56 protein-coding genes and 1 pseudogene (1 of these 57 running past the window's edge) are annotated in these 54,950 nt (G+C 71.7%); 16 read left to right on the top strand and 41 right to left on the bottom strand.

The annotated features are described in order from the left end of the window. From MKK70_RS02140 to MKK70_RS02130, 3 genes are all read right to left on the bottom strand, one after another. Positions 1–73, bottom strand: partial view of an ATP-binding protein gene (locus MKK70_RS02140; RefSeq protein ID WP_243945602.1) — the start only. 1,952 nt of this gene lie to the left of the window's left edge; only the first 73 of its 2,025 coding nucleotides appear in the window; it begins with the start codon at positions 71–73; its stop codon lies off the left edge, out of view. Between the two features lie 114 nt (positions 74–187). Further along, positions 188–1,036, bottom strand: a complete 849-nt coding sequence (locus tag MKK70_RS02135; RefSeq protein WP_243945600.1) for an oxidoreductase — start codon at positions 1,034–1,036, stop codon at positions 188–190. A gap of 166 nt (positions 1,037–1,202) precedes the next feature. Then, positions 1,203–1,748 (bottom strand): hypothetical protein, encoded by a 546-nt coding sequence (locus MKK70_RS02130; RefSeq protein WP_243945598.1) that lies wholly within the window; start codon positions 1,746–1,748, stop codon positions 1,203–1,205. Between the two features lie 330 nt (positions 1,749–2,078). Here MKK70_RS02130 and trpA point away from each other — a divergent pair, with 330 nt between their 5' ends. The 4 genes from trpA to MKK70_RS02110 all read left to right on the top strand — a co-directional run bounded on the left by trpA (position 2,079) and on the right by MKK70_RS02110 (position 6,292). Continuing rightward, the gene (trpA, locus tag MKK70_RS02125; RefSeq protein ID WP_243945596.1) at positions 2,079–2,915 is read left to right on the top strand and encodes a tryptophan synthase subunit alpha; all 837 of its coding nucleotides are present in this window, start codon (positions 2,079–2,081) and stop codon (positions 2,913–2,915) included. Between the two features lie 106 nt (positions 2,916–3,021). After that, on the top strand, positions 3,022–3,933 hold the full coding sequence (gene accD / locus MKK70_RS02120) for an acetyl-CoA carboxylase, carboxyltransferase subunit beta (protein WP_147728406.1): 912 nt from the start codon (positions 3,022–3,024) through the stop codon (positions 3,931–3,933). 14 nt (positions 3,934–3,947) lie between these two features. Next, positions 3,948–5,273 carry a bifunctional folylpolyglutamate synthase/dihydrofolate synthase gene (locus MKK70_RS02115; RefSeq protein WP_147841993.1) on the top strand — a complete coding sequence of 442 codons (1,326 nt, stop codon included), beginning with the start codon at positions 3,948–3,950 and terminating at the stop codon, positions 5,271–5,273. Between the two features lie 167 nt (positions 5,274–5,440). Then, positions 5,441–6,292, top strand: a complete 852-nt coding sequence (locus MKK70_RS02110; protein WP_147728404.1) for an outer membrane protein — start codon at positions 5,441–5,443, stop codon at positions 6,290–6,292. Positions 6,293–6,491: 199 nt separating this feature from the next. Here the strand turns inward: MKK70_RS02110 and trxA are convergent, their stop codons facing one another. Continuing rightward, positions 6,492–6,821 carry a thioredoxin gene (trxA, locus tag MKK70_RS02105; RefSeq protein ID WP_147751865.1) on the bottom strand — a complete coding sequence of 110 codons (330 nt, stop codon included), beginning with the start codon at positions 6,819–6,821 and terminating at the stop codon, positions 6,492–6,494. Between the two features lie 297 nt (positions 6,822–7,118). Here trxA and MKK70_RS02100 point away from each other — a divergent pair, with 297 nt between their 5' ends. Further along, positions 7,119–8,408 carry a PQQ-dependent sugar dehydrogenase gene (locus MKK70_RS02100; protein WP_243945595.1) on the top strand — a complete coding sequence of 430 codons (1,290 nt, stop codon included), beginning with the start codon at positions 7,119–7,121 and terminating at the stop codon, positions 8,406–8,408. Between the two features lie 226 nt (positions 8,409–8,634). Here MKK70_RS02100 and MKK70_RS02095 read toward each other — a convergent pair whose 3' ends face one another. From MKK70_RS02095 to MKK70_RS02030, 14 genes are all read right to left on the bottom strand, one after another. Beyond that, the gene (locus tag MKK70_RS02095) at positions 8,635–9,336 is read right to left on the bottom strand and encodes an SURF1 family protein (RefSeq protein WP_409568235.1); all 702 of its coding nucleotides are present in this window, start codon (positions 9,334–9,336) and stop codon (positions 8,635–8,637) included. Continuing rightward, on the bottom strand, positions 9,333–9,743 hold the full coding sequence (gene cyoD / locus MKK70_RS02090; RefSeq protein WP_147841995.1) for a cytochrome o ubiquinol oxidase subunit IV: 411 nt from the start codon (positions 9,741–9,743) through the stop codon (positions 9,333–9,335). The genes MKK70_RS02095 and cyoD overlap by 4 nt, the downstream gene beginning before the upstream one ends. Beyond that, positions 9,740–10,366: a cytochrome o ubiquinol oxidase subunit III gene (gene cyoC / locus MKK70_RS02085; RefSeq protein WP_147728169.1), complete on the bottom strand. Its 627-nt coding sequence runs from the start codon at positions 10,364–10,366 to the stop codon at positions 9,740–9,742. The genes cyoD and cyoC overlap by 4 nt, the downstream gene beginning before the upstream one ends. Before the next feature lie 4 nt (positions 10,367–10,370). After that, on the bottom strand, positions 10,371–12,374 hold the full coding sequence (cyoB, locus tag MKK70_RS02080; protein WP_147728168.1) for a cytochrome o ubiquinol oxidase subunit I: 2,004 nt from the start codon (positions 12,372–12,374) through the stop codon (positions 10,371–10,373). Positions 12,375–12,417: 43 nt separating this feature from the next. Next, positions 12,418–13,614: a ubiquinol oxidase subunit II gene (gene cyoA / locus MKK70_RS02075; protein WP_147841996.1), complete on the bottom strand. Its 1,197-nt coding sequence runs from the start codon at positions 13,612–13,614 to the stop codon at positions 12,418–12,420. A gap of 94 nt (positions 13,615–13,708) precedes the next feature. Continuing rightward, a complete protein-coding gene (locus MKK70_RS02070; protein WP_147728166.1) occupies positions 13,709–15,046 on the bottom strand; it encodes an MFS transporter in 1,338 nt (445 codons plus the stop codon). Between the two features lie 268 nt (positions 15,047–15,314). Then, positions 15,315–15,470 carry a hypothetical protein gene (locus MKK70_RS02065; protein ID WP_187274828.1) on the bottom strand — a complete coding sequence of 52 codons (156 nt, stop codon included), beginning with the start codon at positions 15,468–15,470 and terminating at the stop codon, positions 15,315–15,317. A gap of 129 nt (positions 15,471–15,599) precedes the next feature. Next, the gene (locus MKK70_RS02060) at positions 15,600–15,920 is read right to left on the bottom strand and encodes a hypothetical protein (RefSeq protein WP_147841997.1); all 321 of its coding nucleotides are present in this window, start codon (positions 15,918–15,920) and stop codon (positions 15,600–15,602) included. After that, on the bottom strand, positions 15,917–16,063 hold the full coding sequence (locus tag MKK70_RS02055) for a hypothetical protein (RefSeq protein ID WP_243945593.1): 147 nt from the start codon (positions 16,061–16,063) through the stop codon (positions 15,917–15,919). Before MKK70_RS02055 ends, MKK70_RS02060 begins: the two co-directional genes overlap by 4 nt. Positions 16,064–16,266: 203 nt before the next feature. Further along, positions 16,267–16,704, bottom strand: a complete 438-nt coding sequence (locus MKK70_RS02050; protein WP_147841998.1) for an EamA family transporter — start codon at positions 16,702–16,704, stop codon at positions 16,267–16,269. A gap of 13 nt (positions 16,705–16,717) precedes the next feature. After that, complete coding sequence (gene crcB / locus MKK70_RS02045; protein WP_147841999.1) at positions 16,718–17,086, bottom strand: fluoride efflux transporter CrcB; 369 nt, start codon at positions 17,084–17,086, stop codon at positions 16,718–16,720. Between the two features lie 210 nt (positions 17,087–17,296). Beyond that, complete coding sequence (locus MKK70_RS02040) at positions 17,297–19,552, bottom strand: xanthine dehydrogenase family protein molybdopterin-binding subunit (protein WP_243945592.1); 2,256 nt, start codon at positions 19,550–19,552, stop codon at positions 17,297–17,299. 7 nt (positions 19,553–19,559) lie between these two features. Next, positions 19,560–20,573 carry a xanthine dehydrogenase family protein subunit M gene (locus tag MKK70_RS02035; RefSeq protein WP_147842001.1) on the bottom strand — a complete coding sequence of 338 codons (1,014 nt, stop codon included), beginning with the start codon at positions 20,571–20,573 and terminating at the stop codon, positions 19,560–19,562. Continuing rightward, positions 20,570–21,097, bottom strand: a complete 528-nt coding sequence (locus tag MKK70_RS02030) for a (2Fe-2S)-binding protein (RefSeq protein ID WP_147727412.1) — start codon at positions 21,095–21,097, stop codon at positions 20,570–20,572. The genes MKK70_RS02035 and MKK70_RS02030 overlap by 4 nt, the downstream gene beginning before the upstream one ends. 270 nt (positions 21,098–21,367) lie before the next feature. Between MKK70_RS02030 and MKK70_RS02025 the strand changes: the two genes are divergently transcribed. Continuing rightward, positions 21,368–22,753: a M20/M25/M40 family metallo-hydrolase gene (locus MKK70_RS02025; RefSeq protein ID WP_243945591.1), complete on the top strand. Its 1,386-nt coding sequence runs from the start codon at positions 21,368–21,370 to the stop codon at positions 22,751–22,753. Between the two features lie 27 nt (positions 22,754–22,780). On the opposite strand, the gene MKK70_RS02020 is transcribed toward MKK70_RS02025, so the two are convergent. Continuing rightward, on the bottom strand, positions 22,781–23,482 hold the full coding sequence (locus tag MKK70_RS02020) for a ParA family protein (protein ID WP_279603476.1): 702 nt from the start codon (positions 23,480–23,482) through the stop codon (positions 22,781–22,783). 356 nt (positions 23,483–23,838) lie between these two features. On the opposite strand from MKK70_RS02020, the gene MKK70_RS02015 reads away from it, so the two are divergent. Together MKK70_RS02015 and MKK70_RS02010 are read left to right on the top strand one after the other, a co-directional pair. Then, positions 23,839–24,822, top strand: coding sequence for an SMP-30/gluconolactonase/LRE family protein (locus tag MKK70_RS02015; RefSeq protein WP_243945590.1), 984 nt, complete (start codon positions 23,839–23,841; stop codon positions 24,820–24,822). A 13-nt stretch (positions 24,823–24,835) separates the two neighbouring features. Continuing rightward, positions 24,836–26,026 carry an SMP-30/gluconolactonase/LRE family protein gene (locus MKK70_RS02010; RefSeq protein ID WP_243945589.1) on the top strand — a complete coding sequence of 397 codons (1,191 nt, stop codon included), beginning with the start codon at positions 24,836–24,838 and terminating at the stop codon, positions 26,024–26,026. Here the strand turns inward: MKK70_RS02010 and MKK70_RS02005 are convergent. Then, the gene (locus MKK70_RS02005) at positions 26,020–26,427 is read right to left on the bottom strand and encodes a DoxX family protein (RefSeq protein WP_243945588.1); all 408 of its coding nucleotides are present in this window, start codon (positions 26,425–26,427) and stop codon (positions 26,020–26,022) included. The two genes, MKK70_RS02010 and MKK70_RS02005, sit on opposite strands and share 7 nt — an antisense overlap. A 757-nt stretch (positions 26,428–27,184) precedes the next feature. On the opposite strand from MKK70_RS02005, the gene MKK70_RS02000 reads away from it, so the two are divergent. Further along, positions 27,185–27,751, top strand: coding sequence for an NAD(P)H-dependent oxidoreductase (locus tag MKK70_RS02000; protein WP_409568234.1), 567 nt, complete (start codon positions 27,185–27,187; stop codon positions 27,749–27,751). A 17-nt stretch (positions 27,752–27,768) separates the two neighbouring features. Here the strand turns inward: MKK70_RS02000 and MKK70_RS01995 are convergent, their stop codons facing one another. Next, entirely contained in the window at positions 27,769–28,335 is a 567-nt protein-coding gene (locus MKK70_RS01995) for a glutathione peroxidase (protein WP_243945587.1), read from the bottom strand. A 216-nt stretch (positions 28,336–28,551) separates the two neighbouring features. On the opposite strand from MKK70_RS01995, the gene MKK70_RS30965 reads away from it, so the two are divergent. After that, positions 28,552–29,196 (top strand): PRC-barrel domain-containing protein, encoded by a 645-nt coding sequence (locus MKK70_RS30965; protein ID WP_409568233.1) that lies wholly within the window; start codon positions 28,552–28,554, stop codon positions 29,194–29,196. A gap of 42 nt (positions 29,197–29,238) precedes the next feature. On the opposite strand, the gene MKK70_RS01985 is transcribed toward MKK70_RS30965, so the two are convergent. The 3 genes from MKK70_RS01985 to MKK70_RS01975 form a co-directional block, all read right to left on the bottom strand. After that, on the bottom strand, positions 29,239–30,099 hold the full coding sequence (locus MKK70_RS01985) for an AprI/Inh family metalloprotease inhibitor (protein ID WP_243937772.1): 861 nt from the start codon (positions 30,097–30,099) through the stop codon (positions 29,239–29,241). Further along, positions 30,096–31,049 (bottom strand): 2-hydroxyacid dehydrogenase, encoded by a 954-nt coding sequence (locus MKK70_RS01980; RefSeq protein WP_243945607.1) that lies wholly within the window; start codon positions 31,047–31,049, stop codon positions 30,096–30,098. The genes MKK70_RS01985 and MKK70_RS01980 overlap by 4 nt, the downstream gene beginning before the upstream one ends. 125 nt (positions 31,050–31,174) lie before the next feature. Further along, positions 31,175–32,515, bottom strand: coding sequence for a PLP-dependent aminotransferase family protein (locus tag MKK70_RS01975; protein ID WP_243945586.1), 1,341 nt, complete (start codon positions 32,513–32,515; stop codon positions 31,175–31,177). A gap of 115 nt (positions 32,516–32,630) precedes the next feature. Here MKK70_RS01975 and MKK70_RS01970 point away from each other — a divergent pair, with 115 nt between their 5' ends. Both MKK70_RS01970 and leuC read left to right on the top strand, forming a co-directional pair. Next, a complete protein-coding gene (locus MKK70_RS01970) occupies positions 32,631–32,840 on the top strand; it encodes a DUF1127 domain-containing protein (protein WP_243937267.1) in 210 nt (69 codons plus the stop codon). Between the two features lie 156 nt (positions 32,841–32,996). Continuing rightward, positions 32,997–34,409: a 3-isopropylmalate dehydratase large subunit gene (gene leuC, locus MKK70_RS01965; RefSeq protein WP_147728450.1), complete on the top strand. Its 1,413-nt coding sequence runs from the start codon at positions 32,997–32,999 to the stop codon at positions 34,407–34,409. Positions 34,410–34,474: 65 nt separating this feature from the next. Here the strand turns inward: leuC and MKK70_RS01960 are convergent, their stop codons facing one another. The 8 genes from MKK70_RS01960 to MKK70_RS01925 all read right to left on the bottom strand — a co-directional run bounded on the left by MKK70_RS01960 (position 34,475) and on the right by MKK70_RS01925 (position 42,832). Then, a complete protein-coding gene (locus MKK70_RS01960; RefSeq protein ID WP_147728451.1) occupies positions 34,475–35,131 on the bottom strand; it encodes a glutathione S-transferase family protein in 657 nt (218 codons plus the stop codon). A 129-nt stretch (positions 35,132–35,260) separates the two neighbouring features. Beyond that, entirely contained in the window at positions 35,261–35,731 is a 471-nt protein-coding gene (locus MKK70_RS01955; RefSeq protein WP_243945585.1) for a cytochrome c-type biogenesis protein, read from the bottom strand. After that, complete coding sequence (locus MKK70_RS01950) at positions 35,728–37,731, bottom strand: heme lyase CcmF/NrfE family subunit (RefSeq protein ID WP_147842916.1); 2,004 nt, start codon at positions 37,729–37,731, stop codon at positions 35,728–35,730. Before MKK70_RS01950 ends, MKK70_RS01955 begins: the two co-directional genes overlap by 4 nt. A gap of 52 nt (positions 37,732–37,783) precedes the next feature. Next, the gene (gene ccmE / locus MKK70_RS01945; protein ID WP_147729140.1) at positions 37,784–38,305 is read right to left on the bottom strand and encodes a cytochrome c maturation protein CcmE; all 522 of its coding nucleotides are present in this window, start codon (positions 38,303–38,305) and stop codon (positions 37,784–37,786) included. 144 nt (positions 38,306–38,449) lie between these two features. Then, entirely contained in the window at positions 38,450–39,934 is a 1,485-nt protein-coding gene (gene ccmI, locus MKK70_RS01940; protein WP_243945583.1) for a c-type cytochrome biogenesis protein CcmI, read from the bottom strand. A 266-nt stretch (positions 39,935–40,200) separates the two neighbouring features. Further along, positions 40,201–41,619: a sensor histidine kinase gene (locus MKK70_RS01935; RefSeq protein WP_147729508.1), complete on the bottom strand. Its 1,419-nt coding sequence runs from the start codon at positions 41,617–41,619 to the stop codon at positions 40,201–40,203. A 124-nt stretch (positions 41,620–41,743) separates the two neighbouring features. Then, positions 41,744–42,421, bottom strand: coding sequence for a response regulator transcription factor (locus MKK70_RS01930; RefSeq protein ID WP_147729507.1), 678 nt, complete (start codon positions 42,419–42,421; stop codon positions 41,744–41,746). A gap of 36 nt (positions 42,422–42,457) precedes the next feature. Beyond that, entirely contained in the window at positions 42,458–42,832 is a 375-nt protein-coding gene (locus MKK70_RS01925) for a PepSY domain-containing protein (RefSeq protein WP_147844218.1), read from the bottom strand. 447 nt (positions 42,833–43,279) lie between these two features. On the opposite strand from MKK70_RS01925, the gene MKK70_RS01920 reads away from it, so the two are divergent. Further along, positions 43,280–44,566 (top strand): family 16 glycosylhydrolase, encoded by a 1,287-nt coding sequence (locus MKK70_RS01920; RefSeq protein WP_243945582.1) that lies wholly within the window; start codon positions 43,280–43,282, stop codon positions 44,564–44,566. Here the strand turns inward: MKK70_RS01920 and MKK70_RS01915 are convergent. The 6 genes from MKK70_RS01915 to MKK70_RS01890 form a co-directional block, all read right to left on the bottom strand. After that, positions 44,526–45,035, bottom strand: coding sequence for a hypothetical protein (locus MKK70_RS01915; protein WP_243945580.1), 510 nt, complete (start codon positions 45,033–45,035; stop codon positions 44,526–44,528). The two genes, MKK70_RS01920 and MKK70_RS01915, sit on opposite strands and share 41 nt — an antisense overlap. Beyond that, on the bottom strand, positions 45,032–45,454 hold the full coding sequence (locus tag MKK70_RS01910) for a hypothetical protein (protein WP_243937274.1): 423 nt from the start codon (positions 45,452–45,454) through the stop codon (positions 45,032–45,034). The genes MKK70_RS01915 and MKK70_RS01910 overlap by 4 nt, the downstream gene beginning before the upstream one ends. 81 nt (positions 45,455–45,535) lie before the next feature. Then, entirely contained in the window at positions 45,536–46,042 is a 507-nt protein-coding gene (locus MKK70_RS01905) for a hypothetical protein (protein ID WP_147844812.1), read from the bottom strand. A 71-nt stretch (positions 46,043–46,113) separates the two neighbouring features. Beyond that, on the bottom strand, positions 46,114–46,740 hold the full coding sequence (locus MKK70_RS01900) for a lysozyme (RefSeq protein WP_243945578.1): 627 nt from the start codon (positions 46,738–46,740) through the stop codon (positions 46,114–46,116). Between the two features lie 49 nt (positions 46,741–46,789). Further along, the gene (locus MKK70_RS01895; RefSeq protein WP_243937279.1) at positions 46,790–48,385 is read right to left on the bottom strand and encodes a DUF2793 domain-containing protein; all 1,596 of its coding nucleotides are present in this window, start codon (positions 48,383–48,385) and stop codon (positions 46,790–46,792) included. A 28-nt stretch (positions 48,386–48,413) separates the two neighbouring features. Further along, positions 48,414–52,307, bottom strand: a complete 3,894-nt coding sequence (locus MKK70_RS01890) for a glycoside hydrolase/phage tail family protein (RefSeq protein ID WP_243945577.1) — start codon at positions 52,305–52,307, stop codon at positions 48,414–48,416. Positions 52,308–52,399: 92 nt separating this feature from the next. On the opposite strand from MKK70_RS01890, the gene MKK70_RS01885 reads away from it, so the two are divergent. Together MKK70_RS01885 and MKK70_RS01880 are read left to right on the top strand one after the other, a co-directional pair. After that, positions 52,400–52,702 (top strand): type II toxin-antitoxin system RelE/ParE family toxin, encoded by a 303-nt coding sequence (locus MKK70_RS01885; protein ID WP_243945575.1) that lies wholly within the window; start codon positions 52,400–52,402, stop codon positions 52,700–52,702. 35 nt (positions 52,703–52,737) lie between these two features. Then, entirely contained in the window at positions 52,738–53,022 is a 285-nt protein-coding gene (locus MKK70_RS01880; protein ID WP_243945573.1) for a helix-turn-helix domain-containing protein, read from the top strand. 17 nt (positions 53,023–53,039) lie between these two features. Here the strand turns inward: MKK70_RS01880 and MKK70_RS01875 are convergent, their stop codons facing one another. Continuing rightward, positions 53,040–53,495 carry a peptidase P60 gene (locus MKK70_RS01875; protein ID WP_243945572.1) on the bottom strand — a complete coding sequence of 152 codons (456 nt, stop codon included), beginning with the start codon at positions 53,493–53,495 and terminating at the stop codon, positions 53,040–53,042. Positions 53,496–53,506: 11 nt separating this feature from the next. Next, positions 53,507–53,650: pseudogene (locus tag MKK70_RS01870) on the bottom strand (phage BR0599 family protein); the annotation flags it as partial. A 247-nt stretch (positions 53,651–53,897) separates the two neighbouring features. Here MKK70_RS01870 and MKK70_RS01865 point away from each other — a divergent pair. Beyond that, on the top strand, positions 53,898–54,593 hold the full coding sequence (locus MKK70_RS01865) for a DUF2786 domain-containing protein (RefSeq protein ID WP_243945571.1): 696 nt from the start codon (positions 53,898–53,900) through the stop codon (positions 54,591–54,593). Here MKK70_RS01865 and MKK70_RS01860 read toward each other — a convergent pair. After that, the coding region (locus MKK70_RS01860; RefSeq protein WP_243945570.1) for a hypothetical protein at positions 54,594–54,950 on the bottom strand (357 nt) is incomplete at its 5' end. It abuts the gene before it with no gap.

The following is a 54,950-nucleotide window of genomic DNA, read 5'->3' as shown; positions in this document are numbered from 1 at the left end:
GCGCCCAGGCGAAGGCGAGGCTGGCGATGGCGACGAGGAGCGCGAGCGCGACGACGAGGTCCCTGGGGTCCATGCGGATCTCCCCCGGCGTGACGCGTCCGGGCGGAGCGACCATCGCAGCAGAGGCTGAACGATGGGTTTGCAAGGGCGCTTAACCGGAGGTTGCGCCAATGGACGCGAGACCGCGTCAGCCCTCCGGGAAATCCGCCCCGAGGCTGGTCTCGCGCCAGGCCTCGATCTCGGCGAGCCGCGCCTTCAGCTTCGCGGTCACCGCATCGTAGCCCCAGGCGCCGAGGACGAGGTGGCGCGGCGGATCTTCGATCTCGGCGACATGGATCATCGCCTCCGCGGCGCGGGCCGGATCGCCGGCCTGGGTGCCGCTCTTCTCGGACGTAGCCGTGAGGCGGGCGCCGGCGGTCTCGGCGTAATCGGCGATCGCGCTCGGCGTCTGCTTCAGCGAGCGCCCGGCCCAGTCGGTGCGGAACGGGCCCGGCTCGATGCAGGTCACCTTGATGCCGAGCGGCGCGGTCTCGGCGGCGAGCGCGTCCGACCAGCCCTCGACCGCGTGCTTGCTCGCCGAATAGTAGCCGGACGCGGGAAACCCGATGAAGCCGGCCACCGAGGTGATGTTGAGGATGCGGCCGCTGCGCCGCGCCCGCATCCCGGGCAGCACCGCGCGGGTCAGCGCGAACAGGCCGAACACGTTGGCGTCGAACTGCGCGCGGATCTCGGCCTCGACCCCCTCCTCCACCGAGGCCTGGTAGCCGTAGCCGGCATTGTTCACGAGCACGTCGACCTGGCCGAACGCCGCGTGGGCGGCTGCGACCGCGGCGTCGACCTGGCCCTGGTCGGTGACGTCGAGGGCGAGCGCGTGGGCGCGGTCGCCGGACGATTCGGCGAGGTCGGCGACGCGGCCGAGGTCGCGGGCCGTCACCACCGCGCGCCAGCCGCGGGCGAGCACGGCGCGGGCGAGGTCCCGGCCGAAGCCGGTGGAGCAGCCGGTGATGAACCAGACGGGGGTGATCATGGAAGCCATGCGGAGCGTCCCGTGCGCCCTGAGAACCGGGGCGATGCGTGAGGGAGTCGCGGGTCCGGCAGGGGCCGGGACACGCTGCGTCGTCACGCAGATAGGACGCGCCGACGCTCCGGCGACGGGGGAACCGTCGCCGGAGCGGAGGTCGGGCGGGCCTTGCGGCGCGGGATCACTGCACGGCGTAGCGGGCGTGGCCCTCGATGGCGCCGGCATGGTGCTGCACCGGCACCTGGGCCTGGCCGACGAAGTAGGCCTCGACCATCTCGCGCACCACCTCGGCGAGGTCCTCGGCGCGGGCGACGTCGAGCTGCAGGTCGCTGCCGACCGAGCGGCCGAGGCTCGCGGCGCAATGGGTCTTGGCGACGAGCTTCTCGGCGTAGGCCTGGCCGATGCCGGAGACCGAGATCAGGTTGCGGCCGCCGAGCTCGGGGCCGTACTTGATCACGATCCGCTGCTCGGGCTGCGAGGTGCCGCTGAGGACCGCGCGCAGGGTGACGAAGTCTTCCCTGTCGATCGCGCAATCCAGGCCGGTGATGCTGCCGTGCACGTTGTCGCGCTCGTCGAGCACCTCGGACATCAGGGTCAGGACGCCGAGCACCGGCTGGAGCGCGCGCGCGCCCTCGGCGAGCAGACGGCTGCGGAAGCCGTTCTCGCGGGCCTCGGAGGCCTCGAGGCTGGCGTGGAAGCGGTTCTTGATCTCGGAAGGATTGGTCATGGCGTGTCCTCGGATTCGATTGTCGATCTTTGGCGACCGTGATTCGAGACCTAGGGTTTTTCTTGATCTGCCACAATAGTGTGCAAAGTATTCCCGCCTGCCTGCACAATAGGCGGCTGGCGCGCGAACGTCCATGCCCGCTTTCGAGGCATGCGCACCCGGCCGCCTCGCGCACGCGAGGACGGGCCGCCAAACCGCCTCCGCTTCACGGGCCGCCGCCGATGGTGTAGGCGCGGCACCAATCCCTCGGGCGATCCCGTCCGCCAACCCTTGATCGCTCCTCGATCCCTTCGCGATCTCCTTCTTCGACACCAGGAACGGACAGGCACCATGGCCGCCCGCATCGACGCCACCTTCGCCCGCTGCCGCGCGGAAGGCCGCGCCGCCCTCGTGACCTACGTGATGGCGGGCGATCCCGATCCCGAGACCTCGCTGAAGGTGCTGGAGGCGCTGCCGGCGTCGGGCGCCGACATCGTCGAGTTCGGCCTTCCCTTCACCGACCCGATGGCCGACGGCCCGGCGATCCAGGCCGCGGGCCTGCGGGCGCTCAAGGCCGGCCAGGGCGTGGCGAAGACGCTCGACCTCGTGCGCCAGTTCCGCGCCGGCAACGCCGAGACGCCGGTGATCCTGATGGGATACTTCAACCCGATCCACACCTACGGCGTCGCGCGCTTCCTCGACGACGCGTCGGCGGCCGGCATCGACGGGCTGATCGTGGTCGACCTGCCGCCGGAGGAGGACGACGAGCTCTGCCTGCCGGCTTTGGCCAAGGGCCTCGCCTTCATCCGGCTGGCGACGCCGACCACCGACGAGCGCCGCCTGCCGGCCGTGCTCGCGAACACCGCGGGCTTCGTCTACTACGTGTCGATCAACGGCATCACCGGGACGGCGACGCCGGATTTCGCCGCGGTCGGCACCGCGGTCGGGCGCATCCGCCGCCACACGGCCTTGCCGGTGGTGGTCGGCTTCGGCGTGAGGACCGGGGCGCATGCCGCGGCCATCGCCAAGGGCGCCGACGGCGTCGTCGTCGGCTCGGCGCTCGTCGACGCGCTGCATCGGACGCTCGACGGCGCGGGCCAGGCCACCGGCGGCAGCGTCGAGGCGGTCTCGACGCTGGTGCGCGAGCTCGCCGCCGGGGTGCGCTCGGCCTCGGCCCGCGCGGCCTGACGCCGACGGCACTGGCCGACCGGGGCACCGGCCCCGATATGCAAGCCTGAGCTACGCGGGGCCGATCGACGATGTCGGCCCGATCGAACCGGACGGGCGCTTCATGATGGTCGAACCGATGAACTGGATCTCGGAGGTCGTGCGCCCCAAGATCAAGACCCTGTTCAAGCGCGAGACGCCCGAGAACCTCTGGGTGAAATGCCCGGATACCGGGCAGATGGTGTTCCACAAGGAAGTCGAGGGGAACCACTGGGTCATCCCCGGCTCCGAGCACCATCTCAAGATGAGCGCGAGCGCGCGGCTCAAGATGATGTTCGACGAGGGCACCTGGATCGACGTGCCGCTGCCGGAGGTCGCCGTCGACCCGCTCAAGTTCCGCGACGAGAAGCGCTACGCCGACCGCCTCAAGGAGGCGCGCACCAAGACCGGGATGCAGGATGCGTTCAAGGTCGGGTTCGGCCGGGTCGGAGGCCAGCCGATGACGCTGGCGGTCCAGGACTTCGCGTTCATGGGCGGCTCGCTCGGGATGGCGGCGGGCGAGGCCTTCATCCGCGGCGCGGAGACGGCGCTGGAAAAGCGCACGCCCTACGTGATGTTCGCGGCCTCGGGCGGCGCGCGGATGCAGGAGGGCATCCTCTCGCTGATGCAGATGCCGCGGACCACCGTGGCGATCCGGCGCCTGCGCGCGGCAAGGCTTCCCTACGTCGTCGTGCTGACCAACCCGACGACCGGCGGCGTCACCGCCTCCTACGCGATGCTCGGCGACGTGCACCTGGCCGAGCCCGGCGCCCTGATCTGCTTCGCCGGCCCGCGCGTCATCGAGCAGACCATCCGGGAGAAGCTTCCCGACGGCTTCCAGCGCGCCGAGTACCTGCTCGAGCATGGCATGCTCGATCAGGTCGTCCACCGCCACGCGCTGAAGGACACCATCGTGCGGATCTGCGGCCTGCTGATGAACGTAAGCCCGCCCGCCGCGCCGGCGCCGGCCGCATCCGCACCGATCCTCGAACCCGCCTGACGCGCCGCACGCCCATGGATTCCTCCGATGCGCTGATGGCGCGATTCCTGGCCCTGCACCCGCGCACGATCGACCTGTCGCTCGGCCGGATCCAGAGCCTGCTCGCGCGCCTGAACCACCCCGAGCGCCGGCTGCCGCCGGTGATCCACGTCGGCGGCACCAACGGCAAGGGCTCGACCATCGCGTTCATGCGGGCGATCCTGGAGGCCGGGGGCCTGGCCGCGCACGTCTACACCTCGCCCCACCTCGTGCGCTTCCACGAGCGCATCCGGCTCGGCGGCATCGGCGGCGGCCACTACGTCCCGGAGGACCGGCTCGCCGAGGCCTTCGCGCGCTGCGAGGCCGCCAACGCGGGCGACCCGATCACGGTGTTCGAGATCACCACTGCGGCGGCGCTGCTGCTGTTCTCCGAGGCGCCGGCCGACGTCTTGCTGCTCGAGGTGGGCTTGGGCGGCCGCGTGGACGCGACCAACGTGATCGACACGGTCGCGGCGGCGGTCGTCACGCCGATCGGGCGCGACCATGCCGAGTATCTCGGCGACACCGTCGAGCTGGTGGCGATCGAGAAGGCCGGCATCTTCAAGCGCGGCTGCCCGGCGGTGATCGCGGCCCAGGACTACGCCGAGGCGGACGCGGTGCTGTGCCGCCGCGCCGCGGCGGTCGGCGCCACGCCGGTCTGGGTCGGCAACCAGGATTTCTCGGTCCATGAGGACAGCGGCCGCCTCGTCTACCAGGACGAGACGGACCTGTTCGATCTGCCGCGCCCCAAGCTCGTCGGCCGCCACCAGTTCACCAATGCCGGCACCGCCATCGCGGCTTTGCGGGCGGCGGGCTTCGGCGACATCGGCGTCGGCGCGGTGGAAGCCGGCCTGCGCAACGTCGACTGGCCGGGCCGGATGCAGCGCCTCGCCCGCGGACGGCTGGCGGCCCTGGTGCCGCCCGGCTCCGAGCTCTGGCTCGACGGCGGCCACAACATCGACGGCGGACGCATCCTCGCGACGGCGCTGGCCGACCTCGGCGAGCGCAGCGACGTGCCGCTGGTCCTGATCGTCGGCCTGCTCGGCACCAAGGACGCGGAGGGCTTCCTGCGCCACTTCGTCGGGCTGGCGCGCGCGCTGATCGCGGTGCCGATCGCCGGATCGATGGCGGCGCGGCCCGCCGAGGAGGTCGAGGAGATCGCGACCCAGGTCGGCCTCAGCGCGCGCATCGCGCCAAGCATCGAGGCGGCGCTGACCATGGTCGCCGACATCGCCTTCGAGCGGCCGCCGCGGATCCTGATCTGCGGCTCGCTCTACCTCGTCGGCGCCGTCCTGACCGCCAACGGCACGCCGCCGACCTGACCTTGCGTTGATCTGCGGTAAACCTCAGACTTATTTTGCTGCACAGCACACGCGATCGGCGCAACAATGCAGACACCAGGCAGCTGTGGCCCGGATGTTACATCTTGGCCGTGGGAAATCACTTATCCTCAGCATCGATCGGGCAACACGCTGGGGATCAAAAAAACATGAAAACGCTTCTGACGTCATTGGCCGCCTTCACGGCGCTCACCGCCGCCGCTTCGGCCGCCGACCTGCCGCGCCGCGCGCCTCCGCCGGTGTTCACGCCGGTGCCGGTCTTCACCTGGACCGGTTTCTACTTCGGTATCAACGCCGGCTACGGCTTCGACGCGAACGACCGCTCCGGCGCGACCGTCGTGAACGTGGCTCCGGGCACCGCCGTCGCGGCCGCCGTCCCGACCCAGATCGCCTTCGGCGGCTCGAACTCCACCGACGGGTTCACCGGCGGTGGCCAGGTCGGCTACAACTACCAGTTCACCCCGGGCTCCGGCGTCGTGATCGGTATCGAGGCGGACGCCCAGTACGTCGACTTCGGTCGCAACCGGAACCGCTACGTCGTCACCCCCGGGTTCGCCCTCGCGCCCGGCGTCCAGGCGTTCAGCCCGAACGGCATCTCCAGCCTCGACTTCTTCGGCACCGTGCGCGGCCGCATCGGTTACGCGGTCGACAAGGCCCTGTTCTACGGCACCGGCGGCTTCGCCTACGGCGCCGGCGGTGGCCGCGAGTTCGGCCTGCCGAACAGCAGCCGTGACGATTTCCGGACCGGCTGGACCGCCGGCGGCGGCGTCGAGTACGCCCTCCCGACCGACTCGTTCCTGAACTTCTTCCGCTCGTCGGCCGTGACGGTGAAGGTCGAAGCCCTCTACGTGAACCTCGATCAGAACAACCGTCTGAACGGCGCTTACGCCACCAACGCCGCCGGCGCCGTGTTCTTCGCTCCGGGCTACGTCGCCCGCCGCAACGACACCGAGTTCGCCGTCGTCCGCGCCGGCCTGAACTACAAGTTCGGCTCCTACTAGGATCCGACCTCCGACCCACGGGCCGCTCAGAGCCCGGGGTCGGCTCCGATCATTCGAATTGGGTTTCGAAACGCGAGAAAGCCCGGCCCGACGGCCGGGCTTTCTTTTTGCGCGCACCGTCCGACGCGCCGAAGAAACCGACGCGCACGAAAAAGCCCGCCTCCGTGAGGAGGCGGGCTCGTCCTGATCGGTCGCCGCGTCAGGCGCTGGCGGTCTGCGCGCTGATCCAGCGGGACAGGTCGCCCTTCGGCGCCGCGCCGACCTTCTGGTCGACCCGCTCGCCGTTCTTGAACAGCAGCAGCGTCGGGATCGAGCGGATGCCGTACTGCGAGGCGATGCCGGGATTCTCGTCCACGTTCACCTTCGCGATCTTCACGCGGCCCTGCATGTCGGACGCGATCTCCTCGAGCGCCGGACCGATCTGCCGGCAGGGACCGCACCACTCCGCCCAGAAATCCACGACCACGGGCTCGACGGACTTGAGGACGTCCTGCTCGAAGCTCGCGTCGGTCACTTTCACCGTCGCCATCGGAAAATACCCTTCTCAAGGACCGCGCGAGCGCCTGCAGCAGGCCGCCCGCCGATCGGTGAAGGAAGAATTGGCGACCCGCCGTGCTGCGGTCAAGGCGGTCGACCGGACCGCATGCCGGCTGCCCACCCGGTTCATGGCGATTCGGTCCGCAGCGCAGCGGACGCGGCGGCTCCGGGCGTCCCGCGCTCGCCTTGGCGGCGCCCCCGCCCCATGTGACCGAGCACGCCAGACCGATGCCGCGCGTGCGGCCGACCCTATCCAGGAGGATTCTTGACGGTGACAGGATTTTTGCAGGTGCCGCGCTTCCGATCCCTCGCGCTCGCCACCGTGGCGGCGGTCGCGCTGGCACCGGGTGCCTTCGCCGAGGACAGCGCCGCCCAGCGGCCGTCCCGTATCGAGGGCGACGCCTTCAGCGCGCCCGCGGCGAAGAGCGCCGGCGACACCCCCGCCGAGACCGCCCCGCCGAACACCGGCTACAAGCCGCTCCTGCCGAACCAGACCCGCGCCCCGAAGCCGGCGGACGCCACGAAGGTCGAGGTCGCGACGGTCGCGAAGGGGCTCGCGAGCCCGTGGGCAATGGAGTTCCTGCCGGACGGCCGGATGATCGTCACCGAGAAGGCCGGAAAAATCCGGATCGTGTCCAAGGACGGCACCGTCGGCCCGGCGATCGCCGGCGTGCCGAAGGTCGACGCGCGCGGCCAGGGCGGCCTGCTCGACATCGCCCTGAGCCCCGGCTTCGCCACCGACGGGCTGGTGTTCTTCAGCTACAGCGAGCCGCGCGACAAGGGCAACGGCACCACCGTGGCGAAGGCCAAGCTCGTCCAGGACGGCAAGGGCGGGGCGAAGCTCGACGACGTGAAGGTCGTCTTCCGGCAGATGCCGACTTACGACGGCGACAAGCATTTCGGCTCGCGCCTGGTCTTCGCCGCCGACGGCAAGCTGTTCGTCACCGTGGGCGAGCGCTCCGACAAGGCGACGCGCGTCCAGGCCCAGGACCTCGCCAGCGGCCTCGGCAAGGTGTTCCGCATCGACGCCGACGGCCAAGCCCCCAAGGACAACCCGTTCTACGGCAGCGACAAGGCCAAGCCCGAGATCTGGTCCTACGGCCACCGCAACGTCCAGGCGGCGGCGCTCGACGGCCAGGGCCGGCTCTGGACCGTGGAGCACGGGCCCCGCGGCGGCGACGAGCTCAACCGTCCGCGGCCCGGCCTCAACTACGGCTGGCCGGTCGCGACCTACGGCATCGAGTATTCCGGCGAGCCCCTCGGCGAGGGCGTGACCCAGGCCGCCGGCACGGTGCAGCCGGTCTATTACTGGGATCCGGTGATCGGGCCGTCGGGCATGGCGCTCTACACCGGCACGCTGTTTCCCGCCTGGACGGACGACTTCCTCGTCGGCGGCCTCGTCAGCGAGGGGATTGTGGTGCTGAAGCGCGACGGCGACAAGGTCGTCACCGAGGAGCGCGTTCCCCTCGACGCCCGCATCCGCGACGTGCGCGTCGGCCCCGACGGCGCGGTCTACGCCGTCACCGACGGCCCGGACGGACGGATCCTGAAGCTGACGCCGCAGGCCAACGCGGGCTGAGCGGCCGAGCGCCGGCCGGACGCACGCATCCGGTTCATCCGCCCGCGGGTCTTCCCTCCCCCCTTAAGCGGGGGAGGGTGGGCCTCGCGTCAGCGAGGGTTGGGAGAGGGGAGCGCCCTTTCAGGCACCGTCGCTCCCCTCTCCCGACCCGCTTCGCGGGCCACCCTCCCCCGCAGAGGGGGGAGGGAGAATGCGGCAGCCCACCCGAACCCGACGAGCAGGCCCCTTACCTCCGCCGCTCCACGTTCACGTAGATCGCGGCCCCCAGCGTCATCGCAGCGAGGGTGAACCAGGTCAGCGCGTAGACGAGGTGGTTGTTGTGGAAGGCGACCACCGTCAGCCCGCCGACGGGCAAGCGATCATCCGCCGACGCATCCGCATCGATGAAGTAGGGCGCGACGCCGGAGTGCCCCCGGGCCGAAGCGATCGCGGCGACATCGCGGGAATACCAACGATCCTCGGCGGTCGCGTTGCTGCGCAGGAACGCGCCGCCGGGTTCGGTGAGACGCAACAGGCCGGTGACGTCGACCTCGCCCTCGGGCCGGCGCCAGCCGGCAGGATCGCGGCGATCGGAGGGAACGAAGCCGCGGTTCACCAGCACCGTGAAGCCGTCGGCGACCAGCGGCGTCAGCACCCAGAACCCGCCGCCGAGCACCGTCACCGCCTGGACCAGCGTGGTGGACTCGTGGCGGAAGCGGCCCGCCACCCGGACGTGGCGGTAGGCGTCGGCGGCCTCGGTCACGCTCGGCCACGCCGCCGGCCCGGGCGCCGGGACCGGGGCCGCGCCGATTCGGGCCTCGACCCGCGCGATCAGGTCGAGCTTCCATGCCCGGCGCTCGACCTGCCAGATCCCGAGGGCGACGAGCCCCGCGACCGCCAGCGCGCTCGCGAGGTTGAAGGCCGTCAGGCCGAGGCGGGACGTCCTCAGGGCTTGTGGTGCATCAGGTCGTGCGGCGACGTCGGCATCATGTTGGTGTTCAGGTGATACATCACCCAGATCGAGCCGGTCAGCGTGATCACGACGAGGGTCAGCGTGAAGATCAGGGCCAGGATCGTCCATCCGCCCTCGGACTTCGTGTTCATGTGCAGGAAGTAAATCATGTGGACCACGATTTGCACCACCGCGAAGGCCATGATGATCAGGCTGGTGTGCACGGCGTTGCCGAGCACGTCGCTCATCACCAGCCAGAACGGGATCGCGGTGAGGATCACCGAGAGCACGAAGCCGGTCATGTAGCTCTTGAACGAGCCGTGCGCCCCGGCCGGGTGGCCGTGCGCGTCGTGGCCGTGACCGTGCGGTTCGGCGTGGTGCCCCGCCCCCGTCGCCGAGCTCATTGCAGCACTCCCATCAGGTACACGAAGGTGAAGACGCCGATCCAGACGACGTCGAGGAAGTGCCAGAACATCGACAGGCACATCAGCCGGCGCTTGTTCTCGACGATCAGCCCCTTCTGGGCGGTCTGCACCATCAGCACGATCAGCCAGACGATGCCGAGCGAGACGTGCAAGCCGTGGGTGCCGACCAGGGCGAAGAACGAGGACAGGAAGGCCGAGCGCTGCGGCGTCGCGCCCTCGTGGATCAGGTGGGCGAACTCGTAGAGCTCGATGCCGATGAAGCACGCGCCGAACAGGCCGGTGATCGCGAGCCAGACCTGCATCGTCCGGACGTTGTCCTTCTCCATCTCCAGCATGGCGAAGCCGTAGGTGATGGAGGACAGGAGCAGCATCGAGGTGTTGAGCGCCACCAGCGGCAGCTCGAACAGGTCGCGTGGCGAGGGCCCGGCCGCGTAGTTGCGGCCGAGAACCCCGTAGGTGGCGAACAGCACCGCGAAGATGAGGCAATCGCTCATCAGGTACATCCAGAAGCCGAGCATGGTGCTCGACTCGTGGGCGTGGTCCTCGTCGAGGTAGAAGGCCGGAGCCTCGGTGCCCGGCGGAGCCGTGTCGGTGTGCATCATCGGCTCAGGCCCGTCCCGCCATCACGCTCGTCCGCTGCCCCTCGGCCCGCACCACGTCGGCGGCGGGGATGTAGAACTCGCGGTTGTAGTTGAAGGTGTGGATCACGGTGACGAGGAACATCGTCGCGAAGGTCGCGGCCGCGAGCCACCAGATGTACCAGATCATCGCGAACGAGAAGCCGATCGAGACCACGCCGAGGATCACGCCGGTGGCGGTGTTCTTCGGCATGTGGATCGGCTTGTAGCCCTTGAGCGGGCGCTCGTAGCCGCGCTTCTTCATGTCGGACCACGCGTCGAGATCGTGGATGACCGGGGTGAAGGCGAAGTTGTAGTCCGGCGGCGGCGAGGCGGTCGACCACTCGAGGGTGCGGCCGTTCCAGGGATCGCCCGTGAGGTCGCGCAGCGCCTCGCGGTTGCGGATCGAGACCACGAACTGGACGATCATCGACAGGATGCCGAGCAGGATCAGCACCGCGCCGAAGGCGGCGATCACGAACCAGATCTGCAGCGACGGATCGTCGAAGTGGTTGGCGCGGCGCGTCACGCCCATCAGGCCGAGGACGTAGAGCGGCATGAAGGCGAAGTAGAACCCCACCGTCCAGAACCAGAACGACATCTTCCCCCAGAACGGGTCCAGCTTGAACCCGAAGGCCTTCGGGAACCAGTAGGTCACGCCGGCGAAGCTCCCGAACAGCACGCCGCCGATGATGACGTTGTGGAAGTGCGCGATCAGGAACAGCGAGTTGTGCAGCACGAAGTCGGCCGGGGGCACGGCGAGCAGCACGCCGGTCATGCCGCCGATGGTGAAAGTGACCATGAAGCTCACGGTCCACATCATCGGCAGCTCGAACCGGATCCGGCCGCGATACATCGTAAACAGCCAGTTGAAGATCTTCGCGCCCGTCGGGATCGAGATGATCATCGTCGTGATGCCGAAGAACGAGTTCACGTCGGCGCCGGAGCCCATCGTGAAAAAGTGGTGCAGCCAGACGAGGTACGAGAGGATCGTGATGACCACGGTCGCGTAGACCATCGAGGCGTAGCCGAACAGGCGCTTGCCGGAGAAGGTCGAGGTCACCTCCGAGAAGATGCCGAACGCCGGCAGGATGAGGATGTAGACCTCCGGGTGGCCCCAGATCCAGATGAGGTTGAAGTACATCATCGGGTTGCCGCCGAGGTCGTTCGTGAAGAAGTGCGTGCCGACGTAGCGGTCCATCGACAGCAGGGCGAGGACGGCGGTGAGGATCGGGAAGGCCGCCGTGATCAGCACGTTGGTGCAGAGCGAGGTCCAGACGAAGATCGGCAGCTTCATCATGGTCATGCCCGGCGCGCGCATCTTCACGATGGTCGCGATCAGGTTGATGCCCGAGAGCAGCGTGCCGATGCCGGCGATCTGCAGCGCCCAGATGTAGTAGTCGACGCCGACGCCCGGGCTCATGTCCGCGCCTGAGAGCGGCGGATAGGCGAGCCAGCCGGTGCGGGCGAACTCGCCGACGAACAGCGAGGCCATGATCGTCATGGCGCCCGAGACCGTCATCCAGAAGCTGAAGTTGTTGAGGAATGGGAAGGCCACGTCGCGGGCGCCGATCTGCAGCGGCACGACGTAGTTCATCAGGCCGGTGACGAACGGCATCGCCACGAAGAAGATCATGATCACGCCGTGCGCCGTGAAGATCTGGTCGTAGTGGTGCGGCGGCAGGTAGCCCTCGTTGGCGCCGAACGCGACCGCCTGCTGCGCGCGCATCATCAGCGCGTCGGCGAAGCCGCGCAGCAGCATGACGAAGGCCAGCACGATGTACATCACGCCGATCTTCTTGTGGTCGACCGAGGTCAGCCAGTCCCGCCAGAGCGGGCCCCAGAAGCGGTAGTAGGTGATCGCGCCGAGCACGACGAGGCCACCCAGCGCCACCATGGCGAAGGTCACCTGAAGGATCGGCTCGTGGTAGGGGATGTCTTCCAGCGAGAGCCGTCCGAAGACGAGCTTCTGGAGATCCGGATTGGAGAACATGGGTTCGATCCGTTGAGGGTGGTTCGGCGGCGGGGCGCCGGTCCTACTTGTTGTTGAGCTGCGACGGGGCGACCGAGTCCCGCTCCGGCGCCGGCATCTGGTTCTCGGGTTTCGTTCCGTTTTCGTGGACGTGCGGGTTGTTGCCGTCGGGCTTCATGCCCTGCGGCTGCTCCTGGCCGTGCGGGGTGCGGCCGGACGCGGGTGCTGTGGCGCCCGGCGCCTCGTCGCCCTGCTCGATGTGGCGGTTGTCGTAGCGGAGGCGCTCGCGGTTCTCGGTGGAGTCCTTGCCGGCGCCGCCCTTGGCGTCGATGGTCATCATCTCGCTCATGCACATCTTGCCCGGCACGGCGCACATGTTGACGATGGTGTCGAACAGCCCGTCGGCGACGGACTTGTAGTACTTCACCGGCTCGGCCTCGCTCGGCTTCTCGAGCTTGAGATAGTCCTCGCGGGTGAGGTCGGAGCCCTGCGCCTTCGCCTTGGCGACCCAGGCGTCGAACCCGGCATCGTCGAGGCCGTGGAACTTGAACGTCATCCGCGAGAAGCCGGTGCCGCTGTAGTGCGAGGACAGGCCGGCATACTCGCCCGGCTTGTTGATCACCGCGTGGAGCTGCGTCTGCATGCCGGGCATCGCGTAGATCATCCCGGCCAGCGCGGGGACGTAGAAGGCGTTCATCACCGAGGAGGCGGTGATCTTGAAGTCGATCGGCCGGTCGACGGGGGCGGCGAGCTCGTTGACGGTGGCGATCCCGTATTCCGGGTAGAAGAACAGCCACTTCCAATCGAGGGCGACGACCTCGACGGCGAGCGGCTTCACGCCGGCCGCCACGGGGCGGGCGGAGTCGATCCGCCGGAGCGCCCGGAACGGGTCGAGGGTGTGGGTGCTGATCCAGGTGAGCGCGCCGAGCGCGATGATGATCAGCAGCGGCGCCGTCCAGATCACCACCTCGAGCTGGGTCGAGTGGTGCCAGTCCGGATCGTAGGGGGCCGACTCGTTGGTCGCCCGGTAGCGCCAGGCGAAGATCAGCGTCAGCGCGATCACCGGGAGCACGATCAGCAGCATCAGCCCGACCGAGGCAAGGACGAGGTTCCGCTGCTGCAGGGCGACGTCGCCCGAGGGCTGCATCACCACGAGGTTGCAGCCGGCGAGCAGCCCGGAGAGCGACACGGCGCAGAGGCCGCGCAGGAGCCGGGCGGCCGTGCGGGCCGGGGGACGGGAAGGTGAGGCGGAGCGTGCCACGGCGATCAACTCGGTTTGCCTGGCCGGCGGGCCCTGGGGCCGTTCGGCGCGAACATGTATCGGAACGGGGTGAGGGACGACGCGGGCCTCCCGACTACATCTGACGCATCTCGGAACGGTCGAGGGTGAGGGCAAGGAGCGATGCCGCCGCACCCGAGAGCAGGTAGAGGCCGACCATCCACAGCCCGTAGCGGGACGAGAGCCAGAGGACGACCAGCGGGGCGAAGCCTGCGCCGAACAGCCACGCCAGATCCGAGGTCAGCGCCGCGCCGGTGTAGCGGTAGCGTGCGCCGAGCCGCGCCGTCACCGCGCCGGCGGTCTGGCCGTAGGCGAGGCCCATCAGCATGAAGCCGATGGTGACGTACATGGTCTGGCCGATCGCGCTGTCGCCGAACACCAGGGGCGCGATGATGCTGCCGAGGGCGAAGACGGCGATCAGGCCGGAGCTGAGCAGCAGCGCGTTGCGGCGGCCGATCTGGTCGGCGATCAGCCCGGAGGCCGCGACCGCGCCGGCGCAGACGATGGCGCCCGAGCACTGCACGATCAGGAACTCGCCGGGCGAGCGATCGGTGAACAGGGTCAGCCAGCTGATCGGGAAGATCGTCACGAGGTGGAACAGCGCGAAGGCGGCCAGCGGCACGAAGGCACCGATCCACACGTCCACCGCATGGTGGCGCACCACCTCGATCACCGGCACCGGCTCGAGCCGGCCCTTCTCCATCAGGCGGACGAACTCGTCGGTCGCCACCAGCCGCAGGCGGGCGAACAGCGCCACGACGTTGATGGTGAAGGCGCAGTAGAACGGGAAGCGCCAGCCCCAATCGAGGAAGTCGGCCGAATCGAGGTTGACGAGGAAGAACGAGAACAGGGCGCTGGCGACGATGAAGCCGAGGGGCGCGCCGAGCTGGGGGATCATCGCGAACCAGCCGCGGCGCTCGCGCGGGGCGTTCAGCGCCAGGAGCGAGGCGAGCCCGTCCCAGGCGCCGCCGAGCGCGAGGCCCTGGAGGATGCGCAGGCCGGCCAGCAGCCAGATCGAGGCGTGGCCGATGCTGGCGTAGCTCGGCAGGAAGCTCACCGCCGCGGTGGCGCCGCCGAGCATGAACAGCGCGATCGTCAGCTTGACGCCGCGGCCGTGCCGCCGGTCGACGGCCATGAAGATCACCGACCCGATCGGCCGGGCGATGAAGGCGAGGGAGAACACCGCGAAGGAGTACAGCGTGGCCGTGAGCGCATCCGGCTCGAACGAGAAGAACACCTTCGGGAACACCAGCACCGAGGCGATGCCGTAGACGAAGAAGTCGAAATATTCCGAGGCCCGGCCGATCACCACGCCGGCCGCGATCTCTCCCGGCGCGACCTTGTGGTCGGTCGAGACGAGGTGCGCGTCGCGCTCGAGGGGCGAGGAGTTTGCCAGGGCGGGCTCAGGGATCATGTCGGACAGCCGGCTTGCTCGATGACGACGGTGACGCGGTGCGGCGATCGACGCGAGGCGTGCGCCGGGACCGCGACCGGAAGGTATCCGCTCAGGGCCGTCGGTGACACCGCCGCGTAGTCGCAGGCCGATCAGGGCTGTCCCGGCTGATAGCGCAAGGCTGCGCGATGGTCTCCCTTGAATCCGGCATGTCCATGCCGTCCCGGACGCATGACCACGTCTGTCCCACGTCTTCGTCGTGTCACGCAGGAGCCGCGACGCAGCCGCGTCAGCGGGCGTTCTGCGGCACGTCGACGGTCAGCATCGGCAGCGTGATCGTGCCGGCGGGCGCGGGCGGGCTCGCGAGCAGCGCGAAGGCGGCGACGCTCAGGGCGAAGCCGAAGGCCAGCAGCGACGTTTCGAGGCCGTGGTAGAATGCATCCATCGCCCGAGCTCCGACCTCGCGTCAGGGGGCGATGATCGCGCGGGTGGGTTAAGCGAACCGTAACGTCCGCCCGCCCGGCTTCCCCGGGGGAAGGCCAGCGGGCGCCGTGCGCCGGGGCGGGTCGGGCCGTCAGGCGCTGCCGGCGGCCTCCATCCGGGCGAGGTCCGGCGCACGCGGCTGAAGCAGGGCGGCGGCGAGATGCGCTTCCAGCACGATCAGGTCGGTGTCCGGGTCGGGCACCCAGCCGCAGGTGCAGGTCGTGCCGGCGCCGTGCGCCGCGGCGATCTGGCCGTAGAGCACGCCGATGGTGCGCGACGCGGCTTCGAGGGCGGCCATCACCGACAGGCCCTGACCATCGAGGGCGTGCCAGAACGCCCGCGTCAGCGCCTGCTCGACCGCCGCCTGCCCGCGGGTCTCGTCGCAGCGGCACCGATTCGATTCGGCGATCATCGGCGGCCTCCGAGGCGGCGCGCCCGCTTCGGATGCGGGCCCGCCGCGACGTGGTCGATCAGGTCCGGCAGGCGGTGCAGGCGCAGGCCGAGGCACGAGCCGTCCCACCACGCCACCGTCACGCAGGCATCGATCAGCTCCATCACCCGTCCCATTCCGGCCTCCAGCGCTCGGCGAGCACGCCACCTTGAGAGCAAGGCGGAAGTACATCGCCGAAAAGTGGTCTAGCAGGGATGGAAATCGACAATCAAGCGACGTCGACAATATTGGAAACGTTGTAATTTCAATCTTCGTCGTGCGATATCGAAGTTTATAGTTGAAACGATTCCATGGTACGCCGCGGCCGTCATGCACCGATCGCGACCAGCACGGCGCCGGCGGCAATCAGCGCCACGCCGAGCCAGTTGGTCGGGCTCAGCGTCTCGCCGAGCAGGACCACGCCGAAGATCGCCACCAGCACGACGCTGAGCTTGTCGATCGGCGCGACGCGGGCGGCATCGCCCAGGAACAGGGCGCGGAAGTAGCAGAGCCACGAGGCGCCGGTGGCGAGCCCCGACAGGACGAGGAAGACCGCGCTCCGCCCCGGGATCCGCGCGAGGTCGGCCGCCTGGCCGGTGACGGCCACGATCGCCGCCGTGAGGCCGAGGATCACCACCGTGCGGACGAGGGTGGCGACGTCCGACGGCACGCCGGCGACGCCGACCTTGGCCAGGATCGCGGTGAGCGCGGCGAAGGCCGCCGAGAGCAGCGCCCAGAAGCGCCAGGACTGCATCAAGGCCATCATCCCGCCGGGCCCGTCACAGGATCGCGCGCATCAGCAGCAGCCCGGCGAACAGGCCGGCGAGGCCGAGCACGACCGAGCCGACGATGTAGATCGCCGCCGCGCCGGCCTGGCCGCGCTCCAGCAGCATCACGGCCTCCAGCGAGTAGGACGAGAAGGTGGTGAAGCCGCCGAGCACGCCGGTGGCGATGAACAGCCGTAGCGGCTGCCCGCCGCCCCGCAGGGCGAACCAGCCGGTGAACAGGCCCATCAGCACCGAGCCGACGATGTTGATCGCCATGGTGCCGTAGGGAAAGCCCGACCCGAGCCGCAGGGACGCGGTGCTGACGCCGTAGCGCGCCACGCCGCCGATCCCGGCACCGACGAAGACGAGGAGGAGGTTCATGACGACCGCACGGCCCGAGGATTCGGAGCGGGCGCCGTAGCACATTCGGGACCGCGGCGACGGCCCGCATCTGGGCCGCCGGCTTCGGACGGGCGCCCGGGGCCCGTCGCGATCTCCTCGCAGGCGAACGGCCTCGGCCGCGGCGGGTGCCGCGGCCGAGGCCGTCTCGACCGTACCGTCGCCGAGCGGACGTCGCTCGGGCCGGGTCCGCTAGCCCAGGATCTTGTCGACCGTGATCGGCAGGTTGCGGATGCGCTTGCCGGTGGCGTGGAACACGGCGTTGGCCACCGCCGCCGCGGTGCCGACGATGCCGATCTCGCCGAGCCCCTTCACGCCGAGCGGGTTCGCCTTGTCCTCCTCGTCGACGAAGATCACGTCGATGTCGTGGATGTCGGCGTTCACCGGCACGTGATACTCACCGAGATTGTGGTTCATGAAGCGGCCGATGCGGTCGTCCATCATCGACTCCTCCTCCAGTGCCGAGCCGATGCCCATCACCACGCCGCCGAGGATCTGGCTGCGCGCGGTCTTGGGATTCAGCACCTTTCCGGCCGCGACCGCCGAGATGACGCGGGTGACGCGGACCTGGCCCAGCTCCTCGTCCACCTTCACCTCCACGAAGATCGCCGAGTGGGTGTAGGCCTCGTACTTGGCGTTGAAGTCCTTGTCGGGGGCGGCGTTGGCCGTGGCCTCGACCTTGTCGACGCCGGAAGCCCGCAGCACGTCGACCAGAGCGACGCTGCGCGCGGGGTCGCCCGCCACCGCGATGCACCCGTCGGCGAAGGCGACGCGCTCGAAGTCGACGTTGGCCAGCGGCGAATCCTCCATCTGCCGGGCGAGCTTGAACACCTGCTCGCCGACGTCGCGGCAGGCCTTCATCACGGCGGTGCCGGACGAGGCCGCGGTCCAGGAGCCGCCCGCCACCGGCGCCTCGGGCAGCGCGGTGTCGCCGAGCTTCGTCGTCACGTCCTCCATCGTCAGGCCGAGGGTGTCGGCGGCGATCTGGGTGAGGATCGTGTAGGTGCCGGTGCCGATGTCGCCGGTCGAGTTGCCGACCTCGAGCTTGCCGTCGGGGGTGAGGATGGCGCGGGCGCTCGTCTGCATCATCATCGATTCCCAGACGCCCGACGCCATGCCCCAGCCGACGAGCTCGCGGCCCTCGCGCATCGAGCGCGGCTCCGGGTTGCGCCGGTCCCAGCCGAAGCGCGCGGCGCCCTCCGAGAAGCAGCTCTTCAGCGCCTTCGAGCCGAAGGGCTTGTTCTCGGCGGTGGCGTCGGCCTCGGTGAAGTTCTTCAGGCGGAGCTGGATCGGGTCGAGGCCGCTCGCGTAGGCAAGCTCGTCCATCGCGGTCTCGATCGCGAAGACGCCGGTGACGGCGCCGGGCGCGCGCATGTCGCCGGGTGTGTAGGTGTCAAGCTTGGCGATCTTGTAGGTCAAGAGGACGTTGTCGCAGCGGTACATCACGCCCGACCAGTTCACGACCACCTCCTGGTAGTCCTCGAAGGTCGAGGTCGCGCCGACCGCGTCGTGGCGCAGCGCCAGGAGCGTGCCGTCGCGCTCGGCCCCGAGGCTGATGGTCTGCAGCGCCTCCGGCCGGTAGGTGATGCTCCACATCTGGTCGCGGGTCAGCACCACGCGCACCGAGCGCTCGAGGTCGCGCGCGGCCAGCATCGCCAGGAAGAGCTGGTATTGCGGGCGCAGGCCCGAGCCGAAGCCGCCGCCGAGATAGGGGTTGAGCACCCGCAGGTCGTCCTTGGCGATGCCGAACACCTTCGCGAGGTAGGCATGGCTGTTCGAGACGCCCTGGACCTTGTCGTAAACCGTGTACTTGCCGTCGCCCTCGAAGATCACCGTCGAGGCATGGGGCTCCATCGGGTTGTGATGCTCGGTGGCGAGGCGATACTCCTGCTTGAGCTGGATCGCCGAGGCGTCGAACGCCGCATCCGCGTCGCCCCAGGGCTTGGGCGGCGGCTTGATGCCGTTGCGCCGCATCGGCGGCTCGTAAGCGAAGGCGTTGGCGGCTTCGAGATCCGTCAGCGGCTCCTCGACCTCGTAGTCGACCGCCACCAGCGCCGCGGCGTGGCGGGCCGTCTCGAAATCCTCGGCCACCACCAGGGCGATCGGCTGGCCGCTGTAGTGGATCTTATCGTCGTACAGGGCGCGGAAGGGCGAGCCGGGGGGCGCGACCTGATCCTGGTAATTGTAGTCGAGCCAGGCGGTGCGGGTGCGGTTCTCGTGGGTCAACACCTTGACGACGCCGGGCACGGCTTCGGCCTTGCCGGTGTCGATGGTCCTGATCCGGCCCTTGGCGATGCCGCTCGACACCACGTAGCCGTGCAGCAGGTCGGGGGCGGCGAACTCGCCCGCGTACTTGGCGAGGCCCGTCACCTTGGCGGGGCCGTCGACGCGACTGCGGGCGCTGCCGACGAACGTGTCCCGGCCGGTGGAGGAGAAGGTCTGGGTCATCGGGGGCTCACTGGATGCGCTTGTCGGTGATCGATTGCGGCGTGCCGGCGGCGGCCTGCTCCAGGCCGCGCACGATGGCGCGCCGCGCCAGCTCGACCTTGAAGGCGTTGCCCGCCTGCGGCTGGGCCTCGGCCACGATCAGGTCGGCCGCCGCCTGGAAGCTCTCGCGGGTGGCGGGCTTGCCCTGCAGCAGCGCCTCGGCCTCGCGGTTGCGCCAGGGCTTGTGGGCGACGCCGCCGAGCGCGAGGCGGGCGGTCCGAACCGTGTCGCCGTCGAGCTCGAGGGCGGCGGCGACCGAGACCAGCGCGAAGGCGTAGGAGAGCCGGTCGCGCAGCTTCAGGTAGGTGACGTGCTGGCCGAAATCGCGCTCGGGCAGGTCGACCGCCACGACGATCTCGCCGGGCTTCAGCGTGGTGTCCTGCTCCGGGGCGTCGCCCGGCAGGCGGTGGAACTCGGAGAAGGGAATCGCCCGGTCGCCGTCCGGCCCGCTCACCTGCACCACCGCCTCCAGCGCGGCCAGCGCCACGCACATGTCGGAAGGGTGCGTCGCGATGCAGCTCGGGCTGGTGCCGAAGATCGCGTGGATGCGGGTGACGCCGCCGATCGCCTGGCAGCCGGAACCGGGCTGGCGCTTGTTGCACGGCGTGGACGTGTCGTAGAAATAATAGCAGCGGGTGCGCTGGAGCAGGTTGCCGCCGGTCGAGGCGGCGTTGCGCAGCTGCGCCGAAGCGCCGGCCAGGATCGCGTTCGACAGCAGCGGGTAGCGGGCGCGGACGCGCGCGTCGTAGGCGACGGTGGCGTTCGTCGCCAGCGCGCCGAGGCGCAGGCCGCCGTCGTGCTCGACGATCTCGCCGAGCGGCAGGCGGGTGATGTCGACGAGGCGGCCGGGCCGCTCGACGTCGTACTTCATCAGGTCGATCAGGTTGGTGCCGCCCGCGATGAAGCGGGCCCCGGGCGCGGCGGCGAAGGCCTGGACCGCCTCGGCCACGGTGTCGGCGCGGACGTAGTCGAAGCGGTTCATCGGGCTTCCCCCTGCATCACGTCCTCGATCGCGTCGACGATGTTGGTGTAGGCGCCGCAGCGGCAGATGTTGCCGCTCATCGCCTCGCGGATCTCGTCGCGCGAGTGGGCGTGGCCTTCGTTCATCAGGCCGACCGAGGAGCAGAGCTGGCCGGGCGTGCAGTAGCCGCACTGGAACGCGTCGTGCTCGATGAAGGCCTCCTGGATCGGGTGGAGCCCGTTCGAGCCGGCGCCCGCGTTGGCGATGCCGGCGAGGCCCTCGACGGTGGTGATCTCGGCCCCGTCCTTCATCACCGCCAGCGCCAGGCAGGAATTCACCCGCGTGCCGTCGACCAGCACCGTGCAGGCGCCGCACTGGCCGTGGTCGCAGCCCTTCTTGGTGCCGGTGAGGTCGAGGTGCTCGCGCAGCAGGTCGAGCAGGGTGGTCCAGGGCGCGACCTGAAGCTCGCGCGGCTGGCCGTTGATGGTGAGGCGGATGCCGATCCGGTTGTCCGCCGCGACGGGCGAGCCGCTTTCGATGAGCATGGGGCGTTCCAAGAAAAAGGGGTTTCCGCACGAACCGCGCGGGGGAGGGCGACCGACGTCGGGCACCGCCCGGTCTCGCGACGGGTCGCGGGACGTGTCGCAGGACTTGCGTCCGGCCAGGCTGCGCGACGGCCGCCGTTCCTCCCGATAACGGTTCCAATCTGCGGCTGTTCCCCGGGGCGGGCGATCGCGCTGCGGGCGAAACGGTTTCCGTTTGCGCACGCCTCGGCTAACCCTGGGCCGGACAGCCGAACCGTCCCAGGAGCCCCGATGGCCGCCCTCGATTCCGTCCTCAACGACATCGACAAGGATCTCGACAACGCCCTGGAGCGCCTGTTCGCCTTCCTGCGGATCCCGTCGATCTCCACCGATCCGGCCTATGCCGGCCCGTGCCGCGAGGCGGCGGCCTGGCTCGCCGCGGACCTGGCGGCGCTCGGGTTCGAGACCTCGGTGGAAGAGACCTCGCTCCATCCGGTCGTGCTGGCGCACAAGCCGAAGCCGGGGGCGCCGCACGTGCTGTTCTACGGGCACTACGACGTGCAGCCGGTCGATCCGCTGGCCTTGTGGGAGACGCCGCCGTTCGAGCCGCGGATCGCCACCGACGCCAAGGGCAACAAGACCATCGTCGCCCGCGGCGCCTCCGACGACAAGGGCCAGGTGATGACCTTCGTCGAGGCCTGCCGGGCGCATCTGGCGATGAACGCCGAGCTGCCCTGCGCGGTCACGATCCTGATCGAGGGCGCCGAGGAGAACGGCTCGCAGGGGCTGCCCGAATGGGTGGCGCAGAACAAGGACCGGCTCGGTGCCGACGTCGTGCTGGTCTGCGACACCTCCATGTGGAACCCGACGACGCCGGCGATCACCTCGTCCCTGCGCGGGCTCGCGTACTTCGAGGTCGAGGTGACCTGCGCCGACCGCGACCTGCATTCGGGCTTCTTCGGCGGCGCGGCGCGCAACCCGATCCACGTGTTGTCGCGCATCCTCGCCGACCTGCACGATTCCGACGGCCGGGTGACCCTGCCGGGCTTCTACGACGGGGTGCACGAGCGCCCGCCCGAGGTGCTGGAGCAGTGGCGCGGCCTCGACTTCACCCCCGAGAAGTTCCTCGGCCCGATCGGCCTGTCGGAGCCGGCCGGCGAGCGCGGCCGGCTGCTGATCGAGCTGGTGCAGTCCCGGCCGGCCTGCGACGTCAACGGCATCATCGGCGGCTACACCGGCGAGGGCACCAAGACGGTGATCGCCGGCAAGGCAAGCGCCAAGGTCTCGTTCCGCCTCGTGGACGACCAGGACCCGCAGACGCTCGCGGAGACCTTCGAGGCCTTCGTGCGCGAGCGCATCCCGGCCGACTGCTCGGTGAACGTGATCTGCTACAAGGGCTCGCGCGCGATCAGCCTGCCCTTCGACATGCCGGAGCTCGAGACCGCCCGCGCCGCGCTCGCCGACGAGTGGGGCGTGCCCGCGGTGACGGTGGGCGCCGGCGGCTCGATCCCGATCGTCGGCGACTTCAAGCGCCTGCTCGACCGCAACACCCTGCTGATCGGCTTCGGCCTCGACGACGACCGCATCCACTCGCCGAACGAGAAGTACGACCTGCGCAGCTTCCACAAGGGCACGCGCTCGTGGGCGCGCATCCTGTCGGCGCTCGGACGGGGCTGACCCCCGCGCGCACGGCAGGGCACGGGGTCAGGCTGCCGGCACCGGATGCCCCATCTTCGCGTCGATCCACGCCCAGAGCGCGCGGATCTCGGCGGCGGCTTGGCCCCCCGGGGCGCGCTCGGTGACGCCGAGGCCCATGGCCAGGGCATCCTGGTGGTCGACCCGCTGGATGATGCTCGGCTCGGCGAGCACGCCGAGCGTCCGCATCTGCACGGCATAGGCCTCCGTCCGCGGCGATGGCGGCGGCGGGCATTGGTTCAGCACGAAGGCCAGCTTCCGCCGCATCCCCAGGCCGACCAGGGCCTGCAGCGTAGGCCCGGCCGCGATGAGATCGAGGCGGGAGGGACGCACCGGCATCAAGACCAGGTCGGCGATCCGCAAGGCGTGGGCGACCCCGGCCATGGCGCCCGCGGTATCGACCACGGCGAGCGTCGCGCCGTCGTCGGCGGCTTGAACGAGGACGTCGTCGAGCAACCCGATCTCCCAGGGCTGGATGCGGTCGACCGCGACCGAGCCCGTCGCGCGCATCGCCCCCCAGGACGCGAGAGAGCCCTGCGGATCGAGGTCGAGGGCGATCACGCGCTCGCCCGCCTCCGCCGCGGCGACGGCCAACGAGGCTGCGAGCGTCGTCTTGCCGGTGCCGCCCTTCTGCACCGCGACGGCCACGACCCGGGGCCGCAGAAGGCCGCTCCCGATCGGCGGATGCGGGTGGGATCCTTCGAGGGCCATGTGCGTCCCGCCCGTTCGATCTCGATCCATGCGCGGCGCGGTCGTGCTCCGCGGCCGTCCGCGGCCTTCGCGGCCTTCACGGAGGCGAGCGGGGTGGGACCGATTCGCCACAGGAATCCATTCCGTCACCCGCCCGCGCGGAGGTGCTTATGGGAGGATAGTCGGATAGGCCAGCGGTTCTCGCCCGTCGGCCATGCCGAATGCGCACGACCGCCAGCCCGAGGATCCCCACGCATTCCGAAGGTCCGCGCGGCACGCGTCGGTCCCGGATGCGGGCGCGGATCGGATCCGGGATCGCTTGCGGGCCTTGGGCGTTCACCCGGTCCCGGGTGATGGGCTCGGGTCCTTGGAATGCCATGCCGAACCTTCACAGACGCGTCGTCCTCGCGGCCGGCCTCGGCCTGCTCGCGGCCTCGACGGTGCGGGCAGCGGGCGCGGTGGTGCGGGTCGACGATCCGCGGCTCGACGCCCTGATCGATCCCGCCGCCCCGATCCGGACGCTGTTCGACGACGGGCGCTGGTGCGAGGGGCCGTGCTGGGCACCCGGGCTCGGCGGGCTGGTGTTCAGCGACACCAAGACCAACCGCATCCGCGTGCTCGCCGACGACCGGTCGGTGAAAACCCTGTTCGACCCCTCCGAGAACGGCAACGGCAACACGCTCGACGGGCAGGGGCGCCTGATTACCTGCGAGCACCGCACCCGGCGGGTGGTGCGGCGCGAGCCGGACGGGACGAAGATCGTGCTGGCGGACGCGTTCGCCGGGAGGACGCTGAATTCCCCCAACGACGCGGTGGTCGCCGCCGACGGGGCGGTGTGGTTCACCGACCCGGTCTTCGGCATCACCCAGCCCGAGGAGGGCATCCTGGCCGAGCCCGAGCAGGGTGCGCGCCGCGTCTACCGGGTCACCGCGCCGGGCACGCCGGCGGCCAAGGTCGAGGCGATGACCGACGCCCTCGACCAGCCGAACGGCCTCGCCTTCGCACCCGACGGGCGCACCCTCTACGTCAGCGAATCCGGCGCGTCGCTCAACCCCGAGGCCGGCCGGGCCGTGATGGCGTTCTCCGTCGGCGCGGACGGCCGGCTCGGGCCGCCGCGGACCTTCGCGCCGATCGAGGCCGGCGTGCCCGACGGCCTGAAGGTTGACGGCGCCGGGCGGGTCTACGCCGCCTGCGGCGACGGCATCCGCATCTTCGCTCCCGACGGCACGCCGCTCGGCCGCATCGCCACGCCGACGCCGGCCGCGAACCTCGCCTTCGGCGGATCGGACGGGCGGCGGCTGTTCGTCGCCGCCGGCCACGCCATCCTCGCCATCGACCTGCGCGTCGCGCCTCGCGGCTGAAACGGTAAGCTCCATGCCCCTCGTCCGACGCCACCTCCTCGCCGGCGGCCTCGCCGCCCTCGCCCTGCCCGCGGCCGCGGCCGAGACGGGCTCGCCCGCGCCGGGCGGCACCGCGGTGGCGAGCCGGACCGCGCCGCGGATGGAGCTGGCGCTCGCCGCGCACGCGCCCTCGACGCCGACGGGCCTGGCGATCTCGCACGGGGGCCGCGTCTTCGTGATGATGCCGCGCTTCACCGGCAAGGAGACGGTCACCGTCGGCGAGGTGCTGCCCGACGGCTCGGTGAAGCCCTATCCCGACCAGGCCACCAACACCCCCGACGCGGGCCGGCCGCAGGCGACGTTCTTCCACGTTCCGAACGGCGTCTTCGCCCCCGACGACAGCCTGTGGCTGCTCGATTCCGGCCTGCCCGAGGGCAAGGGCGCGCCGGTGCCGGGCGGGGCGAAGCTCGTCCAGATGGACCTGGCGACGAACCGCATCGTCCGCATGATCCCGCTCGAGGCCGGCATCGTGCCGACCTCGTCGCTGAACGACCTGCGCGTCGAGATCAGGCCTGGGCGCCAGCGCGCCTACATCACCGACCAGGGCCAGGGGGAGGACGGGGCGATCCTCGCCGTCGACCTCTCCACCGGCCAGGTGGCGCGGCGGCTGGCTGAGCATGCCAGCACCAAGTCGCAGAAGGGGGTGGTGAAGTTCGTCGAGGAGCGCCCGGTGATGCAGACCAAGGGCGACGGCCCGCCGCAGCACCCGAAGGGCGGCGCCAACGGCATCGCGCTCGGCCCCGACGGCAGCCGCCTGTACTACGCGCCGCTGATGGCGCGCCGGCTGTATTCGGTCGAGACGGCGGGCCTGCTCGACCCGAAGGTTTCGGATGCCGAGGTGGCCGCGACCGTGAAGGACCTCGGCGAGAAGGGGATGACCGGCGGCCTCACCACCGATTCCAAGGACCGGGTCTATCTCAGCCTGCAGGAGCAGAACGCCGTTGGGCGGCGCGACCCCGACGGGACGATCACCGTGATCGCCTCCGATCCGCGGCTGATCTGGGCGGACACGTTCTGGATCACCGCCGACCGCTGGCTCTACATCTCGGCCGCCCAGGTGAACCGCCGGCCCGAGTACAACCACGGCCGCGACCTGCAGGAGCCGCCCTACGCGATCCTGCGGGTGCGGATCGATGCCGACCCGGTCGACGGCCTCGCTCAGTAGCGGCGGCCGGCGCGGGCGGCGTCCACGCTCAAGGGGCCGGCGCCCGCGAAGACGAGGTAAAGGAACACGAAGCAGAACAGGATCGCGGCATCGCCCCCGTTCACCGCCGGAAACGGCGATTTCGGCGCGTGGACGAGGAAGTAGCCCACCGCCATCTGGCCCGACAGCAGGACCGCGACCGGCCGGGTGAACAGCCCGAGGACGATCAGCGTGCCGCCGACCAGCTCGAGCAGGCCCGCGGCACCGGCGAGCGAGAGCAGCTCGGGCGCCGGCATCGTCCGCGGCGGAAGCCCGAGCAACTTCTGCGTGCCGTGCTGCAGGAACACGAGGCCGGTCACCGCGCGCAGCAGCGACAGGGCGTAGGGCGCGTAGCCGTTCAGGCGCGGGACGAGCGAGTTCATGGGCGGACCGGTCTCCGACGCTTCGGGGAGGCACCATCGCGAGGACTTCGCCCCGCCTGTCAAGCTTTCGCATTTGCGGAACGGAACGCCGCCCGCGCGCCCGCGCCGGTTCAGGAGATGCCAACCGGCGCGTGCAACGCTTCCGGCCTGGGGCTACGCTCGGGGGAACGATGCCGCTGGTTCCGGTCTCGACGCCGGCGGCGCTCGCGGTGACGACGATCGCGAAGCACGTCGCCTTCGGCGTCCCGCTACGAACCGCCCCGATGGCACGGGTCGAGGAGCGTGCGGCGGGCGGACCGGAGCCGTTCTCCGCCCGAGCGGGCACGCTCGGCATCGCGTGGGCGGTCGCGCCGCGGCTGTGGCGGCCGGCGCTGGTCGACGTCGCGATCCTTATCGGATGTCGACCGCATCGAGGCGGTCGTCGCCCTGCGCACCGGCTCGCCCGCCTGCGCGGTCCGGTTCCGGCGGCTGCGCGGCTTCGGCCCGAAGCGCGGGCCGACCGGTCCCGGTCTCGTGGGCGCCGTCCTCAGCCTTCGATCCGGCGCTCCGCCGGATCGTCCCCCGCGCTCGAAGGACCGACGCCATGACCTCGGGTCTTCCGTCGGGGCCCCCAGGGAGCGGACGGACAGGCCCTGACACGGTGCCGGAGTCGCGGCCCGCGGTGGTTCCCAAGCGTCGCCGGACCGGTCACAACGGACCGATCGCGCCGCCGGCCTCCACGGGCCGGGGCGCTCCGGCGAGTCCCGAGGTTCCATCCGTGCCCCTGCCCCGTGTCGTCGCGTTCTCGGCGAGCATCAACCGGCCCTCGCGCACCCGCACGCTCGTCGAGGCGATCGGCGCGCAGCTCGGCCGCCGTCGCCGCATCGACCTGAGCGTGATCGACCTGATCGATGCCGGGCCGGGCCTCGGCGCGCTCACGCGCGACGGCCTCCCGCCGGCGGCCGAGGCGCTGGTCGCGGCGATCGAGGGGGCCGACGCGCTGATCGTCGGGACGCCGGTCTACAAGGGCGCCTATTCCGGCCTGTTCAAGCACGTGTTCGATTTCGTCGACGCCGAGGCCCTCGTCGGCATGCCGGTGGCGCTCGCCGCCACGGGGGGCGGCCTGCGCCATGCGCTGGTGGTCGAGCACTCGCTCCGGCCGCTGTTCGGGTTCTTCTCCGCGCACATCGCGCCGACCTCGGTCTATGCCGGCGGCGACGAGATCGCGGACGGCGTCGTCGCCGACGCGACCGTGGCCGCGCGCATCGAGGCGGCAGGACGCGAGCTCGACGCGCTGCTGAAGGTGTCGCGCGGGGCCGACCGGGAGAAGGCGCCGGCGGCGTGAGCCTCAGGCCGTGACGCTCAAGCCTTGTCGAGCGCCGCGGCGATCGCGCTGATCACCCGCGGGTCGGTCGGCTCGACCTGGGTCGCGAAGGCGGCGGCCAGCGTTCCGTCGCGGGCCACGAGGTACTTGTGGAAGTTCCAGCGCGGCGTCTCGCCGGGCTTCTCCAGCGCCGCCCATTGGTAGAACGGGTGGGCGCCCGGCATCTTCACCCGCGTCTTGGCGGTGAGCGGGAAGGTGACGCCGTGGTTCTTGCGGGCGGCCTCGGCGATGGCGGCGCCGTCGAGGGGCTCCTGGTTGCCGAAATCGGGCGAGGGCACGCCGATCACCGTCAGCCCGCGTTCCTGGAAGCGCGTCCACAGCGTCTGAAGCCCGGTAAGCTGCCCGGCATAGCCGCAGGCGGTGGCGGTATTGACCACCAGGATCGGCCGCCCGGCATAGGCCGAGAGCGGCATCGCCCCGCCCTCCGGCCCGTCGAAGGCGAAGGTGGTGGCGCGCGTCCCGGCATCGAGGGCGTGGGCGCTGCCGGCGGCGGCACCCATGGCCGCACCGAGGAGGGTGAGGGCTTCGCGGCGGAGCAGGGTCATGGGCGGGTACGGCCTCCGGAGCGGTCGCGGGCTCGGCCCACGACCAGATGGCGCACGCGGCCGCGAGGTCCAGGGCGGGCCCCGCGCGTTTTCCGGAGCCGGCGCACCACGCGGGCACGGTGGAACCTTCTGATGCGGCGGGCCTTTTGCGGGGGAGCTTCACTGTAGACCCCGGGCCGGATCGGGCTCGGGGCGACGATGGAAAGACGAGACGCGATGCGCAGCCTGATTGCCGGAACGGTCCTCCTCACCCTGGGCACGACCGCCCTGGGACCGAGCCTCGCGCTCGCGCAGACGTCGTCCCCGACCACGGCCGCGCCGGGCACCCAGGCCGTGCCGCCCGAGAAGCCGGCGACGGCCTCGCCGGATGCGCCCAAGCCCGACGTCGTCAAGCCCGACGTCGTCAAGCCCGATCCGGTGAAGCCCGATCCGGTGAAGCCCGACGCGTCGGCGGCGCCGATGAAGCCGGTCGAGGCGGTGCCGGGGCAGCCCGCGACCTTCACCGACAACCTGCGGCCGACCTTCGTCGCGCAGTCGCCCGACGACATGGTCAGCTCGAAGCTCGTCGGCCAGACCATCATCAACGGCGCCAACGAGACCATCGGCGAGATCGCCGACGTGGTGATCGGCTTCGACGGCAAGGTGAAGGCCTGGGTCGTCGGCGTCGGCGGCTTCCTCGGGATCGGCACCAAGTACGTCGCGGTCGACCCGAGCGCGATGCATCTGCAGCGCGTCGACGGCAAGGCGCTGCGGGCGATGATCAACACCGACAAGGACCAGCTCCGCGCGGCGCCGGAATACATCTACCTCGGCAAGGAGAAGCCGAAGGACGATGCCGGCAAGGCGGACGCTGCCAAGTAAGGGCCCGTCGCGAGCAGCGGACGAGCCCCGCGGCGGCCAGCCTCAGGGCGCGACCCGGCGGAGCACGAAGGCGACGCCGGTCTCCGGGTCGCGCCGCCAGGTTCCGTCGCCGGCGGGCACGAGGTTCACCACGTGCCCGCGCTTGGCCACCAGGGTCATGCGGCCTTCGCTCGTGCGCCACGTCGCCGGATCGAACACTTCGATCCCGCTGTCGCGGCAGCCCGGGAGGAGGCGCACCGGCGCACCCGGCCCGTCGCCGAGATCGAGGCGGCAGACGTCGCGGTTGAGCAGGCGGTCGAGCGCGTAGATCCCCGCCGGCGCCCCGGGCCCCGGGGCCGACCGCGGAGCTTGCGCCGGCACCGGATCGGGCGCGGCCTCGGGCGGCGCCGCGGCGATTGCCGTCGGGTCGAGGGGGCTCGACGCGCGCATCGCCGCGATCTCGAGGGGCACCAGGCTGTAGCTCTCGCCCGCCTCGGCGGTGGCGACGTAGCTGCGCTGGTCGGGCCGCTTGGCGAAGGCCAGCACCGGGCGGACGTTGCGGTCGACGAGGCGGACGACGCCGTCGGCGAAGAGCCAGCCGGCGACCGCGCCCACCACCGGCACCGACCGCCGGCACCCGGCCGGGAAGTACACCTTCTGCCCGGCCTCGCCGGATTCGGAGGCCAGCGTCATCACGCAGCGCCGGTTGGTGCCGTCGCGCGAGAGGTCCCAGGTGCCGGGCACGCCGCCGCGCCCCTCGGGCAGGGTGATCGCGAAGGGTGCGGGCGCGGCCGGAGGCTCGGATGCAGGCACGGCCGGAGGAGCGGACGGGGCGGGAGCATCCTGCCCGGCGGCCGCGCCGACCAGCGCGAGCCAGGCCCCGGCGGCCAGCCGCAGGCAGACGGTGTTCCGGGCCGGATTCATGCCCGGGCGCCCGCCGCCGGCCAGGGCGTCTCCGCCACCGGCGTGAGCGGCCCGCGGCCCTCGAACCACGAGATCAGATTGTCGACGACGAGTTGCCCCATGGCGGCGCGGGTCTCGTGCGTGCCCGATCCGACATGCGGCAGCAGCACCACCCGGTCGAGGGCGACGAGCCGCTCCGGCACGTGCGGCTCGGCGGCGAAGACGTCGAGGCCGGCCGCGTGGATCGTGCCGGCCTCCAGCGCCGCGACCAGCGCCGCCTCGTCCACCACGCTGCCGCGGGCGACGTTGATCAGGATGCCCTCCGGCCCGAGGGCGGCGAGCACCGCGGCATCGACCAGGCCGTCCGTGCCGGCGCCGCCCGGCGCCACCACCATCAGCACGTGGACGGCCTGCGCCAGCCCGACCAGGGTCGGATGATAGGCGTAGGGCACGTCGCCTTGCGGGCGCCGCCCGTGATAGGCGACCGCGACGCCGAAGCCTTCGAGCCGCCTCGCGATCGCCCGCCCGATCCGCCCGAGCCCGAGGATGCCGACCCGGCGCCCGCGCAGCGACGCCGTGAGCGGGAACGGCTTCTCCGGCCAGCGCCCGGCGCGCAGATACCGGTCCGCCTGCGGGATCTGCCGCACCGTGGCGAGCAGCAGGCCGATCGCCAGGTCCGCGACCTCGTCGGTGAGCACGTCCGGCGTGTTGGTGACGACGACGCCGCGCCGCCCGGCCTCGGCCGCATCGATGGTGTCGTAGCCGACCCCGAAATTGGCGACGATCTCCAGGTTGGGCAGCCGGTCCAGCAGCGGCCCGTCGACCACGGCCTGGGCGTTGACCGCGAGGCCGCGGATGCGCGGGCCGACCTCGGCGAGGAACGCGTCGCGGTCGGTCGCGGCGTCGAGCCGATGCAGGTCGAAGGCGGGCGTCAACGCCTCGCCGACGCTCGCGAGCATCGGCTTCAGCATCAGGAGTTCGGGTCGAAGGCTCAAAGGTCGGCTCCTGGCGCCGTCGGGGCGTGGTTCCGGCGCGATGATGGGCGCCCCATGCGGTGGCGACAAGGCCGTACGGGCCGCGCGGCGCCGGGTCCAGGCTATCCGATCTCGTCGATCATCTGGTCGTCGCGCGCATCGACCAGGCGGCGCAGCGCCGTGAGGGCTCGGCGCAGGTCGTCGCGCGGCGGCGCGGCGAGCGCGAGCCTCACGGCGTTCGGGGCATGCCCCGGGACGATGGCGAAGGCCGAGGCCGGCGTGATGGCGATGCCCTGCCGCAGGGCCGCCGCCGCGTAGGCCTCGGCGCGCCAGGTCTCGGGCAGGTCGAGCCAGAGATGATAGGCGCAGGGGTCGCCGCCGATCGACAGGTCGCCCAGGCAGTCGCGGGCCAGGTTCTGCCGCGCGACCGCATCCGCGCGCTTGACCACGGCGAGCCGCGCGGCGGAGCCGTCGCCCATCCAGTGCGTTCCGGCGGCGAGCGGAAACCCGGTCGCGGCCCATCCGCCCTGGCGGACGGAGGCCGAGAGGCGGTCGGTCCAATCGGGCGGCGACGCAATCAGGCCGACCGTCAGCCCCGGCATGACGCGCTTCGACAGGCTGTCGATCACGATCGTCCGGCCCGGCGCCCGGGCCGCCAGCGGCACCGCATCCGACAGGAAGCTGTAGACCGCGTCCTCGATCGCGACGAGGCCTGTCTGGGCCAGCACCGCCGCGATCTCGGACCGGCGATGCGGCCCCATGGTGAGGCCCAGGGGGTTCTGCAGGGTCGGCTGGAGGTAGAGGCCGCTCAAGGGGGCGGCACGATGCGCCTGCAGGATCGCGTCGGGCCGGATGCCCTCCGCGTCGAGGGCGAGCGGGACGAGGGCGATCCCGAGGCGGGCGGCGATGCCCTTCACCACCGGATAGGTCAGCGGCTCGCAGCCGATGCGGTCCCCGGGCCGCGCCAGCGCCGCCAGGACCGCGGCCAAGCCCTGCCGCCCGTTCCCGGTGAACAGGACGCCGTCGGGATCGGGGGCGAAATCGCCGCGTGCGAGGAAGCGGGCGGCGACGGCCCGCGCCCGGGGCGTGCCCGCCGGTCCGTACTGGTTCAGGGCCGCGCCCGTGGCGCCGGCCCGCGAGAGGGCGGCCAGCCCCTCGGTCAGCACGACGTCCTGTTCCGGCAGGTTGGAATGGGTACGCTGGAGGTCGACCGCGCCCGGGGCCGGCTCCGGCTGCATCCGGACCGGAGCGCTCAGGTCCGAGCGGACGTAGGTGCCGCGCCCGACCTCGCCGAGGGTGAGGCCACGCCGGGCCAGCTCGGCGTAGACGCGGCTCGCCGTCGAGACCGCGATGCCGCGCTCGTAGGCGAAGGCGCGCTGCGGCGGCAGGCGATGGCCCGGCTTGATCTGCCCGCTGGCGATCTCAGCCGCGACCGCGTCGGCGACGCTCCGATAATCGGTCATACGCCAAATTGATCCGAGGCCAATAAACACATTGAACCGAGGTTCGTATCGGTTCAATCCTGCCCGGGCAATCCCGGCCGGATCGCTTTCCCCTCCCCGCTTCGGACCGCTGATCATGCCCGCCGTCACGTCCCTACCCCAGTCGCCACCTGCCTCCGACCGCTGGCGGATCTTCGGTCTCGATCCGTCCGTGGTGCGGACCTGGATCCGGCGCCACCGGGCGCGCCGCGAACTCGCCGGCCTGCGGGACGACCAGCTTCGCGACGCCGGCCTCGACCGCCGTGCCGTCCGCGCGGAGGCCGACAAGCCGTTCTGGCGGCCGTGACCGGAGGCGGCCGGCCGCCACCCCTGCAGCCGATGCCGGTCAGCCATTTGCGGCGGCCGGCCGGCGAGCACTTCCGAAATCGCGTTTCGAACCTTACTAAAGACCTCCGCGCCGGCTAGAGGCCGGCCACAGACACGCCGCGAAGCGACCAGAGCCATGACGAGCCCGCGCACCCTCTACGACAAGATCTGGGACGACCACGTCGTCGACGTCGAGGCCGACGGCTCGACGCTGCTCTACATCGACCGGCACCTCGTCCACGAGGTCACGAGCCCGCAGGCCTTCGAGGGCCTGCGCGTGGCCGGCCGCACGGTGCGCGCCCCGGAGAAGACGCTGGCGGTGGTCGACCACAACGTCCAGACCTCGGACCGCTCCAAGGGCATCGAGGACCCGGAGAGCCGGATCCAGCTCGAGGCGCTGGCGCAGAACGTCCAGGATTTCGGCATCGAGTTCTACGACGCGCTCGATCGCCGCCAGGGCATCGTCCACATCATCGGCCCCGAGCAGGGCTTCACCCTGCCCGGCCAGACCATCGTCTGCGGCGACAGCCACACCTCGACGCACGGCGCGTTCGGGGCGCTGGCCCACGGCATCGGCACCTCGGAGGTCGAGCACGTGCTCGCCACGCAGACGCTGCTGCAGAAGAAAGCCAAGAACATGCGCGTCACCGTCGACGGCGCGCTGCCGGCCGGCGTGAGCGCCAAGGACATCGTGCTCGCGATCATCGGCGAGATCGGCACCGCCGGCGGCACCGGCCACGTCATCGAATATGCGGGCGAGGCGATCCGCGCGCTGTCGATGGAAGGCCGGATGACGATCTGCAACATGTCGATCGAGGGCGGCGCGCGCGCCGGCCTCGTCGCGCCCGACGCCACGACCTACGCCTATTGCGAGGGCCGGCCGATGGCGCCGAAGGGCGAGGCCTTCGCACGGGCCCGCGCCTATTGGGAGAGCCTCGTCAGCGACGAGGGCGCGCATTTCGATCGCGAGGTCCGGCTCGACGCCGCGAGCCTGCCGCCGATCGTGAGTTGGGGCACGAGCCCCGAGGACGTGATCTCGGTGCTGGGCTCGGTGCCCGATCCGGCGACGATCCTCGACGAGAACAAGCGCGCCTCGAAGGAGAAGGCGCTGTCCTACATGGGGCTGACGCCGGGCACCAAGATCACCGACATCACCCTCGACCGGGTGTTCATCGGCTCCTGCACCAACGGCCGGATCGAGGACCTGCGCATCGTCGCCAAGATGGTCGCGGGCCAGAAGGTCCACGCCGGCGTCTCGGCGATGGTGGTGCCGGGCTCCGGGCTGGTGAAGGCGCAGGCCGAGGCCGAGGGGATCGACGCGGTGCTGAAGGCCGCCGGCTTCGACTGGCGCGAGCCGGGCTGCTCGATGTGCCTCGGCATGAACGCCGACCGCCTCAGCCCGAACGAGCGCTGCGCCTCGACCTCGAACCGCAACTTCGAGGGCCGCCAGGGCCATCGCGGCCGCACCCACCTCGTCTCCCCGGCCATGGCCGCGGCGGCGGCGGTGGCCGGCCGCTTCGTCGACATCCGGGCCTGGCCGAAGGGGTAGGCACTTCGGCAGGTTCGCGCGCGACCTCCCCTCCCCCCTCTGCGGGGGAGGGAAGAAGCCCGTCCTCAGAACTCCATGTCGAGCTCTTCGATCTCCTCCGGCTCCTCGGCGGCGGCCTCCGCCCACTCGACCATCAGCGGCCAGTGCAGGATCGCGTCGCGGTAGGCGGTGGCGCGCGGCGGCAGGGTCACGTCGTAGGTGCGGAAGCGGGTGCAGACCGGGGCGTACATCGCGTCGGCCAGCGTCGGGCGCTCGCCGAACAGGAACGGGCCCTCGTAGCGGGCGAGGCAATCGTCGAAGATCGTGACGATGCGCTCGATGTCGCCCCTGGCGCCGTTGAACACCCGGAAGCGCGGGTGGAAGGCCTTCAGGTTCATCGGCAGGGCCGAGCGCAGGTTGATGAACCCGCCATGCATCTCGCCGCTGATCGAGCGGCAATGCGCCCGCGCGGCGGCGTCCTTCGGCAGGAAGCCGGCTTCGGGGAAGGTCTCGTTGAGGTATTGCGCGATCGCCAGCGTGTCCCACACCACGATGCCCTCGTGGTGCAGGCGGGGCACGAGGAACGAGGGCGACAGGTGGAGGAGCTCGGCGCGGGAGGTCTCGTCGCCGCCGGGCAGCACCTCGGTCTCGAAGTCGAGACCGGCCATCTTGCAGATCAGCCAGCCGCGAAGCGACCACGACGAGTAGTTCCGGCTCGAGATGGTGAGAGTCGCCGTGGCCATGCGCGTTCCCCTTCGCGGGTTCTTCTCGCGAAAGGCGGATCCAAGACTCGTGCCGTTTCGGACGCGTCGTCTCGAATCCGCCGGCGCGCATCATGCGCCGGACGTCCGGGAAACGCCACGGCGCGCGGATCACTCCCGGCGGAGCAGCGCCGCGACGTCGGCCTCCTCGGCGGCGGACAGGCCGCGCTCCGGCGCCGGCGCCTTCCGGCGCGACAGGCGCCAGATGCCGAAGCCGCCGAGCAGCACCGCGAGCAGCGGCGTCAGCCACAGCAGGACGGTATGCAGGGCCAGGACCGGGCGCAGCAGCACGAACTCGCCGTAGCGGTTCACCACGTAATTCTCGACGCCCTGGTTGGTGTCGCCGGCCTTGAGCCGCTCGCGCACGATCAGCCGCAGATCCTTGGCCAGCGGCGCATCCGAATCGTCGATCGACTGGTTCTGGCAAACCAGGCAGCGCAGGCCCGACGAGATGTCCCGCGCGCGATGCTCGAGGGCGGGGTCCTTCAGCACCTCGTCCGGCTGCACGGCTTGGGCCGCGGTCGCCCCCCCGAGCACGAGGCCGGCGAGCAGGACGCGGCGGAGCGCGCGCGCGGGGCTCATTCGGCCGGGACCGCGTGCGGGGGAACCGGCTTGAGCTTGGCGCGGGCGGGCGCCCCGACGCGCATGCGCCGGTCGGTCAGCGACAGGCCGCCGCCGAGGGCCATCACCACAGCGCCGAGCCAGATCAGCAGCACCAGCGGCTTGTAGTACAGCCTCAGGCCGATGCTGCCGTCGGGCGCGATCTCGCCCAGGCTGGCATAGACCTGGCTCACGCCGCGGGTGAGCAGGCCCGATTCCGTCACCGTCATCTTGCGGCTCGGGTAGAAGCGCTTGCCGGTGTCGACCCGGCCGATCTCGTCGCCGGCCTTGTTGCGGATGGTGAGGAAGGCCGCGACCTCCTCGTAGTTCGGGCCGGGGCGCGGCGCGACGCGATCGAGCGTCGCGACGTAGGGGCCGGTGGCCAGCGTCTGGCCGGGCTTCAGGGTGGCGAGGCCCTCGGTGGCCCAGCCCTGCGCCGCAATGCCGAGCACCACCACGCCGACGCCGGCATGGGCGATGGCCGTGCCCCAGGCCGAGCGCGGCAGGCCGAGCGCCCGGCGCCAGACCACGCCGACCGCGCGGGTGCGGCTGCTGCCGTATCCGCGGGCCCGCGAGACGATCTCCAGGACGGAGCCGACGATGAGGTAGGCGCCCAGTCCCACGCCGACGGGTGCCATCGCCGGGCCGCCCCAGGTCCAGGCCAGGGTGCCGAGGCCGATCGCCAGGGCGAGGCCCAGCGCGGCGAACAGGCGCTGCGAGGCGGCGAGCGCGTCGCCGCGCTTCCAGGCCAGCGTCTGCCCGAACGGCACGATCAGCAGCAGCGGGATCGCCAGCGGCACGAAGGTGTAGTTGAAGAACGGCGGCCCGACCGAGATCTTCTCCGCCGTCAGCATCTCGAGCAGCAGCGGGTAGAGCGTGCCGACCAGCACGGTGGCGCAGGCGGCCACCAGGAACAGGTTGTTCATCACCAGCGCGCCCTCGCGCGAGATCGGCGCGAACAGGCCGCCCTGCCGCAGCATCGGGGCGCGCCACGCGAACAGCGTCAGCGAGCCGCCGATGAACAGGATCAGGATCGCGAGGATGAAGATGCCGCGGGTCGGGTCGGTGGCGAAGGAATGCACCGAGGTGAGCACGCCCGAGCGCACGATGAAGGTGCCGAGCAGCGAGAGCGAGAAGGTGAGGATCGCGAGCAGGACCGTCCAGACCTTCAGCGCGTCGCGCTTCTCCATCACCACGGTCGAGTGCAGGAGCGCCGTGCCGGCGATCCACGGCATCAGCGAGGCGTTCTCGACCGGGTCCCAGAACCACCAGCCGCCCCAGCCGAGCTCGTAATAGGCCCAGTAGCTGCCCATCGCGATGCCGAGCGTCAGGAAGCTCCAGGCGGTCAGCGTCCACGGGCGCACGGCGCGGGCCCAGACGGCGTCGATGCGCCCGTCGATCAGCGCGGCGATGGCGAAGGCGAAGGTGATCGAGAAGCCGACATAGCCGACGTAGAGCAGCGGCGGATGCACCGCGAGGCCGAAATCCTGCAGCAGCGGGTTGAGGTCGTTGCCCTCCACCGGCGCCGGCACCGCCCGCGTGAACGGGTTCGAGGTGGTGATCACGAACAGCACGAAGACGAAGGTGATGAAACCCTGCACCGCCAGGGTGTTGGCCCGCAGCACCGGCGGCACCGAGTCCCGCGCCACCGACACCATCGCGCCGAACAGGGTGAGGATCAGGATCCAGAGGAGCATCGAGCCCTCGTGGTTCCCCCAGACGCCGGAGAGCTTGTAGATGAACGGCTTCGTCGTGTGCGAGTTCTCGACCACGTTCTGGACCGAGAAGTCGGACGTGGCGTGGGCGTAGGTCAGCGCGGCGAACGCGAACAGCACGCAGGCGAAGGCGCCGAGCGCGGCCGGCGTCGCCACCTGCCGCAGGGCGGCGTCGCCCGAGCGGGCGGCCCAGATCGGCATCACCGACTGGACCAGGGAGAGCGCCAGCGCGAGCGCCAACGCGAAATGTCCGACCTCGACGATCAAGCGGCGGTTCCTCGAGTCAATGACATCGGTTTTCGGCGTTCGGACATCGGTTTCAGCGCTCGGTGCGCGGTCCGAGGTTCGGGGGCGCGGCGTCGGCGGCCTTCGGCGGGTCCATTCTCACGGAGCCCTTGCCGTCCTTGCCGCCCTCCTGCCAGCGCCCCTGCGCCTTGAGCGCGTCGGCGACCTCGCGCGGCATGTAGGATTCGTCGTGCTTGGCCAGCACGGTGTCGGCGCGGAAGATGCCGCCCGGCTCGAGCGTCCCCTCGGCGACCACGCCCTGCCCCTCGCGGAACAGGTCGGGCAGAAGGCCGGTATACTGGACCTGGACGGTGGCGTTGGTGTCGGTCACGGCGAAGTCCACCGTCTGGTTCGGCCCGCGCTGGAGCGAGCCGTCCTTGACCAGGCCGCCGAGGCGGAAGCGCGTGCCCGGCCCGACGCCCTGTGCCGCCACCTCGCTGGGGGAGCGGAAGAACACGATCGAGCCGCTCATCGCCGACAGGATGAGCCCGACGGCGAGCGCCAGGACGGCGCCGCAGGCGGCGATCAGGATCAGGCGGCGGCTCTTGCGCGTCACGAGTGGGTCCGTCCCCGGCGGGTTGGTCCGGCCCCGGTGCCGACCTCACGGAGGTCGGCCCGGTGCGGGACCGTCCTCATTCTTGTCCCTCGGATGTCGGACGCGACGCGTCCCGGGTCAAGTCGCCCGTGCCGGGACAGATCGTCAGGGGCGGACCGGAAGGCCGAGCTCCTTGGCCAGGGTGTCGAGCTTCTCGGCCGCGCCCGGGTCGGCGGCGAGCGCCATCCGCGCGCGGCTCAGGACCTTGCCGGCCTGCTCGGGATCGCCGAGGGCGCTGTAGGAGCGCACCAGGCGCTGCCACTCGTCGACGCTGCCGCCCTTGGCCGCTAGCCGGCGATCGAGGCCGGCGACCATGCCGCGGATCGCGGCGTCGCGCTCGGCCGGCGGCATCGCCGACACCGCGGCGGCCGCCGATTCGGTCTCGGCGCGGGATTCGGGTGTCGTGGCGTTCAGGGCGGCCGGAGGCGCGGCGCTGCGCCCATCGCGCGCCATGCCGTCGGCCGGCCTGCCGGACAGGCCGAGGTCGCGCGCACCCGCTTCCAGGCTCGCGAGCGCCGCGGGATCGGACTTCAGCGCGACGCGGGCGCGTTCCAGCACCGCCTGCGCCCGCTCGGGCTCGCCGAGCACGCCGCGGGAGCGGGCGAGCCGCAGCCACTCGTCGGCGCTGCCGCCCTTGGCTGCGAGCCGCTCGTCGAGGCCGTCGACCATGCCCTGGATCGCGGCGCGCTGCTCGGGCGGCAGCCCGGGGGCGGATTTCGACGGCGTCTCGGACAATTGCGGTGCGGGCTCGCCCTTGAGCCGCGCCAGGTTCTCGCGCACCAGCCCGAGCCAGGGCGCGTCGGCCGGGCTCGTGTCGTTCAGGGCGGTGAGCTGGCGGATCGCTTCGGCCGTGTCGCCGTTCTGCTCGGCGGCACGGGCGAGGTAGAAGCGGGGCTTGGGCGCCTTCGGGTCGAGGGCGAGGGCGCGGGTGAGGGCGGCCTTGGCCTCCTCGGGCACGATGCCGTTGCCGGCCGCCACCATCGCCTCGCCCCAGTCGGACAGGGATTCGGCGGTCTCGCCCTTGATCCGGACGATCGCCGCGTAGGCCCGCGCGGCATCCTCGAACCGCCCGAGCCGCATGTAGACCGGCGCCAGCACGGCCCAGCCCCGCGCGTCGTTCGGGTCGGCGGCCAGCCGCGCCTCGATCTGGCCGACGGCCTTCATCAGGTCCTGCGCGCCCGACTGCACCGCCTGGCGGTCGGCCGGCGTCTGGGCCGGCAGGTCGGGCGAGCCGTAGAGGCCGTAGGCGAGCAGGGCGACCAGGGGGATCGTCGAGAGCGCGAAGGCCGAGGCCGCGCGGCGCTGGCGCAGGCGCGGCTCGGCCACGCTCGCCTCTCCGGGGCCCGGCGCGCGGCTCGCGCGCAGGAGCCGGCGGGCGGCCTCGGTGCGGGCGGATTCCGCCTCCGCCGGGGCGATCAGCCCACGATCGAGGTCGCGCTCGATCTCGGCGAGCTGGTCCTCGTAGAACGCCGTCTCGGTGACGGTGCCGGCCGCATCGGGGACGATGGCGACGCGGCGCGACATCGGCCAGAGCAGGGCCAGGACGGCCGCGGCGGTCATGCCCGCCAGAATGAACCAGATCGCCGTCATCGCACCTTCGAAGCGGTCCCGGTTCGCGCAAGGCGAGGCCGCGGCCGCTCCATCCCTTCGATTGATAAGACGGCCCCCGCTGGAGCCGAATGGCCGTGCCGCTGATGGTAGAGAGCGGGCACGAGCGGCACGATGCCCGCCCTCGGCGTCACGGTGTCACGCAAGTTTTTCGCGATGACAAGGGCGGACGGGACGAGAGCAAACAGGGCAAGGGCGACGGGACGAGAGCGACGGGGCGGGGGTGGCCGCCGCCACGGCCGCAGGGCTCAATGCCCGGCGGCACCCTTGGGCACGTCGCCCGGCACCTCGAGCACGGCGCGCAGGCCGCCGAGCGCCGCCTGCTCGAGGCGGAAGCGGCCGCGATAGAGCGTGGCGAGGTCGGCGACGATCGAGAGGCCGAGGCCGGAGCCGGGCTTCGATTCGTCCATCCGCCGCCCGCGCCCGAGCACCGCCGAGCGCGCCTCCTCCGGCAGGCCGGGGCCGTCGTCCTCGATCGCCACGAGAAGGTGGGGATAATCGTGGGCATCCACCGCCTCGGCCCGGATCGCGACGCGGCCGGCCGCCCATTTCGAGGCGTTGTCGACGAGGTTGCCGACCATCTCCTCGAAATCCTGGCGCTCGCCGCGGAAGCGCAGGCCCGGCGGCACATGGACCTCGTAGGCGATGTCCTTGTCGCGATAGATCTTCCCGAAGGTCCGCACCAGGCCGGCGAGCGCCGGCTCGACGTCGGTCGAGGTCCCGAGCGTGCCCGCGAGCGCGGCGGCGCGCGCCCGGTCGAGGTGGTAGTTCACCTGGTCGCGCATCACCGCCGCCTGCTCGCGGATCTTCTCGGCGAGGTCGGCCGGGGCGTCGGAGGCGCCGACCTCGTTGACGATGATCGAGAGCGGCGTCTTGAGCGCGTGGGCGAGGTTGCCGACCTGGGTGCGGGCGCGCTCCAGGATCTCGCGGTTGGTCTCGATCAGGAGGTTCACCTCGCCGGTGAGCGGGGCGATGTCGCGCGGATAGGTGCCGGTGATCCGGTCGGCCTCGCCGCGCCGGATCGCGCCCAAGGCCGCGCGCATCTTCTTCAGCGGCGCCAGGCCGAAGCGGATCTGCAGCAGGGTCGTCAGCGCGAGCGACAGGCCGAGCAGGCCGAAGGTCATGAACAGGGAATTGCGGAAGCGCTCGACGTCGTTGACGATCTCGTCGGCGGGGCCGGCGACGCGCACGGTGTAGCGCCCGTCCTCGCCGAGGTCGACGTCGCGCTCGATGATGCGGAGCAGCCGGTCGTCCTGCGCCCGCCCGTAGCCCTGGCGGATCTGCCCGACCCCCGCCTTGCCGTCGGGATCGGTGGCGGGCTTCAGGGGCACGCCGACCAGGGAGCGCGAGGTGCGCAGGTCCCGCGGCCGGGCGTCGGGCTTGCCGACCTGCCAGTACCAGCCCGACAGCGGCAGGTCGAAGCGCGGGTCGCCGAGCGTGAAGGCCCGGCTCTCGGTGTCGCTCGGGGTGACGAGGTCGGTGGCGAGGTTGTTGGCGAAGACCAGCAGCCGGCTGTCGAAGGCCCGCTCGGTGGTCTCGCGATACAGCGTCGTCAGGATCCAGGCGGCGATCAGCAGGATCGCGGAGCTGGCGAGCAGCGCCGAGACGGCGAGCCGCACGGCGATCGAGCGACGGCGGAGCGAGAACAGGCTGAGGACGGCGTTCATGGGTGGCGCATGCTGCGGCACGGGCGGCGGGATCGACCGCCGGGTGGGATACCGTGATCCGGCTCGGCGGGAAGGCTTCCCCTCGAGCCGACATGACGGTCGCGCTCGGTCGTAGCCCGCTCCGTCACACCCGTGCCGGCGGCTGGCTCGGGTCGACCAGGTAGCCCAGCCCGCGCACCGTCTGGATCAGGTCCACCGCGAGCTTCTTCCGCAGGCGGCCGACGAACACCTCGATGGTGTTCGAATCGCGGTCGAAATCCTGGTCGTAGAGATGCTCGGTCAGCTCGGCGCGGGAGACGACGCGGCCGGTGTGGTGCATCAGGTAGGAGAGCAGCCGGTATTCGTGGCTCGTCAGCTTGATCGGGTTGCCGTCGACGAACACCCGCCCCGAGCGGGTGTCGAGGGTGACGGGGCCGCAGGCGATCTGGCTGGTGGCGTGGCCGGCGGCGCGGCGGAGCAGCGCGCGGACGCGCGCCATCAGCTCCTCCATGTGGAACGGCTTGGTGACGTAGTCGTCGGCGCCGGCATCGAACCCGTCGACCTTGTCGGACCAGCGGTCGCGCGCGGTGAGGATGATGACGGGGGTCTTGATCCCGGCGCGGCGCCACTTCTGCAGGACGCTGACGCCGTCGGCCTTGGGCAGCCCCATGTCGAGGATGATCGCGTCGTAGGGCTCGCTCTCGCCGAGGTAGCCGCCCTCCTCGCCGTCGAAGGCCTTGTCGGCGACGTAGCCCGCCTCCTCCAGCGCGCTGACCACCTGCCGGTTGATGTCCCGGTCATCCTCGACCACGAGCAGACGCACGGATCACCCTCCCTCGAGCGACGGCCTTCCCGGCCGTCAGTACTGGCCCGCCACCTGGCCGGTCTTGGCGTCGACCATCACGTGCACGAAGTGGCCGTCCCGACGCAAGGCGGTCAGCATGTAGACGAGGCCGTCGGCGTGGCGGCACAGGCTCGCCCGCTGGATCTCGGCCCGCGGGATCACCGTGCGCGCGGCCTTGATCGCCGTCACCGGCGCGATCACCCGGCGCTCGGACACCTCCTCGCGCATGTCGGCGGGCGACAGGCACTCCTCGACCCGCAGCTGCGGCGGGCCGGGCGCGGCGACGGCCGGGGCCGCCTCGCGGGTCTCCTCCGCCGATATGCCGAGGCCGCCCGCCGCAAGGGCCGCGGCGGTCAGGCAGATCGCTGCGAGGGCGAGGGGGTAGCGCATGGGGAGGGACTGTCGGCCCGAGGCACTGAATGCGCCCTGAATGCCGCCGGCCGCGGACCCATGGCCGGGGCCGTGCGGGCGGAGGGTGGCTCGGGCGGCGGCGGGTCTCATCGAAGGTCCGTGGGAGGCTGCGAAGCGTTACGGCCGAGAACCGCAGCGGTTCCATCGCGCCCCGTGCGATCCACGGGGATGCGCGTCCGGCCGCCGCCGGACGGAGCGAGGATCGGCGACGAAGAGGCCATGCGCGACGACTGTCGAACGCCGAGGCCGTCGGTAGTTTATACGCGAACCCGCCCAACGAAGACGCAGATGGCGCCCGAAGCGGCGGCCGAAGACCGCAAACGACCCAGCGCACCGCGGAACCAAGTTTGTAAACCGATTATTCTACTCTCGGTTGTATTCATCATGCGCGGCGGCCTCGGCCGCCCGCGTGAGGCGGGACCCGTCATGGCGATCGATCCGAACCACCTGTCGCAGACCGCGACGCTGACCTTCGCCGAGGAGTTCGACGCGTTCACGCCGTGGAACGGCACGACGGGCCTCGACACGGTCGGGGCGCCGCAATGGTCGACGAAGGTCCGCGCGACCGGGACGATGCCATACAACGATGAATTGCAATATTACGTCGCCGGAGCGGACGGCGCCGCGGGCGGCACGGCCGGCCTGCCCGACCCGTTCCAGGTCTCCGACGGCGCGCTGACGATCTCCGCCGCGCCGGCCGCCCCCGACATCCAGGGTTCGATCGAGGGGCAGACCTACACGTCGGGGATGATCAACACCTACCACAGCTTCAGCCAGACCTACGGCTACTTCGAGATCCGCGCGCAGCTCCCCGCGGCCCACGGCATGTGGCCGGCGTTCTGGATGCTGCCCGCGGACGGGAGCTGGCCGCCGGAGCTCGACGTGATGGAGATGGTCGGCGGCGACCCGAACACCCTGCGCAACACCGTCCACAGCCAGGTCTCGGGCAGCCAGCGGGTCGACGCGACGCATTACCTGGACGAGGCGAACGTCGCCGTGCCGGACATGACGTCGGGCTTCCACACCTACGGCGTCGACTGGGAGCCCGACACCATCACCTGGTACTACGACGGGCACCCGACCTTCCAGGCCGCCACGCCGGCCGATCTCAACAAGCCGATGTACCTGATCGCCAACCTCGCCGTCGGCGGGGCCTGGGCCGGCGACCCGGACGCGGCGTCGGCGCAGATGACGATCGATTACATCCGGGCCTATGCGAGCGCGCCGACCGCGGCGGCGCCGAGCGACACCTTCCACTTCCGCGACGCGAGCACCGGCGACGACCTCTACACGACGAGCGCGAGCGAACGGGCCTACGTCGCGCAGAACCTGCCGTCCTACACCGCGGAGGGCGTGGCCTGGATGGCGCCCGCCGCGAGCGCGGACACGGTGGACGTCTTCCGCTTCGTCGATACGCGGACGGGCGAGCACTTCTATACGGCGAGCCCCACGGAGCGCGACCACATCGACGCGATGATGCCGAGCTTCCACGACGAGGGCGTGGCGTTCCAGGCCTATGCCGACCCGGCGCTGGCCGGCGCAGACGCGCTGACGGTGCAGCGCTTCCTCGACACCGCGACCGGCGAGCACCACTACACGGCCGGCACCGCCGAGACGGCGGCCTTCGAGAAGGCCCAGGCCGGCGGCAGCTGGATTCACGAGGGGGCGGCCTTCACGGTGCACGCGCCGTCGCCCGGAATGCTGGACCTGTGACCCCGCCGCAGGTCACCCGGAACGGGGTGATCGCGTCCGGCTGGCGCTGGCGGAAGACGGTGCGCTGAAGCCAGTTGTAGGCGGCCGACGGGCTCTCAACCAGGATCGCGGGGCCGCAGGGGAAGTCGGCCTGGATCTCGGTCTCGATGGTCTGGGGCCGGCCGTCGCGGTCCCAGGGCGGCGCATCGAAGGCGATCTCGGGGAGCATCACCCGGCGCCCGTCGGCGCCGAGGCTCTGCAGGCGGCGCGTGACGTGCAGCGCGCATTCGGCGCCGTAGGCGATCACCCGCGTCTGGCGCAGGGCGCCGCCGGGCGCGACCTCGGGCGTCAGCAGGTCCGTCGAGCGGACGCGGTAGGGCCCGTGCCAGTCGCCGGCGGTGTAGGAGACGAAGGCGCACAGCGCCAGGAACAGGCTCCCGCCGACCGCGTGGTAGAGCCGGGTGAGCCAGCGGTCGAGGGCGGCGCTCATCGCAGATCTCCCCGGAACAGCCGCCAGATCTGGCGGACGAGCGGCAGCCGGTCGATCCCGAACTGCGCCAGCGCGAAGGCCGTGACGGCGACGGCGACCGCCGCATGCTTCATCCGCCGGTAGTACCGGGCCAGCGCCCGCCGCTCGATCCGGTCGTCGATCACCGCGTCGAGGGCGGCGAGGCGGTCCGGCGTCTGGTGCCGGATGAAGCTGCGCCACTCGGTGCCGAACCGGACGACCAGCCGGTCCTCGTCCGGCTCGGTCGCGGCACGCTCGGCGTAGGCGCGGCGGATCAGGGTCTCGCCGAGGCCGTCGTCGGGGGGCGGCAGCACCCGGCCGACGCCCTCGCCGATCGCCGCGAGGGCCGCCCGGCGGCAGGCGGGGTCGCGCTCCGCCGGGCTTCGTGGTGTCGCGTCCATGCCGTCCCTCCGCGGATGCCAGCGTGTCGTTCGAGCACCCGCGCGGGCGTCCCGGCCGCGGACGGGGCCGTCGCTCCGGCGCTATCGCGCCGCGAGGCCGGCGGCGGCGAGGGCCGGCGCGAGCGTGTTGGCGGCGGTCGCGCGGTCTTCCAACGCGAGGCGGCGGAACACCTTCTCGGCGATGCCGGGCAGGCCTCCGGCGGCCTTCACAACGAAGCCCGGCACCTGGTCGGACGCCCGCTGCACCGCCGCGGCGATGACGGCCGAGCCGACCGGCACGGTGAGCACCTGCCCCTTGGCGGCGCCGGCCACCGCGTTGAGCGCGTAGTCGGTGACCCGGCGGACCATGCCCTCCACGACGGACTTCGACAGGACGTAGCCGAGCAGCGGCGCGAACCGAGCAATCAGCCCGGTCGCCAGGGCGACGAGGAGCGGCGTCAGCACCGCCTGCGCCGTCGTGGCGAAGCCGACGATCCAGTCGCCCCAGGGCAGCACGACGGCGCCCCCCGCCGCGGCGAGGGCGGGCGGGGCCGCGAGGCCGATCGAGAGGGCACCGGCGAGCGCCGGCGCCGCGGAGAAGCGGGACATGGTCGAATCCTTCGGCTGGGGTTGCGCGGCTGGACCCGGCCGGCACGGGATCTGGGATCGGGCGCGGCGGATCAGGCCCGGGCCTTCGCCGGCGCGGCCGCCGCGGCGAGCCAGGCCTCGATTCGGTGCCGCAGCCGCGCGAGCCGACCCGGCCGCGGCACGGTCGGCACCAGGACCGGGGTCGCGACGCCCGGGTCCGTGACCGCGGCGACGGGGGCCGCGATCCGGAGCCGCGCGGCGTTCACGGTCGGGCGCGGCAGGGCGACGGCGTAGGCGGTGACGAGCTGCTCGGCCTCGGCGCGGCGGCGGGGCAGGATCGCCGCGGGCTTGCGCCACAGCAGCAGCGCGTCGGCGGCACCGGCCGCGTCGCCGGCGTTGATCCGTCTCAGGACGGTCGAGCCGGCGAAGGCCGCCGGGCCGATGTTGTAGCAGAGCGAGACGAGGGCATCGAAGGCGTGCGGCCCGACCGCCGCCGTCAGGCCGTCGCGGACCGCGGCGACGTAGGTCGCGACGTCGCGCGCGAAGATCGCGTCGCACTCGGCCGCGGTGATCGCGAGGCCGGGGACGACGCGGGGGCGCCCCGCCGCGGAGGTGTGGCCGACGCCGATGGTCCAGACGCCGACGGAATCGCGGTAGGCCGTCAGCCGCCGTCCCTCGCGCGCGATGAGGCACGCCTCGCCGATGGGGGTGAGATTCATGGGGATCTCCGGGGCGGGGAACGGCGGACGGTGCGGCGGGCGCCCGGCCTCAGCCCAGCTGCTGCGCGCCGAAGGACGCGTCGGCCGCGGCCACGTAGCCGTCGGCCCCCGTGAACCGCACCCAGACCTCGACGCCGTCGCCGGCCGCGAGCTTCAGGGTCGTGGCAAGCGACAGGGCGGTGACCCCGTCCACCAGCGCACCGGTCGCGGCGGCGCGGCCGCGCCCGGCGGGGGCGCCGTTCCGGTAGAGCTGAACCTCGAAGGCCGTTGGCGCGCTCGCGTTGTTGCGCTTGTAGGTGAGCATGGCCGAGACCCGATAGAGGCCGGCCTCGGGGGCGGTGAAGCGGTTCGTCGCGGCCGCGAACGCGCCCTGGTCGTTGCTGTCGGCGATGTTGAACTGCACCTTCGTCCAGGCGCCGGCCGGGACGTAGTTGTCGAAGCTCGTGGTCGCCGCCGCCTTGGCGAAATTGCTGATCCGCGCCCAGCCCGTGCCGGTGTACCACTTGAGCGCGGTCGCGGTGCTGTCGGCATAGAGCTGCCCTTGCGCGAGCCCCGTCGTCGGGTCGGCGGCCAGCGGCGCGAGGCGCACCGCCCCGCTGGCCTCGACGGCGAACGCCTCGGCCGTGGCCGTGGTGCCGGCCGGCGTGGTGCGCAGGCTGATCCGCGTCGGCTGCGACGCGTCCGACCACGCCTCCGAGGCCAGGAAGGCGACCTGCACCCGCGGCGCCGACGCGTAGCCGGAGGCGCCGTAGCCGTATGCGGAGAGCTGCCCGATCGCGGCACCCGGCGGCAGGGCAGCCGGCGCGGCGGCGCTCCCGGCCGCGGCCCGGAAGGCGAGGTGTCCCGCGGCGTTGGCGCCGTAGCCGTCGAGGACGAGCCGCGGCGTCGTCCCGTCGGCGCCGGAGACCCGCAGCACCGTCTGGGGCGGCGCGTCGGGAAGCGCGCCGGCATGGGTGCCGATCTCCACCGGCCCGGCGATCCGCCCGAGGGCGAGCCGGCCGGTCGCCGCCGAGACCGAGAGCGCGGTCGAGAAGCTCGCGCCGTCCGGGCTCACTTTCAGGGCCACGTCGTCGGCGCCGAAGGTGCCGAGCAGCGCCCGCGTCGAGAACCCGGTCTGGAACGCCAGGCCGGCATCGCGCGCCGCCGCCTGCTTGTTGAGGGTGAGCCGCACGCTGCCCGAGCCCGGCGTCGCGTCGTCCCAGGAGAGCAGAGCGGCCTCGGACTTCACCGCCAGCCGGTTCACGGCGTCGGCCGCCGTGCCGATCCCGAGGCGGGCGAGGTTCTGGAGGCTCGCCAGGGTGGCGCGGAAGCTCGTCCAGGCGCTGCCGGTGAAGATGTAGAGGTCGCCCTCGTCGGCCACGAAGGCGAGCCAGCCCGGCCGGGGCGCGAGCCCGACCCAGACCCCGTCCCGGAAGCAGGCGACCTGGCCCGACAGCCCGGCCCAGGCCCCGGTGGGCGCGGCCGCGACGACAAGGTAGCGGTCGCCCTCGGCCGGGGCGGCCGGCGGCGCGGCGAGGTCCTTGTCGAGGCAGGCGAGCTGCACCAGCGCGTCGAGCTGCACCAGGGCCTCGTTGTGGGTGACGTGCTTCTGCGCCTGGTTGGCCGCGATCAGCGGCAGCGCGAGGTTCTGCGTGGTGTCCGGCATCGGCGGGCTCCGTCGAGGGATCGAGGTGTCAGCCCCGGCGCACGGCGACGCGCGCGCGGGTGGCCGGGCCCGGCCCGAACACCGCCCCGACCTGCGCGACGGCGATGTCGAGCACCGCCTGCGGGCCGCCGAAATCCGCGGCCTCGTCGGCGTAGAGCAGGCTCGGCCCAGCGGCGGCGAGGCTGCGCAGCCCGTGGCCGTCGGCGGCGAAGACGGTGACGGCGTAGGCCTCCACCGTCTCGTCGAGGGGAATGTCCGCGACGTCCCAGCTGTCGGCGTCGCGGCGCGCCCGGCGGATCCACGACAGGCGCACGCCGCCGGGCTCGCGCCGGGCGCGGAGGTGGACCGGGCTCGACGGCGCCAGCGCCGCGAGGCCGGCGGCGGCGAAGATCTCGACGAAGCACGGGTCGCCGGGATCGCGCGAGGCCGGGCCGATCCGGTAGCGGAACCGGCGCCCGGCCTCGTCGAGCCGGTCGACGAGGGGAATCACCGCGCCGTCGTCGAGGCGCACGATCAGGCTTCCGGCCGGGGCCGGGCGCGAGGCCGCCGCCTCGCTGCCGGCGAGCCCGCGCAGCAACCGGCCGAGACGGAACGTTTCGGGCCCGACGAGCACGGCCTCCTGCGCCGCGATCATCTCCACGCTGCCGTCCGGCGCGATCACCGCGAACAGGTTGCCGCCGGCCAGCATCGCCGGCAGGTCGAGGCTGCCGAGCGCGCCGGCGTTGCGCAGGGTCGCATCGAGGCGCGTCGCGCGGTCGAGGCGCCAGAGGGGCCCCGGGGGCAGCGCCGTCAGCGTCCGCCCGAGGCAGGCCGGGTAGTCGGCGGTGCCGTGGAGCGCCAGCGGCGCGCCCGCGCCGTCCGAGCGCCAGATCGCCAGCGCACCGGGCCACGGCTCGGCGGTCGCGGCGAGGTACTGCAGCGCGGTCGGGGTTCCGCGGTCGGCGGGCAGGTCGAGGGCGAGCGCGAACGGGGCGCCGGCGAGCAGCGGAGGCCGGACGGGCCGGGTCGTCGACGCGTGGCGCGCCGGCCGCGTGCCCGGCCCGTGCAGCGGCACGCCGCGGGTCTCGAGCCGGCGGCCGGCCGGCCCGTCGTCGATGCGCACGATGCGCTGAAGGCCGGCCGGCGTCGCCAGCAGGTCGCCGGGCTCGAGATCGAGGCGGCGCGGGCTGAGCGTCAGGCCGGCGGTGTCGCGGCCCGCGATGGCCCGGTCGAGGAGCGCCTCGGCAAGGTTTTCTGCGGTCTCGCGCCGGGTGACGACCGCCGCCTCGATCCGGGTCTCGCGCCGCCGGCCGCCGGCCGGCCGGATCGCGGCGGCGGACGCGCGGCGATAGTCCGGGTTCTCGGAATCGGTGAAGCCGATCTCGATCGAGCGCGGCAGGCCGCTCTCCTCGGCGCGCACCCGGCGCAGCGGCGCCTCGTCCTCGGAGACGCGCACGAGGTCGTCGTCGGCGATGATCACCGCCGCCTCGCGCCGCGGCCCGCGCAGCCGCAGGGTGCCGGCGACCGCCGACACGTCGAGGCCGTAGAGCTGCGCCAGCGGCTCCAGGGCGGCGCGGGCCGAGAGCGGCCGGTCGATCACCGCGCCGTCGAGGTAGGCGGCGGCCTCGATCGCGATCGGCACGGCGACGCCGAGGTCGGACAGGATCCGCTCGATCAGCCGGTCGAGGTCGCAGCCCTCGATCCGGCCGGTGATCCAGTGGCCGACCCGCCAGTTGCCGGCATCGGCCCAGATCGAGCCCTGGTCGGGAAAGGCCGGGTAGGGCCGCGCGTCCCAGGCCCAGACGAAGACCGCGCCCGGGTCGACCATCGGCCCGCCATAGACGGGCGAGAGCGGGTTGTCGGCGGCCGCGAAGCCCGCCGCGGCGGGATCGAACCGCGACAGGATCGCCTCCAGGCCGCGCAGCTGGATCAGCTCGTCGCGCAGGCCGCGCGAGGCGGGCGGAAAGGCGCTCTCGGAGGATTTCGGGTCGGGGAAGACGTTGGGTCCGTTGGTGCCCTTGTCGACCGCCGGCACGCCGATCTCGGTGAGCCAGATCGGCTTCCCGCGCGGCACCCAGGCCGTGGCGCGGGTCTCGACCCCGCCCGCCCGCTCGACGTGCGCGCTCGACCACCAGCCGACGAGGTCCTTGGGCCGGAACGTCCACGGCTTCCCGTAGGCGCCGTCGGTGATCGGGCTGCGGCGCTGCGCGGCGCGGGCCTCGTCGTCGGCGTAGTACCAGTCGAACGCCTCGCCGCCGCCGAGCCGGGCCTTGAGGAAGCCGCGGTCGTAGATCGTGTCGGTCTCGGCGAGGTCGGCCTGCGCGGGCGTGTCGCGAAAGTCCGAGATCGGCGGATAATAGTCGATCCCGACCGCGTCGATGCTCGGGTCGGAAAACAGCGCGTCGAGGGGGAAGCGCACGCTGGCGCCGCCGTCGCGGACCTGGGCGCCGTACTCGGTCCAGTCGGCGGCGTAGACGAGCTTCACCGACGGCCCGAGCCTCCGGCGCACCGTTCGGGCGAGGTCGATCAGCGCCGTTGCCGCCGGGCAGGTCTCGCCCGCGCCGCGCACGCGGGTGAGGCCGACGAGCTCGCTGGCGAGGACGAAGCCGGAGAGCGGCGTGCCGGCGGCCGCCCAGCCGGCCGCGAGGTCGGCATAGTGCAGCACCTGCCGGCGATAGCCCTGCGCGCCGGCGAAGTAGGCCAGCACCTGCGCCTCGGCCGCCGCCGTCCCGTCCGGGCTGCCGGGCTGGCCGGGGGCGGGATCGCAGGTGATGCGGCCGCGCCAGGGGTAGGCCGGCTGGCCGACGCTGCCGGGCGCGTAGGGATCGGGCAGCGCGTTGCCCGCGGCGACGTCCATCATCACGAACGGGTAGAGCACCACCGCGAGGCCGCGCCGGGCCAGCTCCGCCACCAGGCGGCCGAGGCCGGCATCGGAGGGCGTGCCACCATAGGCCGGCGTGCCGTCCGGCGCGGCGGAGACGGGCGCGACCTGCGTGCGGTCGAGGCCGGCCACGAGCCAGCCGTCGCCGGTGGTCGCCTTGTCGCGGATCTCGACGCGGGGCGCGACCGTGCAGTGCCCGGCGCGCAGGTCGTCGCCGAACCACGCCACCACCACCGCGATGCGGGCGAGGTTCGGGCACAACGCCTGCAGCGCGTCTAGCGACGCGACCACGTCGGTCGCCGCCTGGAGCTGGAACCGGTTGGCGGCCCGCGTCCGGCCGAGGCCGAGATCGACCGTGACCGGCATCGGGTCGAGGCCGAACTCGGACGCGCCGGGGATCAGGTTCACCGCGCGGATCAGCGGCGCGACGCTGTTGACCGGCCGCACCACCTCGAAGGCGAATTGCGGGATGCGGTTGCTGTAATCGGCCAGGGGCAGCCCCTCGAACACCACGTAGGCGAGGCCGCGATAGGCCGGCGCGTCGGCGCCCTCCTTGGCGACGATCAGCGGATCGGGCGCCTGGTCGGCCGCGCCGGCATGGACCCGGCAGGTGATCGCGGTGCGGTCGAGCTCGATCCCGTCCGCCCAGATCCGCCGGACGAGGGCGATCTCGCCCTCGCACAGGCCGACCGCGAGGTTGGCGAAGTAGGCGTAGCGCGTCCGCACGGTCTTCTGGCCGCCGCCGCCCTTCGCCGGGGAGGACGCCCGCTCGACGGCCGTGTTGGCGACCTCGAGCGGCCGCGTCGCCCAGATCAGGGTGCCGCCGAGTTTCGCCCGGCCGTAGACGCGCGGCACCGGATCGCCCTCGGTCGAGGACAGGCCGGCGACGTCCGACAGCCGCGGCCCGGCGACGAAGCGCGGGCTCGTCCCCGCCCCGAACAGGGCGCCGTCGAGCCCGGCCCCCGCCGCCGCGCCGGCCACCCGCCCGACCACGCTCCCGATCGGCCCGCCGAGCGCGGTCCCGACCGCCGCCCCCGCCGTGGACAGGATCAGCGTGGCCATGGCGGGCTCCGTGGGACCGAGCGAGCCGCGATTGCGGCTCATACAAATTTTTGTATAGTCTTGGGGATCGTTCTGCGTCGTGAGGCCCCGACATGGCGGATCGTGCGAAGGCGGTTGTGTTTCGCGGTGGTTCGCTCGACGACCTGCCTGGCTTCCCCCGCGACGCGCGCCAAGCGGGCGGGCACCAGATCGATCGGCTCCAGCAAGGCTACGAGCCGGACGATTGGAAGCCGATGGCGACGGTCGGGCCGGGTGTCCGGGAAATCAGGATCCGAGAGGCGAATGGGGCGTTCCGGGTGATCTTCGTCGCGAAGCTCGCCGATGCGATCTTCGTCCTGCACTGCTTCCGGAAGACGACCCAGAAGACCGCCCGCGGCGACCTCGCGGTCGCCTAGCGGCGCTAAGCGCAACTGATCGAGGAGATCGGGCGATGAGCGACGAAAACCGCTTCGAGAGCGTCTGGGACGCGATCGAGGATACGCCGGCCCAGGCCGCGAATATGCGCCTGCGGTCGCAGCTCATGATGGCGCTTCGCGACAACATCGCGCGCGAAGGGCTGACGCAGGTCCGGGCCGCCGCGATCCTCGGCATCACCCAGCCGCGGGTGTCGGACCTGATGCGCGGGCGCATCGACCTGTTCGCCATCGAATCGCTGGTCACCATGATCGCGGCGGCGGGCCTGCAGGTCGAGCTACAGGTGGCGCGCGCCGCCTGACGGATCGCGCCACGCCCTCACCCCGCCCCCGGGAAACGGAACACCCCGACCAGGTGCCGCCGCCACCACGGCGTGAAGGCCACCTCCGTCACCGCGGCGCGGTCGTGGGCGTGGATCATCCCGGCCTGCGTGGTGATGGCGCAGTGGCGGGCGGGCAGGTGCGCGCGGAAGGCGAAGAGCAGCACCTCGCCCGGCGCCGGCCCGTGGCGCGCGAGGTCGGCCGCGACCGGGACGAGGTGGCGGGCGGCGGCCTCCGTCAGCGGGTCGGTGCCGGGGGCAGCCGATTCCGCCCAGGTGCCGGAATAGGGCGGCGGCGCCTCGGGCTCGTCGCCCAGAAGGCCGCGCCAGACGCCGCGCAGCAGGCCGAGGCAGTCGCAGCCGACGCCGATCAGCGAGGCCTGGTGCCGGTAGGGCGTGCCGAGCCAGAGCCGGGCCTCGGCCGCGACCGCGGCACCGTCGAGCGGGTCGCGCATGGGGCGTCCTTTCAGCGGAACAGCGAGCCGCCGTCGAGGCCGGGACCCGCGCCGGGCGCGTAGCGCACGACGAAATCGTTGCCCGGCATGTGCGGGAAGCCCTGGAAGTTCAGGGCGTTCGCGAAGGTGCCGCGGCAGGTGGCGAGGCGCTTGTCGCTGTGCCGAGCGTCAAGCTCGCCCGCAAATTGGGGTAGTTAGCCCGCGATGTGACGTATAGTTGGCCCGCATCAATTAAAGGTTGACGTCGATCGGCTCGTCATTGCTTGGATATCTCGTTGGCTACTCCCTCTTCATGCCTCGCAGCCGGGCCGACAAACCCATTCTCCGTTTGGGGAGCACTACGAGACTGCTTGAGGAGTGAGAGCGGCATTGCCAAAAAGGCAATTACGGAGATCGGCTAGGATGAACGCCAACAGATTAGCTGCCATGCAACGGATCCGCGCTCTGATGGCGAAAACCGTCGCGAACGGCTGCAGCGAGAGCGAAGCGATGGCTGCCGCAGCCAAAGTCAGCGAGCTCATGGATCGCTACGGGCTGACCTATTCGGATTTCGAGATCAAACAGGCGCGTTGTCGACAGCGAGAAGCCACGGATCGCCGGCACGATGTCGACCTGGTGGCCTGTGCGATCGCCCGGTTCTGCAACTGCCGGCACTGGCTGGAGAGTGGACGCATCCAGTATTTTGGCTTGCCGGTCGACGTCACCATCGCGACCTATATGACGGATCTGTCCCGATCGGCGATGGACGTCGGCTTTAAGGGATTCGCTAAGTCAGACCTGTGCCCTTGGGACAAAGACGTTCGTACGCTGCGCAAGCCGTTCATGGTCGCGATGGCCTACCGTCTCTCGGAGCGCTTCGACGACATGACCGCGGCTCGCGGGAGGACAGCGACGACAGCGGATGGAACGTCCCTCGTTCTCGTCAAGGATGCTGTCGTCGAGAAGCAGTACCTCGCCCTCAAGTTGAAGCTGACCCCAGGAAGAGCGCCGCGATACCGTGATGACGCAGCGGCGGAAATTGCAGGACGAGCGGCCGGCGATCGAGTGAACCTGGTGACAGGCATTTCCGGCGCGCGACCTCCAAAATTTTTGTCATGATCATGGATCACTTGCGTGGCGAACATCGGTGCTGATCTGGGGTCGGGTGGGATCGTCGGCCCTGTCGATATTGCAGTCGGACTGGACGTTCTGACCGATGTCATCAGCGCAATGGCGAGCAGCTCGACCACCAAATGGCCCGGTGGAAGTTGCGCCGACGCGTAGTCTATCACTTTGCCCGGTCGCTGCCCGCTGGCGGCTCGGCGGTCGCCACCGTGGCCTGACCGGCTGGCTTTGGACCGGGCTGATTGAGAGGATCAGCCAGGACCAAAGGAGTTGGACATGCGGCGAGGCCAGAAGACGAACGCGGAGCAGGTCGTGCTCAAGCTGCGTCAGATTGAGGTGCAGACGGCCCAG

Source organism: Methylobacterium sp. E-041 (assembly GCF_022829665.1).
Taxonomy (GTDB): Bacteria; Pseudomonadota; Alphaproteobacteria; order Rhizobiales; family Beijerinckiaceae; genus Methylobacterium.
Note: the sequence above shows the minus strand (reverse complement) of the source record. Positions and strands in the feature narration are given on the sequence as shown.

Coding starts and splice junctions, on each gene's coding strand:
- MKK70_RS02135 (WP_243945600.1), bottom strand. CDS start 1,036: ATGGCTTCCATGATCACCCCCGTCTGGTTCATCACCGGCTGCTCCACC.
- MKK70_RS02130 (WP_243945598.1), bottom strand. CDS start 1,748: ATGACCAATCCTTCCGAGATCAAGAACCGCTTCCACGCCAGCCTCGAG.
- trpA (WP_243945596.1), top strand. CDS start 2,079: ATGGCCGCCCGCATCGACGCCACCTTCGCCCGCTGCCGCGCGGAAGGC.
- accD (WP_147728406.1), top strand. CDS start 3,022: ATGGTCGAACCGATGAACTGGATCTCGGAGGTCGTGCGCCCCAAGATC.
- MKK70_RS02115 (WP_147841993.1), top strand. CDS start 3,948: ATGGATTCCTCCGATGCGCTGATGGCGCGATTCCTGGCCCTGCACCCG.
- MKK70_RS02110 (WP_147728404.1), top strand. CDS start 5,441: ATGAAAACGCTTCTGACGTCATTGGCCGCCTTCACGGCGCTCACCGCC.
- trxA (WP_147751865.1), bottom strand. CDS start 6,821: ATGGCGACGGTGAAAGTGACCGACGCGAGCTTCGAGCAGGACGTCCTC.
- cyoD (WP_147841995.1), bottom strand. CDS start 9,743: ATGAGCTCGGCGACGGGGGCGGGGCACCACGCCGAACCGCACGGTCAC.
- cyoC (WP_147728169.1), bottom strand. CDS start 10,366: ATGATGCACACCGACACGGCTCCGCCGGGCACCGAGGCTCCGGCCTTC.
- cyoB (WP_147728168.1), bottom strand. CDS start 12,374: ATGTTCTCCAATCCGGATCTCCAGAAGCTCGTCTTCGGACGGCTCTCG.
- MKK70_RS02070 (WP_147728166.1), bottom strand. CDS start 15,046: ATGATCCCTGAGCCCGCCCTGGCAAACTCCTCGCCCCTCGAGCGCGAC.
- MKK70_RS02065 (WP_187274828.1), bottom strand. CDS start 15,470: ATGGATGCATTCTACCACGGCCTCGAAACGTCGCTGCTGGCCTTCGGC.
- MKK70_RS02060 (WP_147841997.1), bottom strand. CDS start 15,920: ATGATCGCCGAATCGAATCGGTGCCGCTGCGACGAGACCCGCGGGCAG.
- MKK70_RS02055 (WP_243945593.1), bottom strand. CDS start 16,063: ATGGAGCTGATCGATGCCTGCGTGACGGTGGCGTGGTGGGACGGCTCG.
- MKK70_RS02050 (WP_147841998.1), bottom strand. CDS start 16,704: ATGATGGCCTTGATGCAGTCCTGGCGCTTCTGGGCGCTGCTCTCGGCG.
- crcB (WP_147841999.1), bottom strand. CDS start 17,086: ATGAACCTCCTCCTCGTCTTCGTCGGTGCCGGGATCGGCGGCGTGGCG.
- MKK70_RS02040 (WP_243945592.1), bottom strand. CDS start 19,552: ATGACCCAGACCTTCTCCTCCACCGGCCGGGACACGTTCGTCGGCAGC.
- MKK70_RS02035 (WP_147842001.1), bottom strand. CDS start 20,573: ATGAACCGCTTCGACTACGTCCGCGCCGACACCGTGGCCGAGGCGGTC.
- MKK70_RS02030 (WP_147727412.1), bottom strand. CDS start 21,097: ATGCTCATCGAAAGCGGCTCGCCCGTCGCGGCGGACAACCGGATCGGC.
- MKK70_RS02025 (WP_243945591.1), top strand. CDS start 21,368: ATGGCCGCCCTCGATTCCGTCCTCAACGACATCGACAAGGATCTCGAC.
- MKK70_RS02020 (WP_279603476.1), bottom strand. CDS start 23,482: ATGGCCCTCGAAGGATCCCACCCGCATCCGCCGATCGGGAGCGGCCTT.
- MKK70_RS02015 (WP_243945590.1), top strand. CDS start 23,839: ATGCCGAACCTTCACAGACGCGTCGTCCTCGCGGCCGGCCTCGGCCTG.
- MKK70_RS02010 (WP_243945589.1), top strand. CDS start 24,836: ATGCCCCTCGTCCGACGCCACCTCCTCGCCGGCGGCCTCGCCGCCCTC.
- MKK70_RS02005 (WP_243945588.1), bottom strand. CDS start 26,427: ATGAACTCGCTCGTCCCGCGCCTGAACGGCTACGCGCCCTACGCCCTG.
- MKK70_RS01995 (WP_243945587.1), bottom strand. CDS start 28,335: ATGACCCTGCTCCGCCGCGAAGCCCTCACCCTCCTCGGTGCGGCCATG.
- MKK70_RS30965 (WP_409568233.1), top strand. CDS start 28,552: ATGCGCAGCCTGATTGCCGGAACGGTCCTCCTCACCCTGGGCACGACC.
- MKK70_RS01985 (WP_243937772.1), bottom strand. CDS start 30,099: ATGAATCCGGCCCGGAACACCGTCTGCCTGCGGCTGGCCGCCGGGGCC.
- MKK70_RS01980 (WP_243945607.1), bottom strand. CDS start 31,049: ATGCTGAAGCCGATGCTCGCGAGCGTCGGCGAGGCGTTGACGCCCGCC.
- MKK70_RS01975 (WP_243945586.1), bottom strand. CDS start 32,515: ATGACCGATTATCGGAGCGTCGCCGACGCGGTCGCGGCTGAGATCGCC.
- MKK70_RS01970 (WP_243937267.1), top strand. CDS start 32,631: ATGCCCGCCGTCACGTCCCTACCCCAGTCGCCACCTGCCTCCGACCGC.
- leuC (WP_147728450.1), top strand. CDS start 32,997: ATGACGAGCCCGCGCACCCTCTACGACAAGATCTGGGACGACCACGTC.
- MKK70_RS01960 (WP_147728451.1), bottom strand. CDS start 35,131: ATGGCCACGGCGACTCTCACCATCTCGAGCCGGAACTACTCGTCGTGG.
- MKK70_RS01955 (WP_243945585.1), bottom strand. CDS start 35,731: ATGAGCCCCGCGCGCGCGCTCCGCCGCGTCCTGCTCGCCGGCCTCGTG.
- ccmI (WP_243945583.1), bottom strand. CDS start 39,934: ATGACGGCGATCTGGTTCATTCTGGCGGGCATGACCGCCGCGGCCGTC.
- MKK70_RS01935 (WP_147729508.1), bottom strand. CDS start 41,619: ATGAACGCCGTCCTCAGCCTGTTCTCGCTCCGCCGTCGCTCGATCGCC.
- MKK70_RS01925 (WP_147844218.1), bottom strand. CDS start 42,832: ATGCGCTACCCCCTCGCCCTCGCAGCGATCTGCCTGACCGCCGCGGCC.
- MKK70_RS01920 (WP_243945582.1), top strand. CDS start 43,280: ATGGCGATCGATCCGAACCACCTGTCGCAGACCGCGACGCTGACCTTC.
- MKK70_RS01915 (WP_243945580.1), bottom strand. CDS start 45,035: ATGAGCGCCGCCCTCGACCGCTGGCTCACCCGGCTCTACCACGCGGTC.
- MKK70_RS01910 (WP_243937274.1), bottom strand. CDS start 45,454: ATGGACGCGACACCACGAAGCCCGGCGGAGCGCGACCCCGCCTGCCGC.
- MKK70_RS01905 (WP_147844812.1), bottom strand. CDS start 46,042: ATGTCCCGCTTCTCCGCGGCGCCGGCGCTCGCCGGTGCCCTCTCGATC.
- MKK70_RS01900 (WP_243945578.1), bottom strand. CDS start 46,740: ATGAATCTCACCCCCATCGGCGAGGCGTGCCTCATCGCGCGCGAGGGA.
- MKK70_RS01895 (WP_243937279.1), bottom strand. CDS start 48,385: ATGCCGGACACCACGCAGAACCTCGCGCTGCCGCTGATCGCGGCCAAC.
- MKK70_RS01890 (WP_243945577.1), bottom strand. CDS start 52,307: ATGGCCACGCTGATCCTGTCCACGGCGGGGGCGGCGGTCGGGACCGCG.
- MKK70_RS01885 (WP_243945575.1), top strand. CDS start 52,400: ATGGCGGATCGTGCGAAGGCGGTTGTGTTTCGCGGTGGTTCGCTCGAC.
- MKK70_RS01880 (WP_243945573.1), top strand. CDS start 52,738: ATGAGCGACGAAAACCGCTTCGAGAGCGTCTGGGACGCGATCGAGGAT.
- MKK70_RS01875 (WP_243945572.1), bottom strand. CDS start 53,495: ATGCGCGACCCGCTCGACGGTGCCGCGGTCGCGGCCGAGGCCCGGCTC.
- MKK70_RS01865 (WP_243945571.1), top strand. CDS start 53,898: ATGAACGCCAACAGATTAGCTGCCATGCAACGGATCCGCGCTCTGATG.